Annotated in this window: 57 protein-coding genes and 1 pseudogene (2 of these 58 cut by a window edge); 24 read left to right on the top strand and 34 right to left on the bottom strand. The window is 45.3% G+C overall.

The window, feature by feature from the left end:
- On the top strand, nucleotides 1-414 hold the 3' portion of the coding sequence (msrA, locus tag FTU95_RS07910; protein WP_005095533.1) for a peptide-methionine (S)-S-oxide reductase MsrA. 111 nt of this gene lie to the left of the window's left edge; 414 of the gene's 525 nt are visible here — the last part of the coding sequence; the start codon falls outside the window, past its left edge; its stop codon occupies nucleotides 412-414.
- 65 nt (nucleotides 415-479) lie between these two features.
- Here the strand turns inward: msrA and FTU95_RS07905 are convergent, their stop codons facing one another.
- From FTU95_RS07905 to FTU95_RS07885, 5 genes are all read right to left on the bottom strand, one after another.
- Nucleotides 480-884 carry a biopolymer transporter ExbD gene (locus FTU95_RS07905; RefSeq protein ID WP_005172785.1) on the bottom strand — a complete coding sequence of 135 codons (405 nt, stop codon included), beginning with the start codon at nucleotides 882-884 and terminating at the stop codon, nucleotides 480-482.
- Nucleotides 884-1,507, bottom strand: a complete 624-nt coding sequence (locus FTU95_RS07900; protein WP_005095531.1) for a MotA/TolQ/ExbB proton channel family protein — start codon at nucleotides 1,505-1,507, stop codon at nucleotides 884-886. The genes FTU95_RS07905 and FTU95_RS07900 overlap by 1 nt, the downstream gene beginning before the upstream one ends.
- Nucleotides 1,508-1,532: 25 nt before the next feature.
- Complete coding sequence (locus FTU95_RS07895; protein WP_180078112.1) at nucleotides 1,533-2,303, bottom strand: TonB-dependent receptor; 771 nt, start codon at nucleotides 2,301-2,303, stop codon at nucleotides 1,533-1,535.
- A 193-nt stretch (nucleotides 2,304-2,496) separates the two neighbouring features.
- Nucleotides 2,497-3,363, bottom strand: a complete 867-nt coding sequence (gene purU, locus FTU95_RS07890) for a formyltetrahydrofolate deformylase (RefSeq protein ID WP_005095527.1) — start codon at nucleotides 3,361-3,363, stop codon at nucleotides 2,497-2,499.
- Nucleotides 3,364-3,410: 47 nt separating this feature from the next.
- Nucleotides 3,411-4,142, bottom strand: a complete 732-nt coding sequence (locus FTU95_RS07885) for a TetR/AcrR family transcriptional regulator (RefSeq protein ID WP_034608773.1) — start codon at nucleotides 4,140-4,142, stop codon at nucleotides 3,411-3,413.
- 115 nt (nucleotides 4,143-4,257) lie between these two features.
- Here FTU95_RS07885 and FTU95_RS07880 point away from each other — a divergent pair, with 115 nt between their 5' ends.
- The 4 genes from FTU95_RS07880 (at nucleotide 4,258) to FTU95_RS07865 (ending at nucleotide 8,127) form a co-directional block, all read left to right on the top strand.
- Complete coding sequence (locus FTU95_RS07880; protein WP_180078110.1) at nucleotides 4,258-5,706, top strand: coniferyl aldehyde dehydrogenase; 1,449 nt, start codon at nucleotides 4,258-4,260, stop codon at nucleotides 5,704-5,706.
- Nucleotides 5,707-5,871: 165 nt separating this feature from the next.
- Nucleotides 5,872-6,108 (top strand): 50S ribosomal protein L28, encoded by a 237-nt coding sequence (gene rpmB, locus FTU95_RS07875; RefSeq protein WP_000048256.1) that lies wholly within the window; start codon nucleotides 5,872-5,874, stop codon nucleotides 6,106-6,108.
- 12 nt (nucleotides 6,109-6,120) lie between these two features.
- Entirely contained in the window at nucleotides 6,121-6,276 is a 156-nt protein-coding gene (gene rpmG / locus FTU95_RS07870) for a 50S ribosomal protein L33 (protein WP_001205031.1), read from the top strand.
- Nucleotides 6,277-6,411: 135 nt separating this feature from the next.
- Entirely contained in the window at nucleotides 6,412-8,127 is a 1,716-nt protein-coding gene (locus tag FTU95_RS07865; RefSeq protein ID WP_100357550.1) for a cation:proton antiporter, read from the top strand.
- 222 nt (nucleotides 8,128-8,349) lie between these two features.
- Here the strand turns inward: FTU95_RS07865 and FTU95_RS07860 are convergent, their stop codons facing one another.
- The 11 genes from FTU95_RS07860 to FTU95_RS07810 form a co-directional block, all read right to left on the bottom strand.
- The gene (locus FTU95_RS07860; protein ID WP_004278462.1) at nucleotides 8,350-8,628 is read right to left on the bottom strand and encodes a hypothetical protein; all 279 of its coding nucleotides are present in this window, start codon (nucleotides 8,626-8,628) and stop codon (nucleotides 8,350-8,352) included.
- A 105-nt stretch (nucleotides 8,629-8,733) separates the two neighbouring features.
- Complete coding sequence (locus FTU95_RS07855; protein WP_180078108.1) at nucleotides 8,734-9,237, bottom strand: DUF6586 family protein; 504 nt, start codon at nucleotides 9,235-9,237, stop codon at nucleotides 8,734-8,736.
- Nucleotides 9,238-9,428: 191 nt separating this feature from the next.
- A complete protein-coding gene (locus FTU95_RS07850) occupies nucleotides 9,429-9,680 on the bottom strand; it encodes an RNA-binding protein (protein WP_180078106.1) in 252 nt (83 codons plus the stop codon).
- Between the two features lie 83 nt (nucleotides 9,681-9,763).
- Nucleotides 9,764-11,752: an ATP-dependent helicase gene (locus tag FTU95_RS07845; RefSeq protein WP_180078104.1), complete on the bottom strand. Its 1,989-nt coding sequence runs from the start codon at nucleotides 11,750-11,752 to the stop codon at nucleotides 9,764-9,766.
- A 294-nt stretch (nucleotides 11,753-12,046) separates the two neighbouring features.
- Nucleotides 12,047-13,192, bottom strand: a complete 1,146-nt coding sequence (locus tag FTU95_RS07840) for a glycerate kinase (protein ID WP_180078102.1) — start codon at nucleotides 13,190-13,192, stop codon at nucleotides 12,047-12,049.
- A gap of 64 nt (nucleotides 13,193-13,256) precedes the next feature.
- Entirely contained in the window at nucleotides 13,257-14,012 is a 756-nt protein-coding gene (locus FTU95_RS07835) for a hypothetical protein (protein ID WP_005172813.1), read from the bottom strand.
- A gap of 31 nt (nucleotides 14,013-14,043) precedes the next feature.
- Nucleotides 14,044-15,051 (bottom strand): NYN domain-containing protein, encoded by a 1,008-nt coding sequence (locus tag FTU95_RS15105; RefSeq protein WP_180078100.1) that lies wholly within the window; start codon nucleotides 15,049-15,051, stop codon nucleotides 14,044-14,046.
- A gap of 96 nt (nucleotides 15,052-15,147) precedes the next feature.
- Nucleotides 15,148-17,790, bottom strand: a complete 2,643-nt coding sequence (gene topA, locus FTU95_RS07825) for a type I DNA topoisomerase (protein WP_005172815.1) — start codon at nucleotides 17,788-17,790, stop codon at nucleotides 15,148-15,150.
- A gap of 30 nt (nucleotides 17,791-17,820) precedes the next feature.
- A complete protein-coding gene (locus tag FTU95_RS07820) occupies nucleotides 17,821-18,270 on the bottom strand; it encodes an ammonium transporter (protein ID WP_005095506.1) in 450 nt (149 codons plus the stop codon).
- Between the two features lie 70 nt (nucleotides 18,271-18,340).
- Nucleotides 18,341-19,339: a hypothetical protein gene (locus FTU95_RS07815; protein WP_005172818.1), complete on the bottom strand. Its 999-nt coding sequence runs from the start codon at nucleotides 19,337-19,339 to the stop codon at nucleotides 18,341-18,343.
- Nucleotides 19,340-19,612: 273 nt separating this feature from the next.
- Entirely contained in the window at nucleotides 19,613-19,858 is a 246-nt protein-coding gene (locus FTU95_RS07810) for a SlyX family protein (protein WP_005095502.1), read from the bottom strand.
- Between the two features lie 33 nt (nucleotides 19,859-19,891).
- Here FTU95_RS07810 and FTU95_RS07805 point away from each other — a divergent pair, with 33 nt between their 5' ends.
- Nucleotides 19,892-21,790 carry an ATP-binding cassette domain-containing protein gene (locus tag FTU95_RS07805; RefSeq protein WP_005095500.1) on the top strand — a complete coding sequence of 633 codons (1,899 nt, stop codon included), beginning with the start codon at nucleotides 19,892-19,894 and terminating at the stop codon, nucleotides 21,788-21,790.
- Between the two features lie 109 nt (nucleotides 21,791-21,899).
- On the top strand, nucleotides 21,900-22,835 hold the full coding sequence (locus tag FTU95_RS07800; RefSeq protein ID WP_005095497.1) for a hypothetical protein: 936 nt from the start codon (nucleotides 21,900-21,902) through the stop codon (nucleotides 22,833-22,835).
- Between the two features lie 195 nt (nucleotides 22,836-23,030).
- On the opposite strand, the gene FTU95_RS15030 is transcribed toward FTU95_RS07800, so the two are convergent.
- On the bottom strand, nucleotides 23,031-23,183 hold the full coding sequence (locus tag FTU95_RS15030) for a GNAT family N-acetyltransferase (protein ID WP_373688066.1): 153 nt from the start codon (nucleotides 23,181-23,183) through the stop codon (nucleotides 23,031-23,033).
- A gap of 404 nt (nucleotides 23,184-23,587) precedes the next feature.
- Complete coding sequence (locus FTU95_RS07790; protein WP_100357555.1) at nucleotides 23,588-24,718, bottom strand: endonuclease/exonuclease/phosphatase family protein; 1,131 nt, start codon at nucleotides 24,716-24,718, stop codon at nucleotides 23,588-23,590.
- A 188-nt stretch (nucleotides 24,719-24,906) separates the two neighbouring features.
- Here FTU95_RS07790 and asd point away from each other — a divergent pair, with 188 nt between their 5' ends.
- From asd to truA, 5 genes are all read left to right on the top strand, one after another.
- Complete coding sequence (gene asd / locus FTU95_RS07785; protein WP_180078098.1) at nucleotides 24,907-26,025, top strand: aspartate-semialdehyde dehydrogenase; 1,119 nt, start codon at nucleotides 24,907-24,909, stop codon at nucleotides 26,023-26,025.
- A 123-nt stretch (nucleotides 26,026-26,148) separates the two neighbouring features.
- On the top strand, nucleotides 26,149-27,744 hold the full coding sequence (locus tag FTU95_RS07780) for a hypothetical protein (RefSeq protein WP_180078096.1): 1,596 nt from the start codon (nucleotides 26,149-26,151) through the stop codon (nucleotides 27,742-27,744).
- Nucleotides 27,745-27,811: 67 nt separating this feature from the next.
- The gene (locus FTU95_RS07775) at nucleotides 27,812-29,122 is read left to right on the top strand and encodes a fimbrial protein FimV (RefSeq protein ID WP_180078094.1); all 1,311 of its coding nucleotides are present in this window, start codon (nucleotides 27,812-27,814) and stop codon (nucleotides 29,120-29,122) included.
- 47 nt (nucleotides 29,123-29,169) lie between these two features.
- On the top strand, nucleotides 29,170-30,138 hold the full coding sequence (locus tag FTU95_RS07770; RefSeq protein ID WP_180078092.1) for an asparaginase: 969 nt from the start codon (nucleotides 29,170-29,172) through the stop codon (nucleotides 30,136-30,138).
- 15 nt (nucleotides 30,139-30,153) lie between these two features.
- Nucleotides 30,154-30,951: a tRNA pseudouridine(38-40) synthase TruA gene (gene truA / locus FTU95_RS07765; protein ID WP_180039689.1), complete on the top strand. Its 798-nt coding sequence runs from the start codon at nucleotides 30,154-30,156 to the stop codon at nucleotides 30,949-30,951.
- Nucleotides 30,952-31,041: 90 nt separating this feature from the next.
- On the opposite strand, the gene FTU95_RS07760 is transcribed toward truA, so the two are convergent.
- A complete protein-coding gene (locus tag FTU95_RS07760; RefSeq protein WP_005172840.1) occupies nucleotides 31,042-32,049 on the bottom strand; it encodes an AraC family transcriptional regulator in 1,008 nt (335 codons plus the stop codon).
- A 231-nt stretch (nucleotides 32,050-32,280) separates the two neighbouring features.
- Between FTU95_RS07760 and infA the strand changes: the two genes are divergently transcribed.
- The 3 genes from infA (at nucleotide 32,281) to FTU95_RS07745 (ending at nucleotide 33,567) form a co-directional block, all read left to right on the top strand.
- A complete protein-coding gene (infA, locus tag FTU95_RS07755; protein ID WP_001284370.1) occupies nucleotides 32,281-32,502 on the top strand; it encodes a translation initiation factor IF-1 in 222 nt (73 codons plus the stop codon).
- A gap of 133 nt (nucleotides 32,503-32,635) precedes the next feature.
- Nucleotides 32,636-33,016: a hypothetical protein gene (locus tag FTU95_RS07750; protein WP_180078090.1), complete on the top strand. Its 381-nt coding sequence runs from the start codon at nucleotides 32,636-32,638 to the stop codon at nucleotides 33,014-33,016.
- A gap of 146 nt (nucleotides 33,017-33,162) precedes the next feature.
- Nucleotides 33,163-33,567 carry a hypothetical protein gene (locus FTU95_RS07745; protein WP_180078160.1) on the top strand — a complete coding sequence of 135 codons (405 nt, stop codon included), beginning with the start codon at nucleotides 33,163-33,165 and terminating at the stop codon, nucleotides 33,565-33,567.
- An 83-nt stretch (nucleotides 33,568-33,650) separates the two neighbouring features.
- Here FTU95_RS07745 and leuB read toward each other — a convergent pair whose 3' ends face one another.
- The 4 genes from leuB to leuC form a co-directional block, all read right to left on the bottom strand.
- Nucleotides 33,651-34,730: a 3-isopropylmalate dehydrogenase gene (gene leuB, locus FTU95_RS07740; RefSeq protein WP_005095472.1), complete on the bottom strand. Its 1,080-nt coding sequence runs from the start codon at nucleotides 34,728-34,730 to the stop codon at nucleotides 33,651-33,653.
- Nucleotides 34,731-34,772: 42 nt separating this feature from the next.
- Complete coding sequence (locus FTU95_RS07735) at nucleotides 34,773-35,336, bottom strand: hypothetical protein (RefSeq protein WP_100357560.1); 564 nt, start codon at nucleotides 35,334-35,336, stop codon at nucleotides 34,773-34,775.
- 87 nt (nucleotides 35,337-35,423) lie between these two features.
- On the bottom strand, nucleotides 35,424-36,074 hold the full coding sequence (gene leuD / locus FTU95_RS07730; RefSeq protein ID WP_005095469.1) for a 3-isopropylmalate dehydratase small subunit: 651 nt from the start codon (nucleotides 36,072-36,074) through the stop codon (nucleotides 35,424-35,426).
- A 105-nt stretch (nucleotides 36,075-36,179) separates the two neighbouring features.
- On the bottom strand, nucleotides 36,180-37,613 hold the full coding sequence (leuC, locus tag FTU95_RS07725) for a 3-isopropylmalate dehydratase large subunit (RefSeq protein ID WP_180078087.1): 1,434 nt from the start codon (nucleotides 37,611-37,613) through the stop codon (nucleotides 36,180-36,182).
- 261 nt (nucleotides 37,614-37,874) lie between these two features.
- Here leuC and FTU95_RS07720 point away from each other — a divergent pair, with 261 nt between their 5' ends.
- The 3 genes from FTU95_RS07720 to ovoA all read left to right on the top strand — a co-directional run bounded on the left by FTU95_RS07720 (nucleotide 37,875) and on the right by ovoA (nucleotide 41,506).
- Nucleotides 37,875-38,111 (top strand): DUF2061 domain-containing protein, encoded by a 237-nt coding sequence (locus tag FTU95_RS07720; RefSeq protein WP_005172852.1) that lies wholly within the window; start codon nucleotides 37,875-37,877, stop codon nucleotides 38,109-38,111.
- Nucleotides 38,112-38,306: 195 nt separating this feature from the next.
- Complete coding sequence (locus FTU95_RS07715; RefSeq protein WP_005095462.1) at nucleotides 38,307-39,182, top strand: LysR family transcriptional regulator; 876 nt, start codon at nucleotides 38,307-38,309, stop codon at nucleotides 39,180-39,182.
- 149 nt (nucleotides 39,183-39,331) lie between these two features.
- Nucleotides 39,332-41,506 (top strand): 5-histidylcysteine sulfoxide synthase, encoded by a 2,175-nt coding sequence (gene ovoA / locus FTU95_RS07710; protein ID WP_180078085.1) that lies wholly within the window; start codon nucleotides 39,332-39,334, stop codon nucleotides 41,504-41,506.
- A gap of 43 nt (nucleotides 41,507-41,549) precedes the next feature.
- Here ovoA and FTU95_RS07705 read toward each other — a convergent pair whose 3' ends face one another.
- Nucleotides 41,550-41,798 carry a DUF2789 family protein gene (locus FTU95_RS07705; RefSeq protein ID WP_005095458.1) on the bottom strand — a complete coding sequence of 83 codons (249 nt, stop codon included), beginning with the start codon at nucleotides 41,796-41,798 and terminating at the stop codon, nucleotides 41,550-41,552.
- Between the two features lie 169 nt (nucleotides 41,799-41,967).
- The gene (locus tag FTU95_RS07700) at nucleotides 41,968-42,618 is read right to left on the bottom strand and encodes an HAD family phosphatase (protein WP_005095456.1); all 651 of its coding nucleotides are present in this window, start codon (nucleotides 42,616-42,618) and stop codon (nucleotides 41,968-41,970) included.
- A 182-nt stretch (nucleotides 42,619-42,800) separates the two neighbouring features.
- On the opposite strand from FTU95_RS07700, the gene FTU95_RS07695 reads away from it, so the two are divergent.
- The 3 genes from FTU95_RS07695 (at nucleotide 42,801) to FTU95_RS07685 (ending at nucleotide 46,199) form a co-directional block, all read left to right on the top strand.
- Nucleotides 42,801-43,283, top strand: a complete 483-nt coding sequence (locus FTU95_RS07695; protein ID WP_005095455.1) for an RNA pyrophosphohydrolase — start codon at nucleotides 42,801-42,803, stop codon at nucleotides 43,281-43,283.
- Between the two features lie 88 nt (nucleotides 43,284-43,371).
- Entirely contained in the window at nucleotides 43,372-45,669 is a 2,298-nt protein-coding gene (gene ptsP, locus FTU95_RS07690; RefSeq protein WP_005172856.1) for a phosphoenolpyruvate--protein phosphotransferase, read from the top strand.
- Between the two features lie 41 nt (nucleotides 45,670-45,710).
- Nucleotides 45,711-46,199 carry a hypothetical protein gene (locus tag FTU95_RS07685; protein ID WP_180078083.1) on the top strand — a complete coding sequence of 163 codons (489 nt, stop codon included), beginning with the start codon at nucleotides 45,711-45,713 and terminating at the stop codon, nucleotides 46,197-46,199.
- Here the strand turns inward: FTU95_RS07685 and FTU95_RS07680 are convergent.
- The gene (locus FTU95_RS07680; RefSeq protein ID WP_005095450.1) at nucleotides 46,196-46,375 is read right to left on the bottom strand and encodes a hypothetical protein; all 180 of its coding nucleotides are present in this window, start codon (nucleotides 46,373-46,375) and stop codon (nucleotides 46,196-46,198) included. The two genes, FTU95_RS07685 and FTU95_RS07680, sit on opposite strands and share 4 nt — an antisense overlap.
- A gap of 643 nt (nucleotides 46,376-47,018) precedes the next feature.
- On the opposite strand from FTU95_RS07680, the gene FTU95_RS07675 reads away from it, so the two are divergent.
- The 3 genes and pseudogenes from FTU95_RS07675 to FTU95_RS15100 form a co-directional block, all read left to right on the top strand.
- Complete coding sequence (locus FTU95_RS07675) at nucleotides 47,019-48,539, top strand: catalase (protein ID WP_100534654.1); 1,521 nt, start codon at nucleotides 47,019-47,021, stop codon at nucleotides 48,537-48,539.
- A gap of 96 nt (nucleotides 48,540-48,635) precedes the next feature.
- Nucleotides 48,636-49,079, top strand: a complete 444-nt coding sequence (locus FTU95_RS07670) for a thiol-disulfide oxidoreductase DCC family protein (RefSeq protein ID WP_180078081.1) — start codon at nucleotides 48,636-48,638, stop codon at nucleotides 49,077-49,079.
- Nucleotides 49,069-49,269, top strand: a pseudogene (locus FTU95_RS15100) (DoxX-like family protein); the annotation flags it as partial. The gene FTU95_RS07670 and the pseudogene FTU95_RS15100, both read left to right, overlap by 11 nt.
- A 54-nt stretch (nucleotides 49,270-49,323) precedes the next feature.
- Here the strand turns inward: FTU95_RS15100 and FTU95_RS07660 are convergent.
- The 8 genes from FTU95_RS07660 to hcaE form a co-directional block, all read right to left on the bottom strand.
- Nucleotides 49,324-50,379 carry an MBL fold metallo-hydrolase gene (locus tag FTU95_RS07660; RefSeq protein WP_074383975.1) on the bottom strand — a complete coding sequence of 352 codons (1,056 nt, stop codon included), beginning with the start codon at nucleotides 50,377-50,379 and terminating at the stop codon, nucleotides 49,324-49,326.
- A gap of 499 nt (nucleotides 50,380-50,878) precedes the next feature.
- Complete coding sequence (locus tag FTU95_RS07655; RefSeq protein ID WP_180078079.1) at nucleotides 50,879-51,784, bottom strand: DMT family transporter; 906 nt, start codon at nucleotides 51,782-51,784, stop codon at nucleotides 50,879-50,881.
- 168 nt (nucleotides 51,785-51,952) lie between these two features.
- Nucleotides 51,953-53,179 (bottom strand): 3-phenylpropionate/cinnamic acid dioxygenase ferredoxin--NAD(+) reductase subunit, encoded by a 1,227-nt coding sequence (hcaD, locus tag FTU95_RS07650; protein ID WP_180078076.1) that lies wholly within the window; start codon nucleotides 53,177-53,179, stop codon nucleotides 51,953-51,955.
- Between the two features lie 5 nt (nucleotides 53,180-53,184).
- Complete coding sequence (locus tag FTU95_RS07645; RefSeq protein WP_074383973.1) at nucleotides 53,185-54,150, bottom strand: 3-carboxyethylcatechol 2,3-dioxygenase; 966 nt, start codon at nucleotides 54,148-54,150, stop codon at nucleotides 53,185-53,187.
- A gap of 114 nt (nucleotides 54,151-54,264) precedes the next feature.
- The gene (gene hcaB, locus FTU95_RS07640) at nucleotides 54,265-55,080 is read right to left on the bottom strand and encodes a 3-phenylpropionate-dihydrodiol/cinnamic acid-dihydrodiol dehydrogenase (protein WP_005172874.1); all 816 of its coding nucleotides are present in this window, start codon (nucleotides 55,078-55,080) and stop codon (nucleotides 54,265-54,267) included.
- Nucleotides 55,081-55,082: 2 nt separating this feature from the next.
- Nucleotides 55,083-55,409, bottom strand: a complete 327-nt coding sequence (hcaC, locus tag FTU95_RS07635; protein WP_005095433.1) for a 3-phenylpropionate/cinnamic acid dioxygenase ferredoxin subunit — start codon at nucleotides 55,407-55,409, stop codon at nucleotides 55,083-55,085.
- Nucleotides 55,409-55,927, bottom strand: coding sequence for a 3-phenylpropionate/cinnamic acid dioxygenase subunit beta (gene hcaF, locus FTU95_RS07630; RefSeq protein WP_005095432.1), 519 nt, complete (start codon nucleotides 55,925-55,927; stop codon nucleotides 55,409-55,411). The genes hcaC and hcaF overlap by 1 nt, the downstream gene beginning before the upstream one ends.
- Nucleotides 55,924-56,975, bottom strand: partial view of a 3-phenylpropionate/cinnamic acid dioxygenase subunit alpha gene (gene hcaE, locus FTU95_RS07625; RefSeq protein ID WP_005095430.1) — the 3' portion only. Its footprint extends 316 nt past the window's final position; 1,052 of the gene's 1,368 nt are visible here — the last part of the coding sequence; the start codon falls outside the window, past its right edge; it ends in the stop codon at nucleotides 55,924-55,926. The genes hcaF and hcaE overlap by 4 nt, the downstream gene beginning before the upstream one ends.

Raw genomic sequence — 56,975 nt, 5'->3', positions numbered from 1 at the left:
GAGCCAAATTATGAGGCCGTGTGCGGCGGTGAAACCGGCCATGCTGAAGTTATTCTGGTTGATTTCGACGAAAACCAGATCAGCTATGCCCAGCTCCTTGAGGTGTTTTTTGCGACGCATGATCCAACCACTTTGAACCGTCAGGGCAATGACGTCGGCACCCAATATCGTTCCGTGATTTATTATCTGAATGCTGAACAAAAAACTCAGGCAGAAGCAGCCATGGATGCTTTAAAAAATGAAGGCCTGAATATTGTGACTGAACTCAGCCCGATGCCGACCTTCTATCCTGCTGAGGAATATCACCAAAATTTCTTTGCGAAAAACCCAAACCAAGGTTACTGCAATTTTGCCATTCCGCCAAAACTGAATAAATTACGCAGTAAATTTATGACTTTGTTAAAAACCCATTAATTTGCATAAAAAATGGGGATAAAAAAAGCGACTGAAATCAGTCGCTTTTTTTTGTTAGCTGAATCTTAGTTATCGGTTGCAAAGGCAATATCGCTGAGTCCGGCTCCACTCGCACGCGACATGACTTGAGCTACCGTGTCATAACGGGATTCTTTATCTGCTTTCAGCACAATCGTCGGCTGACGTTCAGTCTGACCTGCTTCATTAAAACGGGTCTGCAATTCGTCTAGGGTCAGGACATTGCCATTCCAGGCAATCTCACCTTCCGCATTGATGCTGATTGTGACATTTTCAGGCGGCAGATCAATAATCTCCGCAGTGGTTTGTGGCAAGGTTAATGGAATTGATGGGTTCGCAACGGTCGCTGTCACCAAGAAGATGATCATCAATACCAACATAATGTCGATGAGGGGAATGAGATTCATCTCATTCATACCTACATCGTTGTCTTCACCCAGTTGAAAAGCCATTAAGCTTGACCTCCCACTAAACTCTGTTGTGTTACTTTTTCATCAGACTTTTTTGCAGCAGATTCCTGTTGCAACATGGTGTCAATCAACAAGCCATGTGCCTGATCTTGTAACTCATGCGCCAAACCACGATTGAAACGCACACAGATGTTATAAGCCAGTACCGCAGGAATCGCGACGGCCAAGCCTAGACCCGTCATGATCAAGGCTTCACCGACTGGGGTTGCCACTTGTGCCAGACCAGCCTGACCGCTTTTACCCACTGCAACCAGCGCATGGAAAATACCCCACACGGTACCAAACAAACCGACAAATGGTGAAATCGAAGCAATCGTACCGAGGACGGATACCCCTTTTTCAGCATTGGCTTTTTCGGCTGAAATCTGACGTAACAATGCCTGTTCTGCCACTGCCTTACGCTGTTCAAAGCCCAAAGGAGCCAATTTGGTTTTCAGTTGCTCCAATGCTTGAGACAGCTGGGTATAAGCAACTTGTTTAAGCTGGCGAGTGCCCATTAAACGCAGCACAAAAATGGTCCATGTCGCAATCGACATTGCCAATAACACGAAGTACAGCGTTTTACTGACTGCATCAGCGTGTTGCCAATAAACTGAAAAGTTCATCTTCGAACTCCTAATGGGTTAGCCGTTATTTGGTAATTTGAAAATCGAAAGGCTGCTCAACCCGGGTTGGATAAGCCACACCATTTTCCACATATTTGGTTAGTTGCGCGCGGCGTACCGCTGCTTCAACTTTACGGTTCACTGCCGAGCTACAATCCGAATTACGTGCAGTCGCAGAAACCACTTTACCCTGCTCATTTGCCGCCACATCGACTACCATCGAACAAGTCGCTCTTAACTCACCTGAAGACAAGGAAACTTTCGGTGCGCGCTGCCAGCTCACCCCCCCCCCAATCGAGACACTTTTTGGTGATGGCGGCGCAGCAGGTGCTGGCGGTGCTACAGGCGCAGGTGGCGCGACTGGAGCTGGTGCCGGTTGCACTTTGGTTTCGGTGACCACTGTCGGTACCACCGGACTTGGGGTTGGTTTAGCTTCAACGGGTGGTGCTTTCACGACTTTAGGTGCTTCTGCCTTCTTCACCTGTTCTATTTTTTCAACTTTTTTCGGTGGTGGTGGCAGCGGTTTATCTACAATTTTGACTTCTTTGGGCTTAGGCGGCTCTTTTTGTGGCTCGGCCTTCGGCTTTGGCGGTAAAGGTTTTGGTGCTTCCTGCAATTTCACAAAGCGCACTTTGAGCGGCTCTTTCTCTATAGGCTTAAGCTCTGGTGCGTCCATCTGGCTCACTGCCCACAATAGGCCCACATGTCCAACGAACACGGCAGCCAGAATCGAGATGACTTTCTTTTTCATCTTGTTGGGCGGTGTAGGTGGCATGGGAGCAGCAACTTGACTCATTAAATCTATTACCTTGAGGAGATGATGTGAAACAAACAATCAAGCTCATCGGTTAGCACAATTAAAGTACGCCAATAATAAATGAGAAGTGTTTTCATTTGCAACTACTAATCATACCTTTCACTGATTTTTTTTGCATCAAAACAAAAAAAGGCACACTAAAAGTATGCCTTTTTAAATAGGGATGCAAGTTTTATTGGAACACTACAGTTTTATTGCCATCGACAATAATACGGTCTTCCAGATGCCATTTCACTGCACGTGCCAGTACATTACGTTCTACATCCTGACCGAGTTCACGCAACTGTTCAACGGTAAAGTCATGATTGACACGTTCTACGTCCTGCTCGATGATCGGACCCTGATCCAGATCGGCAGTAACATAGTGTGCAGTCGCACCGATCAGCTTGACACCTTTTTCATGCGCCTGCTTATACGGATTTGCACCGACAAATGCGGGCAGGAATGAATGGTGAATATTGATCACTTTCATTTCCCACTTACTTACAAATTCTTCATCTAGAATCTGCATATAACGTGCCAATACCAACAGGTCATTGCCCTGCATTAACTGGTCAATTTCTGCATAGGCTTCAGGCTTGTTGTCTTTGGTCACCGGCACCACTTCAAATGGAATCCCAAAGTTTTCAACCGCTTCGCGTAAAGTCTCGTGATTCGATACCACCTTGGTAATTTCACATGGCAAACCACCACGGGCATGACGCCATAACAGCTCAAGCAAGGCATGATCGACCTTAGACACCAAAATACCGACTTTCTTCACATCGCTGACCAGAGCCAGACGCCATTGCATGCCATAACGCTCTGCGACATTTACCGCAAAAGTCTGGGTAATGCTTTCTTTACGGCTTTGCAGATGATCCAGTTCAAATTCAACGCGCATGAAGTAACGGCCGCCCTGCGCTGCTGTCGCATATTGGTCAAGCGCAGTAATATTGGCACCTTGATGATACAAGAAGCTCGAAACAGCCTGCACGATGCCCGGCTTGTCTTCACAAGTAATCAATAAACGTGCGGTGTTAGCAGTCGTCATATTCATGTTGGTTTAAGTCACTAATCAGTTAAATTTAAAATAAGCCGAGTATTCTAGCGCGTTTCCGAAATATTCTGAATAGGCGACTCGACTTCTGTGTTTTTTGCAGATGACAGGCTGGCAAAAAGTTCCGAAGAACCCAGGCTATTTAGCAAACCTTCATAAGTTTGACGGCTTTCACCGCGTAAATAGGCCCCTTCCAGGAACACCATTTGACGGAGTGCCTGCCAGACCCATTTTTCTTCCAGCGTATTGGAATCGGTCAGATGACCTGACATATATAGGAAGTTGGTCCAGTTGGTCAGTACAATCCACAGGTTAATGATCAGTGCTTCAATTTCTGAATCGGTCATGTCCATCAAGCCAGCATTCACAAAAGCCTTATAGATTTTCTGACCTTGCTGCATCACCTCGCCGGCAAAGCGTGGATACATCTTGCGGAAATCTTCGTTATTTTCGACCAGATGATAGACATCGCGATGCAGGAAACGATAAGCCCACAGCTGACTGCTCAGTACCTGAAAATAATGAATCTTGTCATTGGCATCCAGAGCACGATCATCCGGCAGCGCCAGCATTTCCAGAGTTTGCTGCTGGTACTCCTCCATCAGTTCTTTAATAATTTCATTCTTATTACGGAAATGATAATACAGGTTACCAGGGCTCATCCCGAGTTCAGCCGCAATATGATTGGTGGTCACAGAGCGTTCGCCACGTTCATTGAACAGCTGCAAACTGAGCTGCAAGATACGCTCTTTAGTTTTTAAGGTTTTGGTTTGGGACATCCTAAAATAACCATTCAGTTCGTGCATTAGCAGGCTAACACACAAAGTCACTTGACTAATTAGAGTATTTGCTCTAAAAATTAATTAATCGATTTTTGAATAATGGTAGTGCGGCATGAACAGTCACACAAAAACAATATCAATGACACCACATTTTTTTGATGGCCAATACTTAAATGAGCTTTTGGCACAACAAAAACATGCTTACTTAAACTATCCTTTGCCGACGGCAAAGGAACGCATCGATCGTTTAGCTCGACTTAAGCGTATCTTAGTTAAGTATCAAGATCAATTTGCAGAGGCAATTAATCAGGATTATGGTAACCGCTCGATTGGGGAAACCAAAATTGGTGAACTACTCACCTGTCTGGAACATATCAAATATTATAGCAAAAACTTGACCCGATGGATGAAACCCTCCAAGCGTCATGTCGGCATTATTCATCAACCGGCCAAAGCTTGGGTGCAATATCAGCCTTTGGGCGTGATTGGGATTATTGCACCGTGGAACTATCCATTGTTGCTGTCCATTGGTCCTCTGATTTGTGCATTGGCTGCCGGCAACCACGCCATGATCAAGATTTCTAGTGCATCGGCTGCGTTTGGTGAAGTGCTTGAAAAAGCCTTGGCAGAAGCCTTTCCAAAAGAGCTGGTCGCAGTGGTCAATGGTGGCGGTGTGATCTCAGATGCTTTCTGTCGTCTAGCCTTCGACAAAATGATTTTTACCGGCTCGACTGCTGTGGGTAAAACCGTGATGGCAGCCGCAGCAGAAAATCTGGTTCCGGTGATTCTGGAACTCGGGGGCAAGTCTCCAGTCCTGGTACATCCATCAATTGATCTGCGTGATGTCGCACAGCGGATTGCGGTGGGCAAACTCTGGAATGCCGGTCAAACCTGTGTCGCACCGGACTATATGTTCATGCCTCGTGGCAAGACAGCAGAATTTATTGATCATTTTAAAGCCTGTGTCGAAAGAATGTATCCGGATATCACTCATAATCAGGATTACACCTCGATTGTGAATGACAAACAGTACAACCGTCTGCAAGGCTATCTGGATGATGCACGTGAACAGGGTGCTCATGTTATTGAAATCAATCCGCGCCATGAAAATTCCGCTGATCTGCGTAAAATTTCCCCCACCATTGTGACCAATGTCACACCAAGCATGCAGATCATGCAGCATGAAATCTTTGGTCCACTGCTGCCAATCATGGAATATGATCAAATTGATGAAGTTATCGACTTTATTAATAGCCGTCCACGCCCACTTGCTTTATACTACTTCGACTTTGATCAAGCGCGTGCTGATTATGTCGCACAGCGTACCCATTCAGGGCATTTCGGGCAAAATACGGTATTAACCCATGTTGCACAAGACGATCTACCATTTGGGGGTGTCGGTGCATCAGGTATGGGGAAATATCACGGTCCAGAAGGCTTCTTCAGTTTGTCGCATGAACGCTCGGTAATGTCGAATCCAAAGCTGTATAGCTTGAAATACATTCTGCCGCCGTTCAATAAACCGATTCACAAGCTGATTTCGAAGACACTTCTCCGTTAAATGATCAAGGCATGAGCTATCGATATAGCTCGTGCTGCGTTTTGACGAAAATCGCTTGTCTTTTAAGCGCATTTTTGATATAAAACGCCCCTTGAATGATTTCAATCCGTTTATTTTTGACTGGCCATACAGATTTGCTGTTGGCTAAATCAATGGAGTTACACCATGTCTAAGGTTTGCCAAGTTACCGGCAAGCGTCCAGTCGTTGGTAACAACGTCTCACACGCCAACAACAAAACTAAACGCCGGTTCGAGCCGAACCTGCACCACCACCGTTTCTGGTTAGAAAGCGAAAAACGTTTTGTACGTCTTCGTTTAACCACTAAAGGTATGCGTATTATCGACAAATTGGGCATTGAAAAGGTTGTTGCTGACCTACGTGCTCAAGGTCAAAAGATCTAAGGAGTCTGAACCATGCGTGATAAAATTCGCTTAGTTTCTTCAGCTGGTACAGGTTATTTCTATACCACGACTAAGAACAAACGTACTATGCCGGAAAAAATGGAAATCAAAAAATTTGATCCAAAAATCCGTCAACACGTAATCTTCAAAGAAGCTAAAATCAAATAATTTTGGCTTTTTAAAAAAAACGACCCTTTCAGGTCGTTTTTTTTTGCATTTTTTTTACCCCACTTGATAAACTTTCTACATGTTTTGGCACTTTTTGTGCTTATTTCCCAGCAAACCTAACTAAAGGAGTATTTAGTGCCACATGACGTAGAACTCATTATATTATTGGCTGTTGGTTTTGGCTTAGCCCTGGTTTTTGGCTATATCGCTGCACGTCTGCGCCTCCCCCCACTTATCGGCTATCTGGTGGCCGGCATTCTGATTAGTCCCAATACACCCGGTGTGGTCGGCGACATTCATCTGGCCAACCAGCTGGCAGAATTAGGTGTCATGTTCCTGATGTTCGGGGTCGGGATGCATTTCTCGCTAAGTGATCTGATGCAGGTGCGGCGGATTGCATTGCCCGGTGCAATTTTGCAAATTGCAGTCGCCACTCTGCTCGGAGTGGGAGTCTCGATGTTATGGGGCTGGAGCTTTGGCTCTGCGCTCGTATTCGGTTTAAGCCTATCCTGTGCCAGTACGGTGGTTCTACTCAAAGCACTCGGTGATCGTGGTCTGCTCGATTCAATTAATGGCCGGATTGCCGTCGGTTGGCTTTTGGTCGAAGATCTGGTCATGGTCTTGGCCTTGGTATTATTGCCGGCCACTGCCTTACTTCTAGGCGGACAAGCACTTGAAGGTGCGAGCGATGACAATATCTGGGCCACTTTAGGCATTACCCTGCTGAAAGTCGCAGGCTTTATTGCCTTTATGCTGATTATTGGTAAACGTCTGGTGCCGATGATCATCCAAGTCGTGGCACGTCTGGGTTCTCGTGAGCTGTTTACCCTGACTGTGGTCGCTGCGGCCATCTCGATTGCCTTTGGGGCCTATAAGGTTTTTGGGGTATCTATGGCGCTGGGGGCTTTCTTTGCCGGGATGGTGGTGAAAGAGTCAGATTTCAGTCATCGCGCGGAACAAGAAACCTTGCCGCTGCGTGAAATCTTCTCAATCTTATTCTTTGTTTCTGTCGGCATGCTGTTTGATCCGCGTATTTTACTGGAACAGCCACTCCATGTGCTGACAGTCGTCGGCATTATTCTGATTGGTAAAACTCTGGCGGCAATGGCACTGGTATTGTTCTTCCGCTATCCAATCAATACCGCGTTGACTGTTGGCGCTTCGCTGGCACAGATTGGTGAATTTTCATTTATTTTGGCAGCACTTGGGGTGTCACTGAATCTGCTTTCACTAGAAGGTCAAAACCTGATTCTGGCGGGCGCATTGATCTCGATCACTCTCAACTCCTTTATCTTCTCCGCGATTGAACCGGTACAAAAATGGATTCGGGAACGCTCGACCCTGGCACGTTTACTGGAACGCAGTGGTGATCCCTTGGCGATGTTACCCGATGAAGTTTCACAGGATTACTTGCGTGATCAGGTGGTGCTGATTGGTCATGGTGAAGTGGGGCGTCGTATTACCCGCTCATTAATGGAAGAAAATATCAAGGTGGTTATTGCAGAAGAAAACCGCGATATTGTCGAAAATCTGCGTGAAAAAGGCATTGCCGCGGTTTCAGGCGCTGCGACTGAAGCTGGTGTTTTGATCCAGGCGCATATTCAACATGCGCGCTTACTGGTCATTTCCCCTATGGATATCATCGATATTCATAAAATTGTAGATATTGCCAAGACCTTGAATCCGAAAATTCAGGTATTGGTCTGTGCCGAAAGCAAGGAAGAAGCTGAAGCGATCCGTCGTGATAATATCGGCGCGGTGTATTATGCCAAAGAAGAAATGGCGAAGAATATGAGTAACCATATTTTGAACCAGATCGAAATTGCGCATCAGCATCCCCCTTCTCATTAATCTCTCCGCATAAAAAAAGTTGCCCAATGTGGCAACTTTTTTTACGGATAATCACAAGATTTTTTGTATAAGCTGAATTCAAATCATCAGGAGTAAAATCACAGAAACGGGGTTTTCATTTCTTGAAATTCACCTTGAGCTCGTACTTAAAATCTAACTTATTCCCCAACCCTTTAAAATCAAAAAGCACACCGATAGTGTGCTTTTGAATACATTGTAATCTTAACTCATATACTTCGGCTCTTCATCTACGACTTCAGCCTGCCATTCATTGACCTGCTGTTCCAGCAAGCCATACAGGGCCGCCTGAATCATCTGCTGCGCAATCACAGGCGTCTGCTCTCCGAGTAGAGCCTTCACCTCGTCATTAAACTGAATCATGACCAAAGGCTGTTTATGCGAACCTGCATTGCGTAAAGCCAAGGCACCACCTTCAAGTTGAACGAGTTCTAAAATCGCGTCTTGATTACCAAATAAGTCTTTCAACTGTTCTATAGACATATATCCTCCATGTTCAACATGGTGGCAAAGAGCCGGGTGCACTTTGCATCATTAGAGTAATTGATATAGGGTTAAAAATTCTAATTTCAAGTACGGTCGATCCGATTAAAATTCAATCATCTCATTACGGAAACCATCAATTAATTGCGTCAAGTCACGATGCCACTCTCTTAATATAGCAGGGTCAGGTAACCATGCTTGTGGAGACTGTGTGACTTTAATGATGAGATTTGAGGAGGTTTCGTCTTCGGGTTCCGGTGTACTCGGTTCTGGTGCATATTGACACAGACGATAGGCACGTTTCAGTTCAGCAATGAAACCATTTTGAGAGAGATGCTGTAGTACAGTCACTTCAGGCGATACCTGACCTTTGGCGGCCATCAGTTCTTCAATCGACTTTAAGGTCGGATTGGAATCATTCAAACGATAATAACGCACCAGCTCCTGCAAAAATGCTAGCAAAGCGCCATGCAGGTGAAATACAGTCGCCTCACGTTGTGCCTGGGCCTGTTGCACATGCTGGGTTTGCTCTGCCTGCTGACAGGCAAGACGGGCAAAATACAGTTTTTGATTGGTACGGTCCGCATGATAGCGAGCAACACGGGTCATCGATATTTCCTAAGGTTTAAAACAAATTCTGGCTGTTATAAAGTAAAAGGTTCGTCTGCATTTCGCAATCAAAAGATGCTGAGACTGTATTGATCGGGATCCGGATTCAGAGCATAAATCTCACGGAGAAAATTGCAACATCCTAAATGACAGCCATAAAAAAGGAGCCTATCAAGTGCTCCTTTTTCAGTTTAAGCCTCAGGCTTTTCTTCTGCTTGTTTTACCCGGATTCCATGTCCGTGCAAGCGTAAAGTATTCAGGCCTTTGATGGCTTTGATGGCTTCACGCGCATGCGGCATTTCCACAAAGGCAAAGCCTTTTGATTTTCCGGTTGCCGCATCAAGTACCAAGCTACAGGTATTCACTGTGCCATATTCCTGGAACAACTTCAGCAACTCGGCTTCGGTGACGGTACGTTCTAAATTACGAACTAAAATTTTCATCTGATAACCTTAAGAAGATAGGCAAAAAATATCAAAAAGCACGCGCCTACTCTACTTTTTGTATGCAACAACTTTGCTATAGTTTAATCGAGATCAATGCCAAAATCTAAATTAATCGATTGACGTTCAATTAAGGCACTTTTCACGGTCTGCTGCCGGGTTTTGTAATGGGTTTCCGTGGTGCATAAATGCCGGGTGAGATCATTCAAGAAATAACTTGCGACTTTACGTCCCTGCGCATCGACCGTTTCCCGCGCCCAGTGATTCAGATTTTGTTTGGTTAGAATCAATTCATTTTTGGCTCGGGTCAGCGCCACATACAGCACACGACGTTCTTCTTCAACATCATCAAAGTCGCCTTGGGCGCGTGCATGCGGATAATTTCCCGGCGTGACATTGGCCACATAACAGACATTCTGTTCGGTGCCTTTTGCTGAATGAATGGTAATCAGGGTCACCACATCATGATCGGACTGGCGTTCAATTTCCGAAATCGACACTGGATCGAGCACATATTCCTCTAAAAATTCACTTAGTTGTGAATGCTTGGAGGCCAGTTGTTTCACCAGTTCAAAATCACCCTGACGACGTGGCCAGTCTTTTTTATAGTTCTCTGCCAGTTGTGTTTCAATTGCCTGAATCGCAAGACTGACACAAGCCTGCACTTCGCCTTTCAGCACGCTCATCTGCTTCATGATCAGAATCGCATTTAGAGGTATCTTGCCAAATTTCTCCAGTTTATCGGAGATTTTATCGATTTCAGGTTCCAGCAAAATGTGTTGCGCCAGCTTGCTTGCACCGACATCACCGACACCATTCCACAGGGTCAAGAAACGCATCCAGGCGATATCATCCAGCGGATTGGCGACCACACGCAGCATGCTGAGCAAATCTTTGACATGTGCCGTTTCCAGCAGCTTCATACCGCCAATAAATCGATACGGTACATTGGCCGCGATACAGGCTGCTTCAATATGCCGCGCGGCAAAACTGGAACGCACCAGTACCATATGTTCGCCCCATTTGCTGCCCTGTAGATAATGACGCTCTTTAATATCAATTGCGATCCATTTGGCTTCATCAAACTCATTCGGAAATATATGCATGCGCGGCTTTAGGCCCTCGCCACGATAAGCTTCCAGACGTTTGTCATATTTGATTTCAGACTGATCCAGCAGCCAGTTGGACAGATCCAGAATTTCCTGGGTCGAGCGGTAGTTTTTTTCCAGTTTAAAAATCTGCGCATCTGGTACCCGTTCTTTGAAATGATGAATATTTTCAAAGTCTGCGCCACGGAAACCATAAATCGACTGGGCATCATCGCCGACACAAAACAGGCTGATCCGGTCTTTCAGCGGCTCCAGCAAGGCCCATTGCAGTGGATTGGTATCCTGCATTTCATCGACCAGCATATGTCGACAGATTAAAGCCACATAATCGACCAAGCCTTCTGATTGTGCCAAAGCTGTCGCCACCACCGCCAGAATATCGTCATAATCCAGAAAACTGCGCGCCTGTTTGCGTGCTTCATATTCCTTCATGATCTCGGCAATTTGATCTTTCAGCGCCAAATATTCCGGCATCTGCTTTTCCAGCGCGAGACTGAGCTTCTGCCGAGTATTACGTGCAAAGGAATATAAATCGCAGAGTTCTTGTGGCTTGGGCAGATGATTGGGATTTTTTTTGTCATCACGACCCCGAATCAGACGGAACATCATCAACTGATCATCACGATCAATAATCGAGAACTGTTCCAGACCAAAGGCCTTCGGAATACGGCGCAACAGATACATACAGAAAGTATGAAAAGTCGAGGCACGCAGACCTTTGGCTCGATCCCCCAAGGCTAATTCCACCCGCGCTACAATTTCACTGGCTGCACGGCGGGTAAAGGTCAGAATCTGAATCTGGTTGGCGGGTACACCCTGCTCAATCAGGTAAGCTGCACGTGCCACGATGGTCTTGGTTTTGCCACAACCTGCCCCGGCCAGCACCAGACTATGTTTTGTTTCTGTGGTCGCTGCTTGCTTTTGTTGGGGATTTAATTCATCAATCAGGTTGGCTAAACTCATTTTCACTCATCGTTTTGTGGATGGCTGTAGTTTAGCAGATCGCTCTTATAATTATGGCTTTTCATCCGCCCTGAAACAGCAACAAATTTTATCTCTTGATTTGTTTGCTAGAGGGTCGACAGCATGGATGCCGTCTGCTGGATTGAGATATAGGGATATTTCCTCAATCCAGCAAAGGATTTTTGTTACCTTGCGAAGCAGTGCTTCTCATTCATGAAAAGCAAGATCTGCTTATGCATTATTATCTGCCATTACGTAAAGCTTGTGCAGCAATGACGATCTTGTAAAAGAAAACTAAATACGCTGTTCCTCAATATTTTTAATTGTTTTGGACACTGCTTTTTCCAGATTCACTTCCGCATTTTTTAAGGCTTCTTCCCGGCTACAATCTGGTGGATTAATCCCGATAATCTGACTAAATCCAGACTCATATAGTGACTCAATCCCATCACCCACCAGTCCAGCAAATGCAAGCACCGGTTTATTGAATTTTTGTGCTACTTGTGCCACGCCAAATGGGGTTTTGCCTAATTTAGTTTGATGATCAAGCTTGCCTTCACCAGTCAGAACATAATCGGCTTGAGCTATTTTATTGGCTAAATCTGTCTGCTGAATGATGAGTTCCACACCTGATCGAATAGAAGCAGCTGTGAATGCCATTAAGCCAAAACCGAGTCCACCTGCCGCACCCGCACCTGCAACATGACGATGATCACGTCCAATGTGCCGAGCAACCAGATCGGCGAAATGACTGAGGTTTTGATCCAGTTGCTTGACCATTTCCGGTGTCGCACCTTTTTGTGGGCCAAAGATCGCTGAAGCACCATTGGGTCCACACAGCGGATTATTCACATCCGATGCAATGATAATTTCAATATCCGCCAGCCGTGAATCCAGTTCGGATAAATCAATTGCTATGATTTGATCTAGGTTTCCACCGCAAACCTGTATTTCTAATCCTTGGGCATCTAAAAACCGAGCGCCTAAGGCCTGTATCATTCCCGCACCGGCATCGTTCGTCACACTGCCACCTAAGCCAATGATGATTTTACTGGCCTCTAAATCGAGCGCAGACTTGATCATTTCTCCTGTGCCACAGGTTGAGGTCAGCAGAGGATTACGCCTTGCAGCTTCCAGCAGATCTATGCCATTGGCTTTGGCCATTTCAATGATTGCGGTTTTTCCTGCATCAATTACGCCAAAATACGTCTGGATGCGCTGATCAGGCAATGGCCCTGTCACTTCACAGGGAATGCGCTGTCCTTTTGAACTTGAGATCAGTGTATCGACCGTGCCTTCCCCTCCATCCGCCATAGGAACATGAATGCACAAAGCATCAGGCAACACGTTTTGAATGCCACGCTGCATGGCCTGACAGGCTTGTTCAGCACTCATACTTTCTTTAAAGGAATCTGGAGCAAGAACAAAAGTAAGCGGCATATGGTTATTTTTATCTATCAATAAAGTCTAGATTCTGGATAAATCCAAGAGAATCTACAAGTCTTTATTTCCAGCCCAACTCAATTGCTGTGATCTCATTAATCAGGGTCTGATCCAGAGATCCCGGCATTTTACTCGTGGTTTCGGACAGCGGGATATGTCCTGCCATCAGTTCTGCCTTGGCTTGTGGGAACACAGGTTGCTGATCTGGAAATGCATAACCTATTGGATAAATCGGCTGACCTGTGGCCAGATCATATTTATCACTGGCACCAAAGGCATGCAGTAACTCATGTACCAAAACAATTTTATTTTGTTCAGACTGCTTTTGAGAGGCAAACAGGTTGACCGAACCAATCCGGCCTTTTTGCAAGGCAGTTGAATGCTTTAATTGCCGGGTTTGTGCCGGATCATAATAATTTAAAAACAGGGTCAGACTGGCAGAAGGGTCCGAACTTTGTTGCTGTTTCCAGGCATAAAATCGAAACTTTAAACTCCATACAACAGTATCGAAAATTGAGGCCTGCTCAGGGACTTTAGGCGGTAAAACTTTAAGCTCACGACCCAAATTAAAATAAAAATAAGTGGGTTGATTCCGATATTGCTGTGCTGATTTTTGTAGAAAGTCTCTTGCCGTTTCTAGATCCTGAACTGACAGTTGCTGGATGTATTGCTGTGTGGTCGGTAATCCATCTGCATTAATCGGATGCAACAGAACCATGACCGGCTTTGACCAGTTCTGATTTTGATCACGATAGGCATTGACTGCAACGATCAATAAAATACTTAATAAAATCAGAATCCGAATCTTTTTCCACATAATTATGAACTGCCTCTCGAGCTATTGGACTTCAAATGATGACCTTATTAACTTTGATGAATTTTAATTCACCGACTTGTTTAAACTCCAGCCAACCTGAATGAATAGAATCAATAGCTTCTTCATAATTTCTAATATTTAAATCAGTTTGTTTTAGATATTGGACAACATCTTTTATATTCACCCAATCATTAGTTTCTGAATAATGATAAATAGCTTTTTGAATAAGCCTGATAAATGAGCTAAAACTACTTTTTCTTAGATACATTTGACTGCCTTGCATTTTTGTTTCAAATACTCCCAAGGCTTTTACTAAACCGGACAGCTTGTCATAGCCATAATTTCGAGTATCAAAATCTGGTTTTACTGTATTTATATATGCTCCGACTAAACCAAGATATGCCCAGCCACTTTCATCCGCATTATCCTTAACTGCTTTATAAATTAAATTCAGTGTCCCACGATCCATAGTTTCGGGAAGATTTAAATTATCTTTAGATTGAGAGGCCGTTCTATTATCAGCAGATTTCTCAGGCGTTACTATTTTCTTCTGCACAACATTAGAGAGTTCATCATCTTCTTGCTGTTTAACTTCAAGATCTGCAATCAAGTTTTCAACATAAACAAACTTATCACATGCTTTTTTAAAAGCTTCAGGCGTATTTTTCTTACCAAAACCATAAACACTTAATCCATTTTCCCGGATTCGGGAAGCTAAAGGTGTGAAATCACTATCACTGGAGACGATACAAAAACCATCTAAAGCGCCTGCATATAACAGATCCATGGCATCAATGATCAGGATCATGTCCGTGGCATCTTTGCCCTTGGTGTAAGCAAATTGTTGTACCGGGGTGATGGCATGCGGAAGTAATACATCTCTCCACTTTTTCAGCGTATCACTACTCCAGTCCCCATAGACACGTTTGACACTGGCAATCCCGTACTTCGCAACTTCTTCTAATACCGATGAAATAGCATGCGTTGATGAATTATCGGCATCAATAAGTACAGCAAACTTTTTTGTTTGAATATCCACATTTTCCCCAAGCTATTATTTTAAATTTTTATACACATGATTCTGACATAAAAAATGCCGACTTTCGTCAGCATTTTTTTCAAGTTTAAACTTTATTTAGGCTTCAACCCATTTTCCATCCTGGTAAACCAGAGACCATTTGGTTTGCTTGCCTTCTGCATTTTCAGAGCCAATATATTGCGACTGGTTCTTGCGACTGAATTTCACCAAAGTCGGGTTACCTTCCGGATCTGTATCAGGCGCTTGCAAGATAAACTGATATTTCGGATCCAGCTGTTCAGCCACAGAGCGAATCTCGGCAACTTTGGGTGCCCGTGTTTCACGCACTTTCGGGAATTTGCTGGCCGCCAGAAACAGGCCGGCTGCACCATCACGCAGCACAAAGAAGTCATCGTGCTTGGTCGAGCGCAAATGTTCCATCTTGATCGGATCGACACGCGGAGGTGCCGGCTGACCACTCTTTAATACTTTACGGGTATTGTCACAACTGTTGCAGGCGAAGTATGGACCAAAACGACCCGTTTTAAGCTGCATTTCGCCATCACATTTGTCGCATGGAATGGTTGGGCCATCATAACCTTTGATCTTAAACTCACCTTCTTCGAGTTCATAACCATCACAATCCGGATTATTGCCACAGACATGCAGTTTACGACCGCCATCAATCACATAGCTGTCCATTGCCGTTTCACACACCGGACAACGTTTCTTCGACATCAGGTCAGCGGTTTCGGCCGCATCATCATCAGACAGTGCAGCCAGAGACTCGACTGGGGTCAGGTTCAAGGTTCCCTTGCAACGTTCTTTCGGTGGCAGGTTATAACCAGAACAGCCCAGGAAAACGCCTGTGGTTCCGGTACGAATCTGCATTGGACGCTCACATTCTTTACAATGTACCGCATCCACTTCCACTGGCTGATTACGGCGCATACCGTTCTCACCTTGTGCCGTAGTCAAACGCTGCTTGAAATCGCCGTAGAAGCTGTCTAACAGCTCTTTCCAATTACGTTCACCATCTGCCACCTTATCCAGCTGACCTTCAAGATCTGCGGTAAAGGCGTAGTTCATCAGGTTATTGAAGTTTTCATCCAGACGGTCGGTGACGATCTCACCCATCTTCTCGGCAAAGAGACGACGGTTATCGAGCTTCACATAACCACGATCCTGAATGGTCGAGATAATTGCAGCATAGGTCGATGGACGGCCAATGCCTTTTTTCTCGAGTTCTTTGACCAGTGAGGCTTCAGTAAAACGAGCTGGTGGCTTGGTGAAATGTTGAGATGGATCAAGCTTCTGAAGTTTCAGCACTTCACCGACTTTCACTGCCGGTAATAGAATATCGTCATCCGCTTTGTTGGCACCACGCACCCGGGTAAAACCATCAAAGACCAGCGTCCGGCCTTTGGCTTTCAGTTCTACGCCATTGGCATTGACTAAAATGGTTGAAGACAGGTATTCAGCCGGTGTCATCTGACAGGCCACAAACTGGCGCCAGATCAAGTCATAGAGACGCTGTGCATCACGCTCCACACCGACCAGACTGTCACCTTTGAGACTCACAGTAGATGGACGGATTGCCTCATGCGCTTCTTGCGCGCCGGCTTTATTGCCATAGCGGTTGGGTTTGGCCGGCAGGTACTTCTCACCAAATTCTGATTCGATATGGCCACGGACCATGCTTACCGCATCATCACTCAGGAAGGTCGAGTCGGTACGCATATAGGTAATGAAACCGGCTTCATACAGGCGCTGTGCCAGCATCATGGTTTTCTTCACAGAAAAACCGAGACGGGTACTGGCCGCCTGTTGCAACGTTGACGTGATATAGGGCGCGCTTGGATTGACTTTGGTTGGCTTATCTTCACGGGCAGAAACGGTATAATCCGCATCTTTAATCAGGTTTAACAGTGCATCCGTTTCGTCTTTATTACGAAGCTTTAAAGTCTTGCCATTTTGCTTGACTGCTTCCAGACGGATGTCATCTTTTTTCGATTTGGTATCGGCAAACACCTGCCAGTATTCTTCAGGAATAAAGGCCCGAATTTCACGTTCGCGTTCAACCACCAGTTTCACCGCAACCGACTGTACACGACCGGCTGACAGGCCACGGGCAATCTTTTCCCACAAGAGTGGTGAAATCATGAAGCCGACCACGCGGTCCAGGAAACGGCGTGCCTGCTGGGCATTGACTTTATTGGTGTCCAGACGTGAAGGATGCTTAAAGGCTTCCTGAATGGCATTTTTGGTAATTTCGTTGAAGACCACACGTTGATAACGTGACTCATCGCCGCCAATCACTTCTTTTAAATGCCAGGCAATCGCTTCCCCTTCCCTGTCCATATCCGTTGCCAGATAGACTTCATCGACTTGCGCTGCCAGTTTTTTCAGTTCGGCAACCACATGTTCTTTGCCAGGAAGCACTTCGTATTTGGCTTTCCAGTCATGTTCCGGATCGACACCCATGCGGTTAATCAACGCATTCTGTGATTTTTCAGCTTTCTGTTCATCTGTCAGTTTGGTGCGTGTCGCCGGCTTTTTCTCTGTCGATTTGGCAGAGCCGCCTGTTGGCAAGTCACGGACATGACCGACTGATGATTTTACGATGTAGTTTGGACCAAGGTACTTATTGATTGTTTTCGCTTTTGCAGGCGACTCCACAATCACTAAGGCACGCTTACTTCCAGCGTCGGGAGACTTTGCTGTGCTGCTTTTTGATGTGGACCGAGGAGCGTTCGCCATAATTAACCGTTAATCCTGTTTATTTCTAAATTAAAGTTCAGCCAAAGCGTGTAATAGTGCTTTGATATCGTCGAGTTGGGCTGCTCTTAAATCAGCATGTTCATCCCAATACAATCCGACACAGTTGGCCTGCATATCAATAGCATAAATGCCTTTTAATGCAATGGGAAAATCTTTAAATTTCTCATCACCCTGCACAATTTCGAGTTTATTATCGACAACACGGGCACGCATCAAGGGTAAACGCGCATCTGGCATGAGTACGCTGTAGTACGCAACCATACTGGCACGACTTTCAGTGGCCTTTGGAATTTTGGTCCAGTCGGGTGCAACCACCAAACGTGGATGCAGACCCATTTTGCGGGCTTTGTCACGCATGATGCCAAGCGCTTTTTCTCTTGGGCTGACACGTAAGCCAAAAATTGACCCCATGACAAAAATGATGATGATCACCGCTACCCAAATTCCAGTGTTTTCCATAGTTCAACCTTTATGTTCTATTATTAGAGTTGCATAAGCACAATATAAAACGCAAGTTTGCACGATAAAATTAATTCAAGAACATTTCATGACTATATAAAACTTCGTGACCATTCCAGTAAATATAACCCTTCTCAATTAGCTCTTTCAGCAGCAGACGGATATCCGATTGAGGAAAGAGCTGCTCTAGCAAATCACGTAATTCATAAATATCCTTGGGTTTGTCGCCCTGAAGTTCGCGCAGTTTACGTGCGACTTCCAGTTGCACTGGATCAATCCGGTTAAAGTTTTTAAACAGGTCTTGCTGGGCTGACTGAATTGGAGTTTGCAATGCTTCAACTGGAGCATCATCAACTTTGAGCCGGGACATGACCTGATCCAGTTTTGGATTTTCAAGCGGATCTTGTTCATCCAGATTGAGCTGTAGCCACTGTTTCAGGACTTTTTTACGGAAGCTGATCTGCTCATCATAGCGTTTGACAATTTTCAGGTTAATCAGCATGCCGACCACATGCTGGGCCTTCACGGGCATGACGTGCAGAATATTGGCAACTGAATTTTTTAAGGTTTCCAAGGTATTTGGCTTACCACTCATTTTCCCTAGAGCATCACAGTACTTTTTCACCAGTTGCAAGGCCGGTTTGTTGCGGATCGCCTCCAGACTAGGCAGGTAATTTTTAACATGCTCTGCTGGAATAGAGACTTCATCGGGCTGAATCTGAATCAGGCTACATTTAATATCAGAGGCTTGCAGCATCTGCTGCAACATCTCGCTGCTGTCCATCGCCGAGATCAACTCGACTTCGGTTTCCGGCTCCAACAACGCCATCAGCTGACCGACAATGACCGCATATTCATATTCTTTCTGGGGCGATTCAGGTGTATCCAGAATGATGATCTGTCCACTCGCAATCCAGCCGGCCAGCTCGGTTAAATCTTCTAATGAAAATTCAAATGTTCCGGCACAATTAAACAGATACAGGCTGGAATAATGCGTCACAATTTCACGCAGTAACTTGGCCGTCGGAAAATTATTTTCGAGGTCGAGTAGAACAACTTTTGGATGCATGGGACAAGCTTCTGAAATGTACCTGAAAGCCAGTATTAGAGTAGGAAGTGAGTGAAAGGTCAAATAATTTCATGGTGAATATTCGGGTTGCAGCGGATTTACCAGATTCCAATCGAGTAGAAGATTACATATTTGATCTTGCTGCAAGCAGGTCAGAAATCGCTAGATTCCAGGCTGAGAGCTGATTAAATGAATCGAATCATCGGTGAAATAGCAGCTGCAATAAAAAACCCTTATCAAATATAAGGGTTTTATTAAATGATTGCTTGCAAATTAATAATGTGGCGGACGATCAGCAACTGGATCAAAATCCGCAATTCCTTCAGAGCGGTCTGAGGACTCAACACGTTGATATAACAGGCTCATTTGCTTTTTCAGATCGGCAATTTCCAGAGTCTGTTTAGCCACCTGATCATTCAACTGTTCAACTAAATCGTCTAAAAATGCAATTCGCACTTGCAAATCTTCAATGGGTGCGGAAAATGACGCCTGATCATTTAGATTTTGTTGTTTAGTCATTTAAAGTCCTCATTGGGGATTTCAGGAAACATTATGGCCTATATTACCCTTAGGGATGTCCAACTTGCGTTTGGTGGACCCGCCCTGCTCAACGGCGCGAATTTTAACTTGGAGCGCGGCGAACGAGTGTGTTTGATTGGCCGTAATGGTGAGGGTAAGTCTACCTTACTTAAGCTGATTGAAGGAAGTTTACTGCCGGATAGCGGCGAAGTTTCATTACAAAATGGCATCACGATTTCGATGCTGGCGCAAGATGTACCGATGGACTCAGGCCGAGTGGCGGATATCGTGGCTGACGGTGCCGGTGAAGCGTCGGAAGTTTTGCGTGCCTACCATGCAGCCAGTGAAGCCTGTGTGCTGGGCGATATGGACGCTTGTGACCGCATGGGCAATCTGCAACACAAAATGGACCAGCTCGATGGCTGGGCGCTGGAAACCAAGGTCAATTCGATTTTAAGCAAAATGGGGCTGGACCCAGATGCAGATCTTGCCGATTTGTCGGGTGGTCGTAAGCGTCGTGTCCTATTGGCACGTGCCTTGCTGACTCAGCCAGATGTCTTATTACTGGATGAACCGACCAACCATTTAGATGTTGAAAGTATCGAGTGGCTGGAAAAATTCCTGCTCGATCAAAACAATTTAACTCTGTTATTCATTTCGCATGACCGTGCCTTTGTCGATAGCATCGCCACCCGTATTGTGGAACTGGATCGTGGTCAATTGCGCAGTTATGAAGGTAACTATTCACGTTACTTAGAACTCAAAGCCATGCAAATGGAAGCTGAAGAAAAGCAGAATGCGCTGTTTGATAAAAAGCTGGCTGAAGAAGAAGTCTGGATCCGTCAGGGCATCAAAGCACGCCGTACCCGTAACGAAGGTCGTGTTCGCGCTCTAAAAGCACTGCGTGAAGAATCCAAAGCGCGCCGTTCGCAACAAGGTAAAGTGGCGATGGCGACTCAGGATGCCAACCGTTCCGGCAAACTGGTCTTTGAGATTGAGAACCTGAGTGTGAAATTCGGTGACAATGCACCGATCATTAACAACTTCTCGGCACTGGTTTTACGCGGTGACCGTATCGGTCTGGTCGGTGATAACGGTGTCGGTAAAACCACACTGATTAAAGCCATTCTGGGCGAGCTTGAGCATGGCGGCACGGTGAAAACCGGTACACAGCTGGAAGTAGCCTATTTCGACCAACTGCGTAATGCACTGGATCTGGAAAAGTCGGTCAAAGATAACGTTTCTGAAGGCTCTGACCACGTGGATGTGAATGGCAACCGTCGTCATATCTATAGCTATTTACAAGACTTCCTGTTCTCGCCAGAACGTGCACGTACCCCAGTCAAAGCGTTGTCTGGTGGTGAACGCAACCGTATCTTGCTGGCGAAACTGTTGCTGAAACCATCGAATCTGATTGTGATGGATGAACCAACCAACGATCTGGATATGGTGACCCTAGAGTTACTGGAAGAAATGCTCGGTGGCTACAAAGGCACCTTGTTATTGATCTCGCATGACCGTGCCTTTATGGACAACGTGGTGACCTCAACTTGGGTCTTTGATGGTAAAGGCAATATCGACGAATATGTCGGTGGTTATCAGGATTATCTTGAACAGCGTCCGGATCAAACCGTGGTCGATCAAAAAAGTGCCGTGAAAAAAGCCATGGCCAAAGCTGAAGCCGCACCCGTTGCTGCCAAAAAAGTCAAACTCAGCTACAAAGATCAACGCGCGCTCGAGCAACTTCCGGCTGAAATGGAAGCGCTGGAAAAAGAGCAAGCCGAGATCAATACACAACTGGCTGATGGCTCTTTATTTGTCAGTGATTCCGATAAAGCCATGCAACTGTCTCAGCGTTTATCAGAAATTGATGAACTGTTACTGGAAAAATTAGAACGTTGGGAAGAGCTGGATAACCTTAGCAACGGCTAAATATTCCACGAGTATTTGCTCAAGCATCTGTATTCGTACAGATGCTTTTTTTTATTTCAAGAATCTTCTCTGTTAGACTGCACTTAATCTTTTAGCCCTATATTGTTCTATGAGTACCCAGCCTGCATATCAACCCGGCGAATTTCAATGGTCATTCCTGTTACCTCGATACTGGGGCAATTGGCTGGGTATTATTTTCCTGATGATTTTGGCGATTTTACCATGGGCCATTCAGTATCGTCTGGCCTATCTGCTGGGCCATCTGTCTTTTAAGTATCTGCCCTCACGTCGCGACACCACACTGCGCAATCTGGAAGTCTGTTTTCCTGAATGGTCTGCCGAGCAAATACAGGACAATGCGCGTCAGGTTTTTATCGATCAAATGCTGGGGGTTTTTGAAACCTTAAATGCCTGGTACAGTCCGAAATGGTTTCAGGATCGCGTCAGTATTGAAGGACTGGAACATATTCAGAATGCTCAAGCCGAAGGCCGGGGTATGCTGTTACTAGGCACGCATTCGACCTTACTGGATGCTGGTGGATATCTGTGTGCACAATATTTTGAACCGGATGTGGTGTATCGCCCACAGAATAATCCACTTTTGGACATGCTGATTTACCGTTGTCGCGCCACGATTTATGCCCATCAAATTGATCATGATGATATGCGCGGTCTGGTACGTAATCTGAAAAAAGGCCATGCAATCTGGTACAGTCCGGATCAGGATTATGGTTTAAAACAAGGGGTGATGGCACCTTTCTTTGGTGTACCGGCGGCAACCGTCACCGCGCACCGTCGTTTACTGAAAATGACCAAAGCTGCTGCGATTCCTTTATATTTCTATCGTCATGGCGATATCAAAAATCCACGCTACCATGTACTGATTGAACCGGCACTGGAGAATTTCCCTAGTGAGAATGAAGTCGAGGATGCTACTCGCGTGAATCTGATAATTGAACAGCAGCTACGCATCGCACCGACCCAATATATGTGGTTCCACCGCCGTTTTAAAACTCGCCCTGAAGGTTATAAGGAAATTTACTAAATCTGTTTGATCCTAGACTTTAAATCGCTACAGCTCCTATAGTTTAAAATCCTGTTGATGATCTGTACCTTGATAGATCTACATAGCTTTCGTTAGTCCCGCACGCATGAAGCCTAAGACCTGATAAAATCCTATTGTCTGCTGATCGGCCACTAAAATCTGCTGATGAAATCCTGAATAACATTACCACATATTTTACATGATCCGCCGACCAATGCCTTGTCGTTGCCAGTCCGGATCAATCAATAAGTGTGGGAAATACACCCCCAGAGAGCCATCTGAAATCGCATTCGCCAGTCCGACCAGCTGACCATTTATACGTGCAGTGACCAGACCATGGATTGGCACGATAGAGCTGAAGTATTTCTGATCTATTCACTGAGTCATCACTGGCAATAACATTTTCCATTCTGCACTGTAAAAATATAGCTTTAAACCTAAAATTATCTTTAATAATCAATTAAATATTTAAAAAAATTCACTCTGAAAATAATTTAACCCGGGTTCTACATCCTGTAAAACCCGGGTTAATGAGGTTGTGCTTTCATCTATTATAATTGGTTCTATTTTTTGTGATTTCCCTTTCAGCATCATATCCATGATGTTTTCATTCAGCTTCGTCTTCCTTATGAGAATATCCTTTCTCGACTCCCTGTGCTGATAAACCTAGAATACCTGGATTGCTCATGATTGCCCATCCGCAAGAAGCGCAAACTGATGTAAGCAATCTCTTACACTTTTCTCTTAAAAAGTTAAGAGATTTTGCCGCCATCTTTATAAGCCATGGCAATTTCATCGGTCACTATTTTTTCCTCTTTCTCTGCTTTCTGAATCCCCTCTTCTATGGCCTCTTGTGCTTCCTGCTCATCTTCATCGGTTTGCTCCAATTCTTCCTGAATATGCTCAAAGACCCGACCGGTTTGTAAAACCAGAAAAACCGGAAAATGATCAGAACCGATATGGGGCAGACGCTCCATATGGACCAGAGCAAAATCGGTACTGTGAAATACGTGATCGAGCGACCAGCGAAAAAAAGGATAATCTGCATGAAAGGTGTTTACATAATGACGTCCGACGCGTGGATCCAGCAGTCCGCTAATGCGCTGAAACAGCCGCGTAGTACGAGACCAGGCCACATCATTCAGATCCCCCATGACGATGCAACTTTCATCTAAATCTTTGATCTGATCCCCGACAATTAACAATTCCGCATCACGTAAAGTAGAATCCTTGGCTTCAGTTGGGCTCGGTGGTTTCGGGTGCAGGCAGTACAGCTGCACCGGCTGTCCTGAGCCTAAAATCACTGTGGTATGAATGGACGGAATCTCGTCGCTTAAAATAAACTTGACCTGGGTATTGCGAAGTTCCAGTTTACTATACAGGTGCATGCCATACAGGTTATCCAAAGGCACAGGCACACGATAAGGATAATCTGCTTCAATCACCGACAGTTCATTTTGCCAGGTTTGATCCGTTTCCAGCGTTAACACCAAGTCTGGCTGATGGGTCTGGATCTGTTCAATCAGTCGATGATATTGAGTATTGGTGGTCAGTACGTTCGAAACAATCAGGGAGATTTGCCGCTGCGGATCCAGTTGATCCTGTTTGACCTGCTTGACCTGTTTTTTCCAGATAAAGGTATAGGGCAATACCATTTTTAGCTGATAAGCCAAAGCCGCAATCAGGGCCACAAAAATCAGCTGATTCAAGACAGTCCAGGGATGTTCCACCACCAAAAACAGCACAAAGGCAATAAAGCCCAAGACCAGAATTTGTAAGCGTGGAAAATCCGCACCTCGAATCCACCATTCATCGCGTGGGATCAGTGACCAGAAACTTAACCAAATGACAATGATTGCCACAATTTGGATAACCCATATCATAAAGCGTGCTCTTAATTAAGTTATTATTTTTTCTGAAAGAAAAATGACGTTATCAATTTTGTATGTATCATAAAGCAGATATTTCGCTCAAGAATATTGATGTTTTGATTATGTAGCACTTGCAGTTGAGTCCCTTTTTGATACACTCGAATCCCTTTAGAATTTTTAACGCACCGAGGCAAAGTGACATGAGAGTAGGTCTGGTCGGTTGGCGCGGGATGGTCGGTTCCGTCCTAATGCAACGTATGGTTGAAGAGAATGATTTTGCTCATTTTGAGCCATTTTATTTCTCTACCAGTAATGCAGGCGGTGAAGCGCCAGCATTTGGTGGTAAGACTGCCCCAGCACTTATGGATGCATCAGATATTAACAGTCTGAAGCAGATGGATGTCATTATTACCTGTCAAGGTGGCGACTATACCTCTGAGGTTTTCCCAAAACTGAAAGCTGAAGGCTGGAATGGTTACTGGATTGATGCAGCATCGACCTTACGTATGGATGATGAAGCCATCATCGTACTTGATCCGGTCAACATGCATGTGATCAAAGATGGTCTGGTCAAAGGCACCAAGACTTTTGTCGGCGGTAACTGTACAGTTTCCTTGATGCTGATGGGCTTGGGCGGTCTATTCCAGAACAATCTGGTGGAATGGGCAACTTCAATGACGTATCAGGCCGCTTCAGGTGCAGGCGCGCAAAACATGCGTGAACTGATCAATGGTATGGGATATTTATATAACAATACCAAAGAGTTGCTTGATGATCCGCGTTCTCCAATTCTGGATATCGACTCTAGAATTGCTGAATTACAACGTGGTGAAGGCTTCCCGTCTGCAAACTTTGGTGTGCCTTTGGCTGGTTCACTCATTCCTTATATCGATAAGCAACTGGAAAGCGGCCAGTCGAAAGAAGAATGGAAAGGTCAGGTCGAGACCAACAAGATTCTGGGCAATCAGCAGATCGTGCCAATTGATGGTCACTGCGTGCGTATTGGTGCCATGCGTTGTCACTCTCAGGCATTAACCCTGAAATTGAAAAAAGATGTACCTTTGGATGAAATCGAAGACATCATTGCACGTGCCAATGACTGGTCTAAAGTGGTTCCAAATACTCGTGAAGCATCCATGACTGATCTGACGCCTGTTGCTGTAACAGGTACTTTAAGCGTTCCAGTCGGCCGTCTACGCAAGCTCAACATGGGTAAAGAATACTTGGGTGCATTCACTGTCGGTGACCAATTGCTTTGGGGCGCTGCTGAACCATTACGCCGTATGCTGCGCATCCTGATTGATTATAAAAACGTTTAATATCCCGAGATGGATATAAAACAAAAAGCCGATCTTTATTGATCGGCTTTTTTATGTAACTATTGCGTAAGTATTTTACAAAAAAGAAACATCCCGTTAATCTATAATTTTCGCTATGCGATAATGACTGAGCTCACAATTAAGATGACTGTATATAACAAATTAAAGCTTGCCATTTTAGCCATTGTTGCTTCACAGAATATTTATGCGATTAACGTAGATCCGGTTCAGATCCAGTCTGCGCCTGGAGAGTTACTCTATGCTGAAATGACCTTTCGACAATCTGATATGAATTTACCGATTGAGGTGAGTCTGGCTTCGCCTGAAGATTTAATCTCGATGGGTGCATCACATCAACCGCCTGGTCATCTGAACTTTTTCACCCGGCGTAGTAGTAATGGCACCGGAGTCATTACCATTACATCGTCTCGACCAATAACCGATCGGGAACTGAATATCATTGTCAAAATTAAGGAAGGCAATGCTGCACGTTTGCAACATATCCGCACGCCTTTGCAAGCGAAAACCGATTTATTAAAAGCCAGTCTAAAACAGAATGAACGCCCACTTGCGCCAGTTGTCATGGTCAGTGAAAAAGATATTGCTTTAAACCTGCCAGTGACTACCCATTACAACAGCTCTCCAGCCACTTCAAATAAGCAACCGGTTTTAGAAAAGCCGCTGGCTGTGCAACATGTTAGTCCGCCGACATTGTCTAGCAGTTCAATTCCTCAAGCTACACTCGCGCCAGCAGCACCATCGATTCCGGCGCAATCTATCGCTCCTACAATTAAAAGCGAGTCTGTAACTGCTGCCAATACTCAAACTACGGTTAAAACTCCAGCATCGGCCACTTCAGATTCAACGCATCATACTTCGCAGCCGATTCCATCCTCGCCTGTTGTTACAGTAAAACCAACGCCGGCACAGTCTGTATCTGCAAATACGCCAGCGAGCAAGTTATCAGCAGATCATGTTTCTCCAGAGCAAAATAAAGTATCTATGCAAAAACCGGCTGAGACTGGTTCTGAACATCAAAGCGCTTCCAGCGATCCATTGGTCAAGAAATTTGCCGAGGAACAGGCCAGAAAATCGGCTGGCTCAACTCCTCCTGTACAGACCCCAGCTCCAATTACAACAAAAGTTACACCAGCCAAGAGTGCCTCAGCCCAAGCTCAACCCACTTATATGGTTCAGTCCAATGAGTCGCTGTGGGGAATCGCATCACGAATTGCAGCAGAACAGCAACGTCCGGTTAATGAAGTGATGCAGCAAATCAAGCAAAACAATGAACATGCCTTTATCGGAGGAAATGCCAATCGTTTACGCAAAGGTGCAGCACTGAATTTAGCTATGATGAGTAGTGTAACTGCTCCGATCAAAGTCACCGCCGCCAAGCAGGCACAGACACCTTCTCAGCCTGCTACCAAAACTAAATACCGTCTGAATCAGGCTGAAATGAGTCTGGTTGCTGAGAACCAGCACGATTCCGGACAGCTTTCTGCAAACCAGAACACAGAACACAATCAAACATCGAAGGAATCGTCATTAAAAGTTATGACAGCCCGAGAAAAAACCGTTAAATTACAGAGAAACGTAACCGAATTAGAATTGGCACTCAATCAGAAGGATCACAGAATTCAATTATTAAATGCGCGTCTGGCCCAGCTGCAACAACAGCTTAAAGCCCAACAAGCAGATAAGAAGCCAGTTAATTAAAAGTTACACATGACGATTTATTGGGATGAGTGAACATTGAATACACTCTATCCTCAAGGGGTAAAACATGCTGATTTATGTGATTCCATTAGTGATATTGATCATCGTATTAATTGTCTTTAAAAAACGACAAGATGCTCAAGAATCAGATAAAGCAAAAACTAAAACGGTAAAAGCGAAAAAACCTGGCTCTGCTTCAAAAGCTGCTCCACAAAGAACCAAAGTAGTGGAGCCAGTCGGGGTCACAAAAAAATCAGCAACGCCATTATCAGCAGAAACACGCAAGAAAATTGAAGGCCTGATTCAGGAACGTAATTTTTTTGCGGCCGAAGCACAGATTAATCAGGCATTGAATCGCGACAATTCCCAGCATGAGCTCTATCTGCTGTTGTTAGATATTCATATCTTACAGAAAGATGAGTTTGCGATTTCACAACTGCTCAACCATATCCGTTCTTTAAATTTAGATGAGATTCTGGCGCAAGCTGAAGCCAAACAGCGTGAATTTGATCAATCTTTATCTGCTGTTCAAGATACGATTGATTTCTCAAGTGCACAGCTTAAAACTTCATCTGTACAGGAAACCTCGGCATCTTCCGATGCCTTTGCTGATCTGGTCGCTCCCGCTCCTTCAAATGAGCAGGCATTTGAACAGTTGCAACAAGAGTTTCAACCAAGCAAGCCAGCTCCAGCAATTGAGCCTGTTGCGGATATTCAGCCACTTGAATTTAATTTTGAACCGACAACTACGCCGGTCATAGCGCCAAAATCCGAAGAAACTCCGGTACCTGCTGTAGATTTTGAATTTCAAGATACTTCATCTGCTGTTGTGCAAACTACACCTACGGCAGCAACAGAAACTGCACCTGTTTTAGATTTTAAACTGGAATTGCAGCAGGCTGCTCCAGTAGAAACAGCGGCTGCTGTATCTGAAGAGATCAAGCCTCTGGATTTCTCATTTTCTATAGGAACTCCAGCGCCTGTCGCCGAAAAAACCTCAGAACCAGCAATTGAGTTTGATCTGTCTAGTCTTTCTGCTGCTGCACCTGTGAGTGAATCTGCGACACAGACAGACCTTTCATCAGGCCTAGACTTTAAATTAGATCATGCAGAAACTAAACCTGCTGCAACAGGTGTTACTTTCGACATTCCTGCTACATCAGTTCAAACAGCAACAGACCAACATGATCCACTGGTACAATCTTTCCCGGAATTACTGGACGTCAATGAGGCCAGTCTGAATCTGGATCTTGCGCAGCAATATATTCAGCTCGGTGCCTATGTTGCCGCACGTGAGATCATTGCAGAGCGAGAAGCTGAATATATGGCCGAGCAACAGCAACGCGCAGAGCAATTACTGAATCAAATCGCATCTTGATGCATTTCGATTTACACTAAAGCAGTCAAGGGTTGGCTGCTTTTTTTATGATGAAAAATATTGCATTAATTTATATGGGTGGCACATTCGGCTGTGTCGGCGATCCACTTGCCCCGATGTCTGCGGATTTATTTATTCCCAAGCTCGAACAGATACTCGCAGACCAATATTTCGTTGAATGCCACCGCGCACCAGCCATTAAAGACAGTAGTGCCTGTACAGCCGCGGACTGGCTGCAATTGGTGCAGTTTATTCAAGAACTACAATCTCGAAAGATCCAATATTTTGTGATTATTCACGGTACAGATACGCTGAGTTATGCCAGTGCAGTCCTGGCACATTTTCTCGGCAACTCGGCACATGTGGTACTGACTGGTAGTCAATATCCGCTGCTGAATGCTCAGGGCAATAAGCAGCGCGAATTTAGTGATGCGCTGGATAATCTGAGATTCGCCCTAGATTCTGTCAGCATGTGTACCGCAGGGGTCTATCTGGCTTTTCATCATCAACTGATACATGCCCAGACGGCACTCAAACAGCATACCACCGAGTTAAATGCCTTCTCAGGTCTTGAGGCCAATATTACAATCCAGGCCAGTCAGCAGTGTTATCAAGTCAAAGCTGAAGATATTAGGAAAGCCGCTGGATTTAACTGCATGAGTATCATGATGCAACCGATTGATCTGGCCCAGCAACTGAACAACCTGCACAGCTTATTAGCCAGACCACCGCATTTTTTATTTCTGCAAGGTTTTGGCACGGGTAATCTCGCTGTCAATGAGGCCCTGATCGCACTCATTGATCAACTGTATGATCAAGGCTGTCTCTCTGTACTGACCACCCAAGTGCCTTTTGGCGCGACAGATCAGCGCTATGCCATTGCAGAATGGGTCAATCACTGCAAAATTCTGCTGAATGAAAGTTATGGCCATGCGGATCTGTATGCAAAAGCACTGAAAATGTATTTACAATACGACACTATAGAGCAATGGCATCGTCATTGGTACGATCAATAAGGTTTTGAGGTCATTATGCAGCGTTTTGCGGTGGGAATTGAGTTTTGTGGGATGCATTATCGGGGATGGCAGACTCAACAGCCGGGTGTTGCAAGTGTGCAGGAAACCATTGAAAAGGTACTGAGCCGGGTTGCCGATCAACCGATTAGCCTACATGGTGCCGGACGTACCGATGCGGGGGTACATGCGACCAATATGGTGGCACATTTTGATAGCGATGCCATTCGTTCTGAACGTGGCTGGCTGATGGGTTGCAATAGCCAGTTGCCCAAAGATATCTCGATTCAGTGGATCAAAGAGATGGATCACAGCTTCCATGCCCGCTTTAAGGCTCAGGCACGCCGTTACCGCTATGTGGTCTATAATCATCCTGTGCGACCTGCCTTGCTGCATAAACAGGTCACCCATGTCTATGCTCCACTCGATATTGAACAGATGATGCTGTCTGCGAAAAAGTTTGAAGGTACACATAATTTTGAAAGCTTCCGTGCTGCAGCCTGCCAATCCAATCAACCGGTGCGCCATGTCAGCCACTGCCGTCTGATTCAGCATGGTCAGTATCTGGTACTGGATATTCAGGCCGATGGCTTTCTGCATCATATGGTGCGTAATATCATGGGCTGCCTACTGGAAATTGGTCAGGGCATGTATGCTGCCGATCATATTGATAGTATTTTCGCGGCCGAAGACCGCAAAGCTGCTGGCGTGACTGCGCCTGCCGATGGTTTATATTTTATTCATGCCGACTATCCGGAGCAGTTTGAATTGCCTAAATTACCGTTGGGGCCGCATTGGCTGAATCTGCCGGAATAATTTTTAAATTTTTTAGAATATTTACCTCCCCTAACTCCTTCTGAAAGGAGGGGAATTCCTCCCTTTTTAAAGGGAGGTTAGGAGGGATTTTTAACGCTGCTTGCGTTTCCGATATTCCACTGGCGTTTCATTGGTCCAGCGTTTAAAGGCACGATAAAACGTACTTGGTTCCGAGAATCCGGTCAGATAGACAATTCTTTCAACACTTTCAGTGGTACTCGCCAGCAAACGCTTGGCCAGACGACAACGATAATCCGACAGAATCTGTTGAAAGCTGGTATGTGCTTCACTCAGTTGTGTTCTTAAGCGACGTGGCGTGATGTTTAGCTGTGCAGCTACAGTTTCCAGTGTGGTTTCGCCACTTTCCAAAGTAGAGCCAATCGCTCGACGAACTTCACCGACCAGATCATAACGCGCCAGTTCCTGCAGTTTTTCAATTGCCAGCTGCTCATGTAATTGTAAAAGCTCTGGTTCAGCCTGCCACAGTGGAAACTCTAGAATACTTGGGTCGAAATAAAGTCGGGTTTCTTTTTGACCTAAGCTGACCGGACACTCATAAACCCGGAAATATTCCTCGTCAGGAGCACCTTTGGAAAAATTAAAATCGATATAAATCGGTTCAAAACGTCCTTCGGTAATAAATTTAAAGAAACGCAGTACACCCGACATGGCACACTCGGTAAAATGACGATTGACCAGACTTTCAGCAAAAGGCTGCTCGCCATTGGTTAAATAGCAGCGATCATCTTCGATCACCAACTTGGCAGCAAAGGCATCGCTGATCAGTCGTTGATAGGCCAAGGCACGTTTCAGTCCCTCACCAAAATTTTCAGATGAAACAAACAGGTGTTCAATCACCTGACCACGATACAGTGGTAAATGTTCGCCCAGATGCAAACCAATATCCGGGTCCTTACTGACTTCTTCAGCTGCCACCCAAAAGGCATACTGGGCACTCAGCGGCGTACGGTCATTGGCCTCGACCTGATTTAAAGCAACTCCTGCTTTGGTCAAAAGTTCTTCTGTCGGCAAACCCGCACGACGAATCGCCTGATAGCCCAAACGCAATACGACTGATGCATCCGTTAGCTGACTCACTCAAAAGCCTTCCTTGTATGTACTTCATTTATACTTAAAAAGATTAATTTTAGATTAACTGCGATTGACCAAACTGACAACAGAAACCGACATTTTTTTAGTTAAAAAGTTTATCCTGATCGTTCGCTTATTTTACTGACAGATGATCAGTCTAACGCCCGTTTCACCTTGTATTTTGCAAAAAAATTGACTATAATTTGCGCCTTTCCAATTTATTCATTCAGGTAGGCTATGGCCAATAAAGAGGAACTCATCGAGTTCGAAGGCGTTGTCACCGAGACGCTTCCTAATACTATGTTCCGTGTACGTTTAGAGAACGGTCACGAAGTGATTGCCCACATCTCTGGTAAAATGCGTAAACACTATATCCGTATTTTAACTGGCGACAGTGTGAAGGTTGAAATGACACCTTATGATTTGACCAAAGGTCGTATCACCTATCGTGCACGCTAAGTTTTAGCGCAAGCAAAAGCCACTTTTAGTGGCTTTTTTATTGCTTTAATTTTTTATTGAAAAATAAAATAATTTGACACTGAACTATAAACTCACGACTATTCATTTAATTAAAATAACATGTCTAAAAACCATGAATATGAAGTGCTTAGTCCTGCTGTGCAGCTTAATCCTCGTCGCCTGTGCCACAGGCGGCAAACATCACCTAAATCAGTCGCTACAACACTATGTCGGTCAAACTGCCGCACAGGTTCGCAGCCAGCTTGATCTGAGTGCAATGGGATTTAAAACCGCCCAGCAACCGATTCAGACAGCAGAGTTTCTCAGCTATACTATTTTCCGGGACATGAATATTCCGATGGGCACACCGAATATTAGTCAGAGTATTTCGATCGGTGCATCAATGCCTACGCCCTCAAATGGCGGTTATAGCATCGAGATGAAATGCCAAATCCGGTTTGAGTTGAAAGATGAAATTGTCCAATCCGTTCGCTATACCGGCAGGGCTTGTTAAGCTGTCATCCTGTAGTCCAATTTCTTTGATGGATTGATGTTGAGCTAGCTCTCGCTCCCATCTGTACCGCGTGTCAAATTACAACAATACTAATCACACTTCCTGCCTACACTATTGATGAGTCGTTCCTGTGCAGGAGTGAAATGATGCGATTTTCCTATCTCCAACTATCGCTCGGTATTTTGGCCAGTGTTTTAATAGCGGGCTGTGCACATTCCCCCAATATGGGCCAATCTGACCGCGAAGCCTATTTGCAGCAGTTTATTGGACAAAGTAGCCAGCTGATCGATCAAACTCTAGATCTAAAACGTTTAGGTTATCAGCAGTTCAGTGGGCCTGAACTCAGTGCCCAGCAATTAAGCTATGTGGTACAGCGCCCTGTTGCAATTCCTTTGCCTGTAGCACAGTTTCCGGCAGCAGGCGGTGCTGTACCTATTCCGGTTCCTGTGAGTCCTTCAGGTGGCTATGACGTCAATCTGCAATGTAAGATCACCTTCTTACTCAAAGATAATATTGCAACCGCAGTTCGTACTACAGGTCGAACCTGTTAACCTGAGCTAGATACGAGAAATCTGACATAAAAAAACGCAGCCCAAAGCTGCGTTTTTTAATCATTTTTTTAATCAAAACAGACTTAGTTCAATGCAGCAACCACTGCCTGACCCATTTCAACTGTACCGACTTTCTGCATGCCTTCAGACATAATATCTGCTGTACGCAAGCCTTGATCCAAAACATTGCCTACGGCATCTTCAATCGCTTTGGCTGCAGCTTCTTCACGGAAAGTGTAGCGTAGCATCATCGCAACAGACAAAATTGTGGCCAATGGGTTCGCCAGGTTTTGACCCGCAATATCAGGGGCTGAACCATGACAAGGCTCATACATGCCTTTAGCATTTTCATCTAGCGAGGCTGATGGCAACATGCCGATTGAACCGGTAAGCATCGCTGCTTCGTCAGACAAGATATCACCGAAGAGGTTAGAGGTGACAATCACATCAAATTGTTTTGGCGCGCGCACCAGTTGCATCGCAGCATTGTCGACATACATATGTGACAAGTTAATTTCTGGATACTGTTCTTCTTTCAACGCAGTAACGGTTTGTTTCCACAACTCAGTGACTTCAAGTACGTTGGCTTTATCCACTGAACAGACCTTGGCACCGCGCAGCTTCGCCATTTCAAAGGCAACTTTGGCAATGCGTTTGATTTCAGATTCTGAATACACATCCGTGTTATAACCTTGCTTCTCGCCATTTTCCAATTCACGGATCCCACGTGGCTGACCGAAATAAATACCACCCGTCAATTCACGCACGATCAGGATATCCAGACCTGCCACGATTTCAGGTTTCAGGCTTGAAGCATCAGCCAATTGTGGATAGAGAATCGCTGGGCGCAAGTTGGCAAACAGGTTCAGTTCGCTACGTAATTTTAATAAACCGCGTTCCGGACGGATTGAGCGCTCGATCGTATCCCATTTTGGCCCGCCGACGGCGCCCAATAAAATTGCATCGGCTTTTTTGGCCTGTTCCGAGGTCACTTCAGGATATGGTGAACCGTGGGCATCAATTGCCGCACCACCGAGTAAACCCTGTTCCCATGTCAAATCGAGATTAAACTTTTCATTTACACGATCCAGTACCTGCTCTGCCGCTTTGACAATTTCAGGACCGATGCCATCACCAGCTAAAATCAAAATTTGTTTAGACATGAGATTTTCCGTTTAAAGCGTCAGATTCAGACCTGACAAAGGTTAAATTTTCTTTTCTACAAACTCTGCAATGCCGTTGACCACATTATAAGGTTTGCAAAAACGACGAATGGTTTTTTGCTCTTGCAATAAATCCACGCAAAGCGGATCAGGTGCAGAGGCATTTAATAAACTGCTGCTACGCGCACTACGGTCGCGGAACATTTTCAAGGTATAAGTTTTGTTGACCTGAAAGCGATGAAACACATGTAAAATTTCCGCTTTATCCTTACTGATTGGATAAAAACGGACGACTAATTCATGCTGTCCTGCGGGTACTGACAAGTAAATCGGATTGGCCTGATTCAAATTCTTAGCCTGCAAACGTACCAGTTTTTGCTTTCGCGCCTCATTACTGAGGCGGCCATTGTCGTTATTGACAATGATGGTCTGGTTTAAGCGCTCGAACTGGCAATCCGATGTTCCTTTACAGTAAATCAACGCATTGTTTTTGCTTTCGGCATTTTCTTTGGCATGTTTGAGCTTCATGGTATCGATGCTTTGACATGCAGTCATCAGCACCGACACCGTACTTAAAGCAAGCCACTGTTTCCAATAATTCGCCATAATGTCTGTCTTACCCAATCAAAAAACCCAATAATCTTCCGATATTAGCAAGGGCATCGCAGTCATGCTATGACAATTTTCGCTGATTTAGCCCTGAATTTCGGCAAATACCCATGGACGTGATTGTTTGGTTTTTTCCTCATAAGCACGAATGTCATCCGCAGCTTGTAAAGTTAAACCAATATCATCCAGACCATTTAACAGGCAATGCTTACGAAATGGATCGACTTCAAATTGAAAGCTTTCACCATTTGGTGTGCGTACTTCTTGTGCGTCCAAATCGATGGTGAGTTGATAACCTTCAGTTGCAAGGCATTCTTTGAATAACTGATCAACAATCTCTTCAGACAAAATCACAGGCAACATGCCATTCTTAAAGCTGTTGTTATAGAAAATGTCAGCATAGCTTGGTGCTATCACGGTACGGAAACCATATTCCTCCAATGCCCATGGCGCATGTTCACGGCTAGAACCACAACCAAAGTTGGCACGTGAAATCAAAATGCTCGCGCCTTGATAACGAGGTTGGTTTAATGCAAAATCCTTGTTTAAAGGTCGTTTTGAGTTGTCTTGACCCAAATAGCCTTCATCCAGATAACGCAATTCATCAAATAAATTCGCACCGAAACCACTACGTTTGATCGATTTCAAAAACTGTTTTGGAATAATTAAATCGGTATCGACATTGGCCCGGTCTAATGGTGCAACGATACCTTGTTCAACGGTATATTTTTTCATTGTCTTTATTCCTAAAGAATGTCATCACTTTAAATCTCCCCTAACCCCCTCTTTATTAAAGAGGGGAACTTCCCCCTTTTCTAAAAGGGGGACTGAGGGGGATTTTTAGAAACTACGCACGTCAACAAAGTGACCGGCAATTGCCGCGGCGGCTGCCATTGCAGGACTGACCAGATGCGTACGACCGCCATTGCCCTGACGACCTTCAAAGTTACGGTTAGACGTCGATGCACAATGCTCGCCCGGTTGTAACTTGTCAGCATTCATTGCCAGACACATTGAACAACCTGGTTCACGCCATTCAAAGCCGGCTTCTACAAACACTTTATCCAGGCCTTCAGCTTCTGCCTGGGCCTTGACCAGACCCGAACCCGGAACCACCATCGCCTGCTTGATGCTTGCCGCAACTTTACGACCTTTGATCACTTCAGCCGCAGCACGGATATCTTCAATACGCGAGTTGGTGCATGAGCCAATAAAGACACGGTCTAATTGAATTTCAGCCAAGGCCTGCCCGGCATTTAAACCCATATATTGATAAGCACGGTTCCAGTCATTGCGTTGTACTTCGTCTTTGGCTTGTTGCAAAGTTGGTACTGTCTGAGACACTGGAATCACCATTTCAGGAGAGGTTCCCCAAGACACTTGCGGCTCGATCTCTTCGCCTTGCAAGACCACAACTGTATCAAAGTGTGCATCTTCATCCGAATGTAAGGTATTCCAATACACTACGGCCTGATCCCACTGTTCTGCAGTCGGTGCATAAGGACGGCCTTTAACATATTCGATGGTTTTGTCATCGACAGCGACCATACCTACGCGTGCACCGGCTTCGATTGCCATATTACACACGGTCATACGACCTTCAATCGACATGTCACGGAACACCTGACCGCCAAATTCAATCGCATGACCAGTACCCCCTGCTGTACCAATCTTGCCGATAATCGCCAAGACCACATCTTTCGGTGTCACGCCCTGACCTAATTTGCCGTCAACGCGTACCAACATGTTTTTCATCTTCTTTTGAACCAGGCATTGGGTCGCCAATACATGTTCAACTTCTGAAGTACCGATACCATGCGCCAAACAACCGAAAGCACCATGGGTCGCAGTATGTGAGTCACCACAGACCACGGTCATGCCCGGCAAGGTTAAACCTTGCTCAGGCCCAACCACATGCGCAATCCCCTGACGGATATCATTAATATCAAATTCAACAATATTAAAGGTCTTGCAGTTGTCGTCCAAGGTTTGTACCTGAATGCGCGAAGTTTCATCTTCAATGCCGGCAACACCCTGTTCACGCTCTTTTTTCGAGGTGGGTACGTTATGATCTGGTGTAGCAATGTTTGCGCTTAAACGCCATGGCTTGCGCCCGGCGAGTTGTAAACCTTCAAATGCCTGTGGCGACGTTACTTCATGTAATAAGTGACGGTCGATGTACAGTAAGGCAGAACCATCATCACGTTGTGTTACTAAATGGTCATCCCACAATTTATCATATAATGTTTTTGCTGTTTGGGTTGCGCCTGCCATGTCGATGTACTCCACTGGACTGGGTAAATTCTTGCTCTGATTTTGATTATATCGCTGCTGTCACATAAATCTAATTTATCATTTTTATTAGTTAAAAAACTTTTTGGAATCTTTCAAAAGCTGAATAAAATCATGATTTCGCTGCATTCCCATAAATCTACTTTTCCGATCAATTTATTAAAAATATTCGTTTTTACAAATTAAATGAGAATTATTATTATTCCTGCATAGACAGAGATTTATATTTTGAGGAACTTCGACATGGCACATATCCAACGTTTTGTAGACAATAATCAGCGTATGTTTAAAAAGACCTTCAGCTATTACATTATGCACATCACGGTGGCGATGATTGTCGGTTATTTGGTGACTGGCAGTTTGGCCATGGCAATTGCCTTAAGTTTATTGGAACCCACAGTACAGGCAGTTGCGTTCTTCTTCCACGAAAAAATTTGGGAGCGCAATATCGAACAGCAGAATGAGGACATCACCGCCTGATCTTTTCTGTCGATGTTCCTGACCAAAGACCATCTCATCCAAGAGGGTCTTTTTTTGACGCTATTTAAATCCTAAGGCTTTGAAAATGTTTAGTAATGCAGCAATGCAATACAAACAAGCGAATTATGCTTTGATTTATTCTTAAAAAATAACAATAATATAATTACACATAAAAATTCTTTATAGGTGATTAAGATGAATCTCGCAGCTTTTGAAGCCTTCGTAAAAGTCATGGAAACTGGTTCGATTTCTCTGGCCGCAGATCAGCTTTTTATTACCCAGCCTGCCGTCACCAAACGTATTCACAGTCTGGAAGAATATTTTGGGGTCAAACTGTTTGAATCCGCCGGACGTGGTGTACAAGCCACCCATGCCGCGCATTCGCTATTGCCTAAAGTGAAAAACTGGCTGAATGAACTCGGTGATATTCATTATACCTTGAGCCATGAACAGGGTCAGGTACAGGGAAAATTGAAAATCGGCACCAGCCATCATATTGGCCTGCATCATCTTCCGAGTCATTTGCGCCGTTATGTACAGGAATATCCGGATGTAAGGCTGGATGTACATTTTGTCGATTCCGAGCAGGCGCACGAACAAGTCATTGCCGGCGATCTGGAACTGGCATTTTTAACCTTGCCGCCACGGGGCGATGCACGTCTGAATTATGTCACCATCTGGAATGATCCTCTGGTCTTTGTAGTTGCACCCTTTCATCCACTGGCCCAGCAAAAAAATCTGTGCCTGGAAGATTTGCTGAATTACCCGAGCCTGCTACCGTCTTCACAAACCTATACCTCACAGATTACTTTGGCCGAGTTTGAAAAACAGGGCATTAAACCAAAAGTCAGCATGAGCAATAATCCGCTGGAATCAATCCGCATGCTGGTATCCATTGGTCTCGGCTGGTCTGTGCTGCCAAAAACTCTGGTCAATCACGATCTGCATCAGCTGGATATCAATCTGGAAATGAACCGCCGGCTAGGCATGGTCTGGCATCCGGGTCGTACTCAGTCCAAAGCGGCGCAAGCTCTGGTTCAACTTATGCAAAGTAGTTCCCTGCCTCTTTAATTCATTTCTAAAAATGCTGCATTCAAAACAGTGCAGCATTTTGTTACCTAAATACACCCATCTGGGGATTTCTTTCGCGTATTTTTAAGATAAATCTATTCTTTTGCGATGCAGAGGAATACTTAAAATTATTCGATGGAGCCTGACGGATGCAGCTCGATTCTCCCCTAAAACCCCTCTCTCAAGATAAAACAAATGCTAGCAGCCTATGGCTTTCGGCCAAACCGATGCTGTTGCCTACACCTGCGCTTGATTTTGCCGACGAACAGACAGCGCGACACAGCCTACGTGATTACTTCCTGAATACCTTTGATACCTATGAGCAGTTATTTGAATGCCTCAAGCATGAAGATGCTTTTTTTATCAAGCCAATTAATTTGCGTCATCCGCTGATTTTTTATTTTGGTCATACCGCGACTTTTTTTGTCAATAAACTGCTGCTGAGCAAACTCATTACTGAACGTCTGAATCCGCATTTTGAAAGTATTTTTGCGATCGGGGTTGATGAAATGAGTTGGGATGATCTGGATGAAGTGCATTATGACTGGCCGACTGTGCAGGCAGTCCGGGATTATCGACATCAGGTACGCGCGCTGATTCTGAACATTGTTGAGCATGCCCCGCTGAATCTGCCCTTAAACTGGCACAATCCGTGGTGGACGCTGATTATGGGCATCGAACATGAACGGATTCATCTGGAAACGTCATCGGTGCTGATTCGTCAGCATGCTTTAGAACATGTACACCAGCATCCGCAGTGGCGTGCCAATATCATTACCGGCATTGCCCCGGAAAATAGTTTGATTGCTGTGCCTGAAGGCCAGGTACATCTACAGAAAGATTTTAACCATCCTTTTTATGGCTGGGACAATGAATACGGCCAGCATGAAGCCGAAGTTGCAGCCTTTGAAGCTGCAAAATATCTGGTGTCGAATCAGGAGTTTCTGGCCTTTGTCGAAGCAGATGGCTACCAGACCGGACACTACTGGAGTGAAGAAGGCTTAGGCTGGCTACAATTTTCACAAGCGACTCATCCGTGTTTTTGGCGCAAGACTGAACTCGGCTGGTCATTGCGCCTGATGCTGGAAGAAGTCCCCATGCCCTGGGATTGGCCGGTAGACGTAAATTATCATGAAGCCAAAGCCTTTTGTCAGTGGAAATCGCAACAGCTTGAAAAAACCATTCGTTTACCGACTGAGGATGAATGGTATCGCCTGTATGCGGTTTCAGACCTGGATCCAGATTTACCCAGTCCTGAACAGGCCAATATCGAATTGAAATATGGCACCAGTTCCTGCCCGGTCGATCATTTTCAGCAGGGCGATTTCTATGATATTCAGGGCAATGTCTGGCAATGGACTGAAACGCCAATCTATCCGTTTCATGGCTTTCAGGTGCATCCTCTTTATGATGATTTTAGCACCCCGACCTTTGATGGACGGCATAATATTATTAAAGGTGGCTCCTGGATTTCAGCAGGCAATGAAGCCCTGCACAGTTCACGTTATGCTTTTAGACGGCATTTCTTTCAACACGCTGGCTTCCGCTATGTCGCCTCTGATCAAGCCTTGCAACAGTTTCCTTCACAGTATGAAAGTGACCAGTTGGTGTCTCAATATCTGGAGTTTCAGTACGGCGCCGAATACTTTGGCATCGCCAATTTTGCCAAAACATTGGTGCAGCTGGCACAGCCGTATTTCCGGGAAACTGCATGTAAAAGTGCTCTGGATATTGGCTGTGCTACTGGCCGCGCCAGCTTTGAACTGACACACTATTTTGATCAGGTCACCGGTCTGGATTTTTCTGCACGCTTTATTCAGCAAGCCGTCTTTCTGGCCCAAGGTCACCGAATCCGTTATCAGCTCCCCGTAGAAGGTGAATTAAGCGAAGAGAAAATCTGCTCGCTTAAGGATTTCGCTTTGGATCGGCTTGCCTCTAAAGTGGAATTTTTTCAGGCCGATGCCTGTAATCTGAAAGCACATTTTATTGGCTATGATTTTATTCTGGCGGCCAATCTAATTGACCGGCTGCATCATCCCAAAGACTTTTTGATGCAGATCCATCAACGGATAAATATGGGTGGAATTCTACTGCTCAGTTCGCCTTATACCTGGCTGGAAGAACATACTGCACGTGATGAATGGCTGGGCGGGTTCAAGCAGGCAGACAGAGAGGTCACTACGCTAGAGGGTATCTCGGAAATATTAAAGGCTCATTTTGAGCTGGTGACCCAGCCTCAGGATGTGCCTTTTGTTATTCGTGAAACCGCCAGAAAATATCAACATAGCTTGTCGCAAGTCAGCATCTGGCGACGCACTCACTAAAGCCTTCAAGCTAAAAAAGCCAATCATTCGATTGGCTTTTATTTCATCCTTCACTGGTTGAGTTTTCATGCAGGGATTCATTGAGTTGATCCACCACAATGGCCCATGAACCATCAGATGCAATTTTTTCGGTTAGAAACTGACGTTGTGCTTCTGACCAGTACGGTGCATCGAGTAAAGTCAGATCTTTATGCAGTTGATGTTCGTGAATAAACTTTTCAATGCCTTCCTGAGTGGCATCCAAGCCAAGCTGCTGAAACAGATGTGTCATACGCGGTCGAACGTGAGTCATAGCATTACACCTCAAACTTTTCCATTATTTTCATGTCCTGTTTTTTGAGCATAACATGTCCGAGGCAAGCGGACTGTGAAAAAACATTAACACTTACATTGAATTCGGGCAGATAAAAAAGCACAACCGAAGTTGTGCTGGATCAATCAGATGGATAAAAGGCAATCAGTTAAATCGACCAGTCCTGTATGTTCCAGCCCTGCGCTTTGGCTAAAACTTCAAGGCGGTCATCCGGATTCACCGCAATGGCATGATCGGCATATTCCAGCAAGAAACGGTCATTAATCGAATCTGAATAGGCCCAAGACTCGGTCACATCGCGACCTTGCAGCCACTGTTCCAGACGCACCAGCTTGCCTTGTTGATAACACGCGGTATTGATCACTTTTCCGGTATATTTGCCATCGAGTACTTCAGCATTGGTGGCAATAATTTCAGTAATGCCGAATTCACGAAAAATTGGTGCAGTAATAAAATCCGAAGTCGCGGTAATTCCGACCAGAGCATGACCGGCGTCTTTATGCCGTTGAATGGCCTTAAAACCTTCTGGACGCATTTGCGGGCGAATCACCTTTTGCATAAACAGCTGGTGCAACTCGGTTAAATAAGCATGCTCATGTTGGGTCAGAAACTGGAACACAAATTCATTATAGGCATAGGGGTCTAACTGACCTTTTTTATAGTCGTCATAGAACTTGTCATTCATGGCACGATGCTGCACCGGATCGACCAGGCCCTCGCTGACCAGAAACTCTCCCCAAGAATGATCCGAATCCGTGTTTAACAAGGTGTGATCGAGATCAAATAGCGCCAATTTCATGAAAATACTCGTAAAAACTGAAATTTAAGAAAAAAATTGTAAATCTATCTCCGCTAGTCGATAGAAATTCGTTAAGATCATAGCAATTTTAACATTTTTAAACTTTGCTTTTTTCGAGTTGGATAAAGAAATAACGCTCCCCGATGGCAAAGGTATAAATTAAACAATTTTTAGGTAGCCAAATGATCGACTCTGAGGGTTTCCGACCAAATGTCGGGATCATTTTGGCAAACGATGCTGGACAAGTTTTATGGGCAAAACGCATTGGTCATAATGCATGGCAATTTCCACAAGGAGGTATCCAATATGGAGAAACCCCTGAGCAGGCACTCTATCGTGAGCTGAGAGAAGAAGTTGGCTTATTGCCCGAACACGTCCAGATCATCGCGCAAACCAAAGGCTGGTTGCGCTATCGTTTGCCGCATCGATACATACGACCGGACTCCGATCCGGTGTGCATCGGTCAAAAACAAAAGTGGTTTTTACTCAAACTCACGGCCCCCGTTCAGCATATTCAGTTGAATCTGTCTGATCCGCCGGAATTTGATCAATGGCAATGGGTCAGTTACTGGTATCCATTAGGTCAAGTCGTGAATTTCAAACGTGATGTTTATCGCAAAGCCCTGGTGGAGTTGTGTCAGCAGCTACCCCAGCAAAAACCTTAAAAAATCGCATAAATCATGCAGATTTTTTGGTCGGCTATTGTTATAAATAAACGTATCACTGAAATTCTGAATAGACGGAGCAGACCTTATGTCGAATATGCAACTGGACACGTTGAGACGTATTGTTCAAGAGATCAATGCATCTGCCAGTTTGCATGAATCCCTCGATATCATGGTCAAGCATGTCGCGGACGCCATGCATGTCGATGTCTGCTCTATTTACCTTCTGGATGAACGTAACCAGCGTTATCTGCTGATGGCTTCCAAGGGCCTGAAGGCTGAGTCTGTAGGTCACGTATCGTTACAGACTGGCGAAGGTTTGGTGGGTCTGGTCGGCCAGCGTGAAGAAATTGTCAATCTGGACAATGCACCCAAACATGAACGCTTCCTGTTCCTGCCTGAAACCGGTGAAGAGCTGTATAACTCTTTTCTGGGCGTCCCGGTGATGTACCGCCGTAAGGTAATGGGTGTGCTGGTGGTTCAGAATAAAGAATCTCAGGATTTCTCTGAAGCCGCCGAATCATTTCTGGTCACACTGTGCGCGCAGCTCTCTGGCGTGATTGCCCATGCCCATGCGGTGGGCAATATTGATGTCTTCCGCAAGCCAAATAACCTGCCTGCCTATAAAACCTTTCAGGGTGTGTCCGGTTCAGGCGGGATTGCTCTGGGTCGTGCCGTGATTCTCTACCCGCCAGCAGATCTGGCCGCCGTTCCCGATCGTGAAGCCGATGACATCAGCGAAGAACTACAATTATTAGACAGCGCCCTCAACTCCGTCCGTGAAGAAATCCAGTCGCTCGATGACAAGATGCAGGATGCGCTGATGGCCGAAGAACGCGCCCTCTTTAGCGTATTCTTGCGGATGCTGGATGAAAATGCCCTGCCGGCAGAAATCAAGGCGCTCATTCGCGAAGGCCATTGGGCACAGGGTGCAGTGCGCATCGTGATTGATAGTCATGTGGCACAGTTTGCCCAGATGCAGGATGATTATTTACGTGAACGGGTGGCAGACTTAAAAGACTTGGGCCGCCGTATTCTGGCGCGTTTACAGGAAGCTGATGCCAGTCATCGTGAGCTGACCGATGAGAGTATTCTGATAGGGGAAGAGATTTCCACTGCAGCTCTGGTTGAACTGCCAGTGGATAAAATTGCTGCGATTGTCACCACTGAAGGTGCCATGAACTCGCATATGGTAATTGTGGCACGTGCCCTCGGCATTCCGACTGTGGTCGGTGTGACTGAACTGCCAATTAATACCCTGGATGATGTAGAAATGATCGTTGATGCGCATCAAGGCCGGGTCTTCATCAATCCGCCACGGCGTTTGCGCAGTCGCTATAAAGAAATTCAAAAAGAAGAAGAACAGATCGCCAAAGATCTGCGTCAGTACGAAACCAAAGATGCGATTACCCCAGATGGGGTAGCGGTAAAACTATACGTCAACACCGGCCTGATGATCGATGTGGTCCGTGGCGTGCAACGTGGTGCCAAAGGCGTTGGTTTATACCGTTCTGAAATTCCATTTATGCTACGCGACCGCTTCCCGGGCGAAGAAGAACAGCGCGCGATTTATCGCCAGCAACTCACTCACTTTGCCAATAAACCGGTAGTGATGCGTACCCTGGACATTGGGGCAGACAAAGACCTGCCGTATTTCTCGATTGAAGAAGAAAATTCGGCACTGGGCTGGCGTGGCATTCGTTTTACCCTGGACCATCCAGAAATTTTTTCTTCACAAATTCGCGCCATGCTTAAAGCCAGTATCGGACTGAATAACCTGCATATTCTGTTGCCGATGGTGACCAGTGTCAGTGAGGTTGAAGAAGCCCTCTATTTACTGGAACGTGATCATGCGGCGATTCAGGAAGAAGAACAGGTCAAAGTGAACAAGCCAAAACTCGGCATCATGGTGGAAGTGCCGAGTGTGCTGCATCAGATTGATGAGTTTTCCGAACTGGTCGATTTCTTCTCGGTTGGCTCTAACGATTTGACTCAATATCTTTTGGCAGTCGATCGCAATAATCCGCGGGTTGCCAATGTCTATTCACATTTACATCCTGCCGTACTGCGTGCCCTGACCCGTCTGGTGCAGGACTGTCATCGTAATGAAAAACCGGTCAGTATCTGCGGTGAAATGGCAGGTGATCCGCTGTCTGCGGTTTTGCTCATGGCCATGGGCTTTAATACCCTGTCAATGAGTTCGAGTAATATCCTGAAGGTACGTAAAACCATTTGTCACGTGCCGATGAGTGATGCACAGGAATTGCTACAGCATGTGTTAAAAATGGACAATCCACTGATGGTAAAAAGCTGGCTGGAATATTATTTCAGAACCCATGGTTTGGGTGATATGGTGAAATCAGCCACGCGTATGGTGAGTGCCTAATCCGGGACTTTTCCAGTCCCTCGACGAGTGTAGAGGTGGTTATGGAATTTCTGGTTATCCTGTTCATGCTCATTGCGGTGTTCTATATTGTTATTATTGCACCTGCCTTGCGGGCCCGGAAAAATGCGGATTATTCCGGTTCATCTTATACACGTCCTGCCAGCGGCTATGCCGATCGGCCTAAAATGTCCCCTCTATTGGGCATCGAAATTTCAGCATCCCAGCGACGGCGTTTAGGCCGAAATGATCCCTCTGTGATAGCGGCCAAACTCTATCGTCAGCAAAAAGATCAATTTGCCAGTTTTCAGCAGGCCAGAACTGAACCTCACCCTGCACATTATGGACAGCCAAATCAGGGAAGACTGAATAAATTATTTAATGATTTTATACGAGATGAGCCAACAAATTCATCACGGCGCTCCACTCAAAATACACAAAATCGTAGCAACTGCCCCGTTGCCCCGCTCTCTCCACTTGGAACCAACCCCAAACAGCCAACGCGTCATCCTCAACCACCTTACAGATCTTAAGCTGCCATTAAAAAAGGGCGATCTTCCATGGAATATCGCCCTTGTCTGTGCTTGTTGTAGCCACGTTTTGCATTTTTCTTTCGGTCTACAAAAACCTGACTTTTGTTGACTTCATGCATGTGTTTTGCCACAAAATTATGGATCACCACATGCTCGACTGTTTTCTTCTTGGCCATGTTGTACTTTCGCCTTTTAACTAGATTTTAGTGAGTTTCCACGCGAGTGGGAAAATAATGATACGCCATTTTGGACAATTTTCAAGCATATTTGCCAATGCTTTTTTTAAAAATAAAGACCATTTAAGCAGGATATTCTGTATTACAAAAATGAGCGCTATGGCCGGAAAACATGCTGATTACATTCAGCATTTCATGATGTTTTTCACACAGACAAAACCTGATCAAAAAAAGCATTTAAAATAAATCAGTTATAATATTTATTTTAAACAGCACGATTCATCTATTAGTTTGATCCTTGGATAAAAACATATGAGGGACTTGAAGATTGTTATTTTCGTTTAATCCGATTCATTATTTGAGTTATCTAAAATATAGAGAATTTGATATTGTCAAAGAGTAGAAAACCGGCTACTTTTAAAAAGTAACCATTTAATTTTCAATATTTTAGACTTTATTAACTTTAAAAATATTTTTTGAGTGACATCACTCAATTATATCCTGTGAATTCCACTTTGTGCGCTAACAGTATTTATATCAAGATATTGAAAATAGAGTAAAACCTGATGCCCTTCGCAGATAACTCAATATTTTATAAATACTGGATAAACGCTACAAGATATTCAAAACTTGGAGAGGAAAAATGAGCCAAGATTTTAAAAAATGCCCTGTTACCCACCTGACCACTGAAGCGGGTGCGCCTGTGGTCGACAACCAGAACAGTATGACGGCAGGTGCGCGTGGACCTTTACTCGCTCAGGATTTATGGCTGAATGAAAAACTGGCCAACTTTGTCCGTGAAGTGATTCCAGAGCGTCGTATGCACGCCAAAGGTTCAGGTGCTTTTGGAACCTTTACCGTGACCAACGATATTACCCAATATACCCGCGCAAAAATTTTCTCGGAAGTGGGCAAGAAAACCGACATGTTTGCGCGTTTCTCGACCGTCGCAGGTGAACGTGGTGCGGCCGATGCAGAACGTGATATCCGTGGTTTTGCCCTGAAATTCTATACTGAAGAAGGCAACTGGGATCTGGTCGGCAATAACACCCCGGTATTTTTCCTGCGGGATGCGCGCAAGTTTCCAGATCTGAACAAAGCCGTTAAACGCGACCCGAAAACCAACAAGCGCAGTGCCACCAATAACTGGGATTTCTGGACGCTGCTGCCTGAAGCCTTGCATCAGGTGACCATTGTCATGTCGGATCGTGGTATTCCAGACGGTTATCGTCATATGCATGGTTTTGGCAGCCATACCTTTAGCTTTATCAATGCCAATAATGAACGCTTCTGGGTGAAATTCCATATGCGTACCCAGCAAGGCATCCAGAACCTCACCGATGCTGAAGCTGAAGCATTAATCGCTAAAGACCGTGAAAGCAGCCAGACTGACCTGTTTGATGCCATCGAACGTGGTGATTATCCAAAATGGAAAATGTATGTCCAGGTGATGCCGGAACTGGAAGCTGAAAGCGTTCCTTATCATCCATTTGACCTGACCAAAGTCTGGCCGAAAGGTGATTATCCACTGATTGAAGTCGGTGAGTTCGAACTGAACCGCAATCCGGAAAACTATTTCCAGGATGTGGAACAGGCGGCTTTTGCACCAAGCAATCTGGTACCGGGCATCAGCTACTCGCCGGACCGGATGTTACAAGCACGTTTATTTAACTATGCCGATGCCGCGCGTTACCGTGTCGGCGTGAATCACTCACAGGTTCCGGTCAATGCTGCACGCTGTCCGGTCAATTCTAACCGTCGTGATGGTCAGGGTCGTATGGATGGCAACTACGGTTCCTTGCCACATTATGAGCCGAACAGTTTCAGCCAATGGCAGGAGCAACCGGAATTCAGAGAGCCACCACTAAAAATCACCGGTGCTGCCGATTTCTGGGATTTTCGTGAAGATGATAACGATTACTTCAGCCAGCCACGTGCCCTGTTCAACCTGATGAATGATGAACAAAAGCAGGCCTTGTTTAATAACACGGCTGGCGCGATGGGTGATGCACTAGATTTCATTAAATACCGTCACATCCGCAATTGTTATAGTTGCGATCCGGCCTATGGCGAAGGCGTGGCACAAGCACTCGGCATGACAGTGGCAGATGCACAGGCTGCTCGTGAAACCGATCCAGCCAAAGGCTTAGCCAGCTTGCTTTAAGCTGCCTTAGCGATATATAAAAAACCACCCTCGGGTGGTTTTTTAGTGTGATATCAAGCAGTATACAAATAATACGTCACTAGAAAAAATATAACGATGAGCAAAGATATTGAAGACATCATTCAACAACACGACATCATTTTATTTGATGCTGTTTGTGTGATCTGTAATGGCTGGGCACGATTTTTGATTCAATACGATAACAAGATACAGTTTAAACTGGTCTCTGCCCAATCCCCTTTAGGTGTTGCCCTGCTCGAGCATTACCAGATGTCCACTGAACATTACAGCACGATGCTCGTCATCCAAGCTGGCACACTTTATACCGAATCCACTGCCCTGTTAAAAGTCATGCAGCATCTCGGTTTTCCGTTTAATGTAATGAGTACAGGCTATTTAGTACCGCGTTTTATCCGCGACTTTCTGTATCGTGGGATTGCTTTAAAGCGCTATCAGCTATTTGGTAAAACTGATTATTGCCTGATTCCATCTAGCGAAAATAAACACCATTTTCTGGAAAATGCTATTCGTGAATTCTGAGCCTGTTTTCACCCAAACACTTCGCAACATTCAGCTAAGCTTGGCAATGCGCTGATTCTATCAAGGACTGATTCCAAAAATACTGTTTCAGTCCCCTGCTGAAATCACAATCTGGCAAAACCTGGGCTTTGAGCGGGTACTGGCCAAAGTCTTGGTTGGATTTTCTGGCATAGGTGAAATGCTGTTTGGCTGATGCTTTCTGTGCTTGCCATTCAACTCATCAAGCAAGAACAGCGTGAAGCCATTAGACAATAATCCGTTTGCCTTCATGTACGCAGTAAAACGGATTAATCAGCTTGGAAGAATGTTTGATAATTTCATGCAATTCATGCTCTGGTGCATCCCGATCTTCATCAGTGAGCTGGAAAGTACGGTAATGAATCGCCAGTGAGCATTTGGCCTGCAAGTCCTGATGTGCATGAAATGCATCTTCCGGATTCATATGAATCGCACGCATCAGTGCACGCGGCTCATAGGCACCGATGGGCAGCAAGGCAATTCGGGGCGCACCCAGACGCTTGCGAACCTCTTTAAAATGCGAGGCATAACCACTATCTCCGGCAAAGAAACAATGTTCCTGACCATGCAATAAGGAAAAGCCACCCCACAAAGCACAATTCTGATCACGCATACCGCGCCCCGAGGCATGCTGTGCCGGCGTATAGACAATGCGGATTTCTTCAAAAAATGCATTTTCCCACCAGTCCATCTCATGCACGGTATAGTGCTTTGGCAAATACCAGGCATTGCCCAGTCCGGTATAAATTGGCATTTCAAATGTGCTATGCAACCATTCCAGTGTGGCCAGATCCATATGATCATAGTGGTTATGGCTGAGCAACACAGCATCAATATGTGGCAGTTCATCTAGCGCAATACCGGCAGGAATGACCCGCTGCGGGCCAGTGGATGCAGAAGGACTGGCATATTCAGCCCAGACCGGATCGGTCAGGAAATTATAAGGCCCGATTTGAATGAGCACAGTGGCGTGACCAATAAACCAGATTTGCCAGTCATCTAAAGGCGCATCGGGACGCTGCTGTGGCAATGCACGCGGTCGCGCAAAAAACTCGGCACGTTCTGCATCGAGATTGATATTCCAGTTTTTGGATTTTCGGGTAATGAGCCATTTATATAAGTCAAAACGACTGTGCGCCCGAGCAGGATGCTCGAGATTACGAAACTGTTGTCCATTGAAATGATCTGAATGCAGATACTCAAATACCGGCTTAGACCAGAGATGTTTCCAGCTGGACTCCGTGGTTAACTGAAATTTTTTAGTTTTGAGAAGATCTTGCATAAACATCCACTATTTATTATTCGCTATATGCAAGACAGCAACCGCTTGAAATGGTCAGGCGACGCATCTTTTAATGAGCATACAAACTAAAAACAGGCGCACTTGAGTATAGTATGAAATCCATCACAGACAATCATGTATGTTTTTGTTATTTTAGCAAAAAAATAGCGCTCTGATAGCCTGCTGGCTGGCCGGACTAGGGGTACTATCGAGAAAGACATGATGCATGCAGTTTTTTAAAAAATACAAAATCATACCAAGCCCTACTCTGCTGATTTCAGCCAAAATTTTATCCTCATAATGTGCTGATTTGATCGTGCATGCCTGAGTTATGCAACGATTGAGAGTGCGGACGATGAAATCTACTATTTTTAACATTTGGCCAATCTGCTAAATAAACTTGCTTAAACTCTTGTGAACGGATGTAGCCATAGACTTCTTTCATCTAAAAAATTTAAAGCATAAAAAAGGGCTTTCGCCCTTTTGATTTGCTACAGATTTAGCGCTTGGAAAAGTATTGCTCACGCCACTCTTTCCAAAAGTACATAATGATGCCGAACATCACCACGGCAATTCCTGCAAAGGCATGACTGCTGATGATTTCATGATTCAGAGTCGCACCAAGTACCAGTGCGATGACTGGCGTCATGACATTACTCAAAGATACTGTTGAAGCATTTAAACGCCGAATCAGCCAGAAATAACACAGCATCGCCACAATCGAGGACATGATCATGGTAAATACAAACCCGATCAGCGCCTGTGTGCCAGGCAACTGGGTCGGCATATGCTGCCAGATAAATGGAATCAAGAGCAGTGAACCGGCTGCTGATAGCAGCAATGAACCTGTCGCTTGTGACATTGGGCTTAAAGGTGCGTTGATCTGTTTAACCCAGAAGATCGAGCTGATGTAAGACACCATACTGATCAGCATTAACACCACACCCCAAGGATTAATTTTGCTGTCTGCCGAGTCGGCAAAAACAAAACACAAACCGGCGACGGCCACTGCCATGCCGAGCCATTGCAGCCAGATCAGTTTATGGGTTTTTAAAATCACATGTCCGATTAAACCGGCGATCAGCGGTGAGAAACCAAAAATCAGCGCCATCAACCCTGAGGTCAGATAATTCGCTGCCAGATAAATAAACAGTTGCGCGCCGATTAAATTCAAACTGCCTGCCAGATAACTTTTTATTGAAGTACGGTCAAAAGGTAGCGGGTCGCGCATGATCTTGAGCAGGAACAATGCAATAATCGAAGCACCGAAATAGCGAATGATTAGCACCCACATCGGGTGAATCTCGGCCACGCTCCAGACAATCGCCAGTGGCGTTGCCGCCCAGATCAGCACCAATAAAGCGTAAATACTTGCCGTGACTGGCAATGAAGATGAAGAGCTCATAAGTCTCCTAAACGAGGCCAAGAAGTTCTGGATCAGCAACTTCAAAAATAGCGTATAGCGAATTCATGCTGAGATGAAGTTTTAATTTTTGATAAATTCATCAAGTTTCGTGCATAAAAAACAGACCTATGCAAAACATAGGTCTGTCCAAAAATATCTCAATACAACTTAAGCAATTTTGCGTAAGTCTTGCGCGATATCCAAATGTTTTTCAACATCAAACGCCGTACTTTTGCTGATCATTTTTTTCAAATGACGCATTTCTTTGGCTGCATTCACGGTAATCCCGCCAACGATCTGACCATCAGTCACACCATACATCACGAATGAATTGTCTGCACCTTTGGCTGCATCCATTTCACCACGGATATGCCATTCAGCTGCGGCCATATCGCCGACAAACTGGAAATTGATATTCAGCTGATCCGTCCAGAACCAGGCCGGATTGGCTTTCGGATGTTCCACCCCCATCACGTGACGCGCAAAGATACCTGCCTGAAGGTTGGCATTTTCCCAGGTTTCCACGCGGCGGTGATTGCCACAGTCACGCAACTGAGTCGCAACATCGCCTGCTGCATAAATGTCAGCATTCGAGGTTTGGCAATGTTCATTGACTTTAATCGCAACATCAACGTCCAGACCGGCATCTACGGCAAGCTGTGCATTTGGCACGATCCCGATTCCGTAAACTACCGCATCAGCACGAAGCTCTTCACCGCCTTCCAGCGTTACCACGACTTCTTCTCCGTCTAAACGGCAAGCTGCAACTTGAGTATTTAAGCGAACATCTACGCCTGCCAGACGGTGTTGTTCAAGCAGAAATTCACTTAAAATACGCGGTGAACAACGCCCCATTACCATTGGTCCCTGCTCAAGCACAGTCACCTGACAGTCTTTGTAACGCGCAGAGGATGCCAGTTCAAGACCGATCACACCGCCACCGATCAGCAGAATACGTTGACCTGCTTGCAATACAGGAACCAAGGCTTGTGAATCTTCAAGGTTACGAAGCTTATAAACATGTTTGCCTAACGCATCGAAGTTTGGCAGACGGCGCGCGGCACCGCCTGTTGCGAGAAGCAATTTGTCATAAGCAACAACATCACCATTTTGAAGTTCAACCGTTTTCGCGGTCGCGTTGATTTGAGTCACGCCATTGCCACGAATGGTGGTCACGCCAAGATCAGCCAGTTTTTCTGCTGACAGAATTTCAATCTTGGTGTCCTCAGGTTTTAGAATCACATCTTTCGACAGTGGCGGACGCTCATAAGGAAGATGCGTTTCATCACCAATCAGAATGATTTTACCTGCGTACTTGTTGCCACGAAGTTCTAAAATCGCGCTTGCACCTGCCTGGCCAGCCCCTACAATTACGATGGTTTCGATGTTGCTCATGTCAATTAACCTTTTAACTCTGCAGATACGATGCCGAAGCCCGCAATCCATTCACTGATATCTTCATAGCAGTGTGTTGTCATGTCGTATTCGCCCATTTCGCTTAAGGCTGCAAATGCGGCCATCCAGGAACGGACTTCCTGACCACCACGACCGCCGTCACGACGAATTTCATCTTCTGTCATGGCTTCTAAGGTCGCAAAATCAGCGTTCTTGAAGGTTTCAAGCAGTGCACGATCCCATTCAGCATTTAAAGGAACTGCAACCGAAGTATCGCCTGCTGCCAGTTTCTGACCGACTGCAATGACTTTGCCCTGACGTGCTTCACGTGCTTCAGGCGTTGGATTACGACCTGCAATCAGGAATTCTTCTACTTGTGGTGGAACCGAACCCATTTGCGGTGTGGGTGGATCATGCGACAGACCACCTGTACCTAAAACAAGGACACGCTCATTTTCAAGGTTTAAAGATTTAATAAACTGACCTACAGCACGGCCCAAAGCAATGGTACGCTTGGGGGTTGGCATCGGTGCTGCAGCGCCATTAATAAAAATTGGAATCGTTGGATAACGATCGAGTTTGCCGTCACACAGGAAGTGCAATGGCTGAGTCACCCCATGATCCGCCTGCATACGGTAAGAATATGCAACGTCGACACCTTCATCGAGTACACGTCGAACCAAACCTAATGCTTTGTCTTCAGGTACATCAATGTGATCATTGTCTTTACCATAATCCCAGTCACCCGCAGCTTTGGCACGAATACCGACACAGAAACTTGGCATCAGGTCATAGAAGAAACCATTAAAATGGTCAGGACCAAAGGTGATAATCAGGGTTGGGTCGTAAGCTTTTACTTCAGCAGAGAGTTTTTCAAAAGCATCACGAACGGCTTGTTCTTTACGCTTTTCCTGTGGTGAAGCAAATTCCATTAAAGGACTGTGCGATGCACAAATAAGTTTAACGGCCATGAGAGACTCCAAAAAGGAAGACTTAAATCCTCCCCATCCTTCCTTTAAAAGGAGGGAGATTCTTTCCCCCTCTTTTATAAAGAGGGGTAAGGGGAGATTTTTAAAAGCAGATTTTTATTCGTCAAAGAAACCGGCACGGGGCTGACGTAAGCCACGAATTCCCAGACCGCATTCTGCATTGATCAGAACGCCAGTCAAAGGACGGTTATTTTGACGAGATGCCAAGAGTACGTATGAACCTGTCATATCTTCCGGTTCAGGCAAGAAATTCAATGGCATACCACGTGCAATTTTCTCAGGATCACGTGCATCGAGCAGGCCAACATTTTCCTGACCGAGCGACGCTGCGCCTTTGATATTCACATTCATACCTGACGGTGCAACCGCATTCACTCGTACTTTAGGCGCAAGCTCATAGGCCAATTCTTTCATAATACCCACCCCTGCATGCTTAGATGCAGTATATACAGGGCCTCCGCCAGCGGAGTACAGTGCCGAATTAGACAAAGTAAATATGATAGAACCTTCAGAAGCGATCAATGCCTCCAGTGCAGCCTTCGCGCCGAGAATGAGTGACTTGGTATTAATCCCCATAATCTCGTCAAAGGCTTTTTCCAGCTGCTCACCAGAGGTGTTGACGATATCGGCATAATGATCCCAGATCCCGGCATTACCAACGAAACAGTCGAGTTTGCCGAAACGCTCTACAGTGGCATTCACTGCACGAACGTTGTCTGCATAGCTGGCTACATCGCCTTCAATCGCAAGAACTTTACCGCCAAAGTGTTCGTTTAATGCCTCCACTTTTGCTTTTGAACGTTGAAGAACGGCAACTTGTGCACCCTCTTCCAGGAAACGTTCCACTAGCGCCCAGCCTAAGCCTGAACCACCACCGGTAATAAGTGCAACTTCGCCTTGTAGCCAACCCATGATTACTCTCCTGCCATCTCTACATATAATGCGCCGTCTTCAACCACTACCGGGAATGTTTGAATTGGATCAGTTGCCGGCAAGCAAAGTGCCTCACCTGTTTTCAAACAAAAACGTGCAGCATGAAGTGGACATTCCACTGTACCGTCGTCTTCCAGATAACCTTCAGACATAGAAGCATTGCCATGTGAACAGCGGTCGTTCATTGCGAAGAACTCACCACCGTTATTGAATACTGCCAATGCATCAATACCATTCACGCCGCAATCTACTTTTAGCGCTTCGCCTTCGTCTAATTCGTCAACTTGGCAAACAAAAATCTTATTCATTAGAAGAATACACTCAGGTTATGTGAGCTATAGGTCGCTTGATCCAGCATGATCTTACGGTTGAAGATCTGGAAGCCGAGGCCGCCTTCAACTTTACGGATCTTGTCATGGCGTTTACCGCAGTAAATGACAATGTCTTTCTCTTTTTGCGTACGATATAGCAAATAGGTTACATATACGTCGTATTCGCCTTCAACTTCAGCTGGCTCTACGATCACGTTGCTCACCATGTGAGTGGTACGTGATGGAGGCTCTTCAGCCCAAGCCATACCGGTTTCAAGACGTGCGACACGACGCTCTAAAAGGTCTTTGGTATCGTTGAATACCCAAGTCGTCGGTGGCTCAACTGAACGGCGACGGTCACGGGTTTGCGCGTTTGGTGTGGTACGTAGCGTATAAGAAATATCTTCAGCCAAGGTATCCAACCAATCGCGGAATTTCCAGTCGTCCAGCAATTTTGCTTCGCGATACAGGAACTGACTGATTTGATGATGAAGTTCTAAACTCACTTGACTCATTTCATAAGCTCCTTCTCGTATGCGTCAGCTGCTGCTTCAACGTCTTCCCATTTTTCATGGATCAATAAATCTGCCCAGCGGCGGTACATGCCACGTGCTGCAGTTTCAGAGAAAATATAGTTGGTGATCCCCGGAATACCGTCTTCACGGATTTTCTCGTTGCCTTTACCCATTTCCATAATGAGTTTGTTTTGACGGGCTTTATAACCACGTAAAACTTTTTGGATTTCGATCCAGTTTTCAGAGTCATCTTGCTCTAGGAAACCAGCAGGACCGAAAGCACGCGTTGCAGAACGTTCAAATGCTTCTTTGACTTCTTGCGATGCTTCAGCATCCGCAATACAGAATGCCCATACTTCAGTTTTGTTTGGACCACGTGGGTGCCATACACGAAGCGTTGCCGTACCGTTCAACCAAGACAAGGTCGGGAACATGGTGTTATGACCTGCAAGACGCAGGGCACGGACTTCACCTAAACGCTCTTTCACTTCTTCATAAGTTTCGCGGAAGTAGTTGGCTACTTCACCGTCGACCCATACGTTTGCATCTGGTTTTTCTGTGAAGAAAAAGCCTGAACCGTGACCACGTGAACCGTACTGAAGTGCATCTTTAGCCGTTTCCCAGACTGGACGAGCCGTTTGTGCAGCACCAAGTTTTTTCGATGCTTCATCATCTGGTTTTGCGCCAAGGACTTGGATCGCAGATGCATGAGAGAACAAGGCATGATACTGGTCAGATGCAAACTGTTCCGCTGCAAATTTCCAGTTACACTCGATTTCCCATTTGTGTACACCACCGATGATTTCTGTACCACCTGGACGACGGTCAAGTACACCATCTAGATACCAAGCGATATCGCCCATGTATTCTTCAAGATCAGGTGTGGTTTCATCCCAACAAGCGAATACCAGGCCTTTGTAAGACTTGACACGATTCACTTCGACCAAGCCCCATTGCTCTTTACATGCACCTTGTGGGTAAGCACGTTCTTCAAGCGGAATGTCTTTTAAAGAACCGTCAATGCCATAAGACCAGCCGTGGTATGGGC

It is taken from the genome of Acinetobacter sp. YH12208, from assembly GCF_013418055.1.
In the GTDB taxonomy this organism is placed as follows: Bacteria; Pseudomonadota; Gammaproteobacteria; order Pseudomonadales; family Moraxellaceae; genus Acinetobacter; species Acinetobacter pseudolwoffii.
This window is presented reverse-complemented; position numbering and strand designations above follow the sequence as displayed.

What these genes read in the sequence shown, in the direction of transcription:
- FTU95_RS07905 (WP_005172785.1), bottom strand. Translation starts at nt 884, where the DNA reads ATGGCTTTTCAACTGGGTGAAGACAACGATGTAGGTATGAATGAGATG.
- FTU95_RS07900 (WP_005095531.1), bottom strand. Translation starts at nt 1,507, where the DNA reads ATGAACTTTTCAGTTTATTGGCAACACGCTGATGCAGTCAGTAAAACG.
- FTU95_RS07895 (WP_180078112.1), bottom strand. Translation starts at nt 2,303, where the DNA reads ATGAGTCAAGTTGCTGCTCCCATGCCACCTACACCGCCCAACAAGATG.
- purU (WP_005095527.1), bottom strand. Translation starts at nt 3,363, where the DNA reads ATGAATATGACGACTGCTAACACCGCACGTTTATTGATTACTTGTGAA.
- FTU95_RS07885 (WP_034608773.1), bottom strand. Translation starts at nt 4,142, where the DNA reads ATGTCCCAAACCAAAACCTTAAAAACTAAAGAGCGTATCTTGCAGCTC.
- FTU95_RS07880 (WP_180078110.1), top strand. Translation starts at nt 4,258, where the DNA reads ATGAACAGTCACACAAAAACAATATCAATGACACCACATTTTTTTGAT.
- rpmB (WP_000048256.1), top strand. Translation starts at nt 5,872, where the DNA reads ATGTCTAAGGTTTGCCAAGTTACCGGCAAGCGTCCAGTCGTTGGTAAC.
- rpmG (WP_001205031.1), top strand. Translation starts at nt 6,121, where the DNA reads ATGCGTGATAAAATTCGCTTAGTTTCTTCAGCTGGTACAGGTTATTTC.
- FTU95_RS07860 (WP_004278462.1), bottom strand. Translation starts at nt 8,628, where the DNA reads ATGTCTATAGAACAGTTGAAAGACTTATTTGGTAATCAAGACGCGATT.
- FTU95_RS07855 (WP_180078108.1), bottom strand. Translation starts at nt 9,237, where the DNA reads ATGACCCGTGTTGCTCGCTATCATGCGGACCGTACCAATCAAAAACTG.
- FTU95_RS07850 (WP_180078106.1), bottom strand. Translation starts at nt 9,680, where the DNA reads ATGAAAATTTTAGTTCGTAATTTAGAACGTACCGTCACCGAAGCCGAG.
- FTU95_RS07845 (WP_180078104.1), bottom strand. Translation starts at nt 11,752, where the DNA reads ATGAGTTTAGCCAACCTGATTGATGAATTAAATCCCCAACAAAAGCAA.
- FTU95_RS07840 (WP_180078102.1), bottom strand. Translation starts at nt 13,192, where the DNA reads ATGCCGCTTACTTTTGTTCTTGCTCCAGATTCCTTTAAAGAAAGTATG.
- FTU95_RS07835 (WP_005172813.1), bottom strand. Translation starts at nt 14,012, where the DNA reads ATGTGGAAAAAGATTCGGATTCTGATTTTATTAAGTATTTTATTGATC.
- topA (WP_005172815.1), bottom strand. Translation starts at nt 17,790, where the DNA reads ATGGCGAACGCTCCTCGGTCCACATCAAAAAGCAGCACAGCAAAGTCT.
- FTU95_RS07820 (WP_005095506.1), bottom strand. Translation starts at nt 18,270, where the DNA reads ATGGAAAACACTGGAATTTGGGTAGCGGTGATCATCATCATTTTTGTC.
- FTU95_RS07815 (WP_005172818.1), bottom strand. Translation starts at nt 19,339, where the DNA reads ATGCATCCAAAAGTTGTTCTACTCGACCTCGAAAATAATTTTCCGACG.
- FTU95_RS07810 (WP_005095502.1), bottom strand. Translation starts at nt 19,858, where the DNA reads ATGACTAAACAACAAAATCTAAATGATCAGGCGTCATTTTCCGCACCC.
- FTU95_RS07805 (WP_005095500.1), top strand. Translation starts at nt 19,892, where the DNA reads ATGGCCTATATTACCCTTAGGGATGTCCAACTTGCGTTTGGTGGACCC.
- FTU95_RS07800 (WP_005095497.1), top strand. Translation starts at nt 21,900, where the DNA reads ATGAGTACCCAGCCTGCATATCAACCCGGCGAATTTCAATGGTCATTC.
- FTU95_RS07790 (WP_100357555.1), bottom strand. Translation starts at nt 24,718, where the DNA reads ATGATATGGGTTATCCAAATTGTGGCAATCATTGTCATTTGGTTAAGT.
- asd (WP_180078098.1), top strand. Translation starts at nt 24,907, where the DNA reads ATGAGAGTAGGTCTGGTCGGTTGGCGCGGGATGGTCGGTTCCGTCCTA.
- FTU95_RS07780 (WP_180078096.1), top strand. Translation starts at nt 26,149, where the DNA reads ATGACTGAGCTCACAATTAAGATGACTGTATATAACAAATTAAAGCTT.
- FTU95_RS07775 (WP_180078094.1), top strand. Translation starts at nt 27,812, where the DNA reads ATGCTGATTTATGTGATTCCATTAGTGATATTGATCATCGTATTAATT.
- FTU95_RS07770 (WP_180078092.1), top strand. Translation starts at nt 29,170, where the DNA reads ATGATGAAAAATATTGCATTAATTTATATGGGTGGCACATTCGGCTGT.
- truA (WP_180039689.1), top strand. Translation starts at nt 30,154, where the DNA reads ATGCAGCGTTTTGCGGTGGGAATTGAGTTTTGTGGGATGCATTATCGG.
- infA (WP_001284370.1), top strand. Translation starts at nt 32,281, where the DNA reads ATGGCCAATAAAGAGGAACTCATCGAGTTCGAAGGCGTTGTCACCGAG.
- FTU95_RS07750 (WP_180078090.1), top strand. Translation starts at nt 32,636, where the DNA reads ATGAATATGAAGTGCTTAGTCCTGCTGTGCAGCTTAATCCTCGTCGCC.
- FTU95_RS07745 (WP_180078160.1), top strand. Translation starts at nt 33,163, where the DNA reads ATGCGATTTTCCTATCTCCAACTATCGCTCGGTATTTTGGCCAGTGTT.
- leuB (WP_005095472.1), bottom strand. Translation starts at nt 34,730, where the DNA reads ATGTCTAAACAAATTTTGATTTTAGCTGGTGATGGCATCGGTCCTGAA.
- FTU95_RS07735 (WP_100357560.1), bottom strand. Translation starts at nt 35,336, where the DNA reads ATGGCGAATTATTGGAAACAGTGGCTTGCTTTAAGTACGGTGTCGGTG.
- leuD (WP_005095469.1), bottom strand. Translation starts at nt 36,074, where the DNA reads ATGAAAAAATATACCGTTGAACAAGGTATCGTTGCACCATTAGACCGG.
- leuC (WP_180078087.1), bottom strand. Translation starts at nt 37,613, where the DNA reads ATGGCAGGCGCAACCCAAACAGCAAAAACATTATATGATAAATTGTGG.
- FTU95_RS07720 (WP_005172852.1), top strand. Translation starts at nt 37,875, where the DNA reads ATGGCACATATCCAACGTTTTGTAGACAATAATCAGCGTATGTTTAAA.
- FTU95_RS07715 (WP_005095462.1), top strand. Translation starts at nt 38,307, where the DNA reads ATGAATCTCGCAGCTTTTGAAGCCTTCGTAAAAGTCATGGAAACTGGT.
- ovoA (WP_180078085.1), top strand. Translation starts at nt 39,332, where the DNA reads ATGCAGCTCGATTCTCCCCTAAAACCCCTCTCTCAAGATAAAACAAAT.
- FTU95_RS07705 (WP_005095458.1), bottom strand. Translation starts at nt 41,798, where the DNA reads ATGACTCACGTTCGACCGCGTATGACACATCTGTTTCAGCAGCTTGGC.
- FTU95_RS07700 (WP_005095456.1), bottom strand. Translation starts at nt 42,618, where the DNA reads ATGAAATTGGCGCTATTTGATCTCGATCACACCTTGTTAAACACGGAT.
- FTU95_RS07695 (WP_005095455.1), top strand. Translation starts at nt 42,801, where the DNA reads ATGATCGACTCTGAGGGTTTCCGACCAAATGTCGGGATCATTTTGGCA.
- ptsP (WP_005172856.1), top strand. Translation starts at nt 43,372, where the DNA reads ATGTCGAATATGCAACTGGACACGTTGAGACGTATTGTTCAAGAGATC.
- FTU95_RS07685 (WP_180078083.1), top strand. Translation starts at nt 45,711, where the DNA reads ATGGAATTTCTGGTTATCCTGTTCATGCTCATTGCGGTGTTCTATATT.
- FTU95_RS07680 (WP_005095450.1), bottom strand. Translation starts at nt 46,375, where the DNA reads ATGGCCAAGAAGAAAACAGTCGAGCATGTGGTGATCCATAATTTTGTG.
- FTU95_RS07675 (WP_100534654.1), top strand. Translation starts at nt 47,019, where the DNA reads ATGAGCCAAGATTTTAAAAAATGCCCTGTTACCCACCTGACCACTGAA.
- FTU95_RS07670 (WP_180078081.1), top strand. Translation starts at nt 48,636, where the DNA reads ATGAGCAAAGATATTGAAGACATCATTCAACAACACGACATCATTTTA.
- FTU95_RS07660 (WP_074383975.1), bottom strand. Translation starts at nt 50,379, where the DNA reads ATGCAAGATCTTCTCAAAACTAAAAAATTTCAGTTAACCACGGAGTCC.
- FTU95_RS07655 (WP_180078079.1), bottom strand. Translation starts at nt 51,784, where the DNA reads ATGAGCTCTTCATCTTCATTGCCAGTCACGGCAAGTATTTACGCTTTA.
- hcaD (WP_180078076.1), bottom strand. Translation starts at nt 53,179, where the DNA reads ATGAGCAACATCGAAACCATCGTAATTGTAGGGGCTGGCCAGGCAGGT.
- FTU95_RS07645 (WP_074383973.1), bottom strand. Translation starts at nt 54,150, where the DNA reads ATGGCCGTTAAACTTATTTGTGCATCGCACAGTCCTTTAATGGAATTT.
- hcaB (WP_005172874.1), bottom strand. Translation starts at nt 55,080, where the DNA reads ATGGGTTGGCTACAAGGCGAAGTTGCACTTATTACCGGTGGTGGTTCA.
- hcaC (WP_005095433.1), bottom strand. Translation starts at nt 55,409, where the DNA reads ATGAATAAGATTTTTGTTTGCCAAGTTGACGAATTAGACGAAGGCGAA.
- hcaF (WP_005095432.1), bottom strand. Translation starts at nt 55,927, where the DNA reads ATGAGTCAAGTGAGTTTAGAACTTCATCATCAAATCAGTCAGTTCCTG.